Raw genomic sequence first — 57,671 nt, 5'->3', positions numbered from 1 at the left:
AGGGCTTCGACCTGGCGCGCAGCCATGAAGACGAGTTGCAGCGTTACTACAACGCCATTGCGTCCGGCGCCAAGGAACTGCGCATGCACCGGCCACGGCGGTTTCGCATGAACACCCACCGCATCCAGGAAACCGCTGACCGCATCAGCGATATCCAGGTGCGTTCGGTCAACATCTACATCCTGGCCAAGACGTTTGGCTCGATGCTGTTCTTCGTGGTCATCGGCCTGGCCCTGGCGATGCAGGCGTATAACCCCAACCCGGACCCGACGGTGATCACCGGCTTCGTGCTGGTGCTGCTGTACATGAAAGGCCCGTTGGAACACCTGCTGGGTTACCTGCCCGTGGTGGGCAAGGCCAAGATCGCATTTGGCCGCATCAGTGAACTGTCGGAGCGTTTTTCGTCGCCCGAACCGCACCTGCTGATGGACGACAGCGAAGCGCCCAAACCGGTGGTCAACAGCCTCGAACTGCGCGATGTAAGCTACAGCCCGCCAGCGGTCGAAGGCAGCGAGCCGTTCCACCTGGGGCCGATCAACCTGAGTATCCAGCAAGGCGATATCGTGTTTATCGTCGGTGAAAACGGCAGCGGCAAGACCACCCTGATCAAACTGCTGCTGGGTCTTTACCCACCTCAGGGCGGCGAGATTCGCCTGAATGGCGAAGCGGTCACCGACCCTGAGCGCGATGACTATCGCCAGCTGTTCACCACGGTGTTTTCCGACTATTACCTGTTCGACGACCTGGTCCAAGGCAGCGCCACCCAGTCCCTGGACAGCGCCACCAAGTACCTGGAACGCCTGGAAATCGCGCACAAGGTCAGCGTCAAGGACGGCGTGTTCAGCACCACCGACCTGTCCACCGGCCAGCGCAAGCGCCTGGCATTGGTCAACGCCTGGCTGGAAGAACGCCCGGTGCTGGTGTTCGACGAATGGGCCGCCGACCAGGACCCGGCCTTCCGCCGGATCTTCTACACCGAGCTGTTGCCGGACCTCAAGCGCCTGGGCAAGACCATCATCGTGATCAGCCACGACGACCGTTATTTCGACATCGCCGACCAGCTGGTACGCCTGCGCGCCGGTCAGGTGGTACACGAAATGGAGCCCGCGTGAATTTTATTTTCCGGTTTTTCCAGGTAGGAACGTCTCACTAGTGGTAATGAGAATTAACCTCAATAGATACGATAACTGCCCACTTAAAACCTAGAAGAGAAAGCATCCATGCCAGCACGACTCGGTCTGAGCCCCCTGAGCAAAGCGTTATCCATGCGCAGGGCCCTGAACATGAACCTTCTTCCGAGTGCCCTGGCACTGGCAGTGTCGCTGCCGATTGCAGGCTACGTTCAGGCCCAGGAGATCGAGTTGAACATTCCTGCACAGCCGCTGGGGAGCGCGCTGCAGGAATTTGGCCGCCAGACCAATGTGCAAGTGTTGTACAGCCCTGGCGACGTGCAGGGTAAGAACAGTCGCGCAATCAACGGCAAGATGCAGCCGCAGCAGGCCATCGATGCGTTGCTGGCAGGCAGCCAGACCACCTACAGCCTTAACGGCAATACCTTGACGGTGGCCGCTGCCAGCGCAGGTGGCGGGCTGGAACTGAGCCCGACCGAGGTCACCGCCAACTACCTGGGCAACATCACCGAAGGTTCGGGCTCCTACACCCCGGGCACCATCGCCACCGCCACGCGCCTGACCCTGACGCCCCGGCAAACGCCGCAGTCGATCACCGTGGTCACTCGCCAGCACATCGAGGACTTCGGCCTCAACAACATGGATGACGTGATGCGCCACACCCCGGGCATCACGGTGTCTGCCTATGACAGCGACCGTACCAACTACTACTCCCGGGGTTTCTCGGTCAACAGCTTCCAGTACGACGGTATTCCTTCCACCGTGCGCAACGTCGGTTACTCGGCGGGCAATACCTTGAGCGACATGGCGATCTACGACCGTGTCGAAGTGCTCAAGGGCGCTACCGGCCTGCTCAACGGCGCCGGCTCCCTGGGGGCGACCATCAACCTGATCCGCAAGAAACCGACCTCGGATTTCAAAGGGCATGTGCAATTGGGCGCCGGCTCCTGGGACAACTACCGCAGTGAAGTGGATGTCAGCGGGCCCCTGACCGACAGCGGCAACATCCGTGGGCGTGCGGTGGCCGCGTACCAGGACAAGAAGTCGTTCATGGACCACTACTCGCGCAAGACCGAAACCTACTACGGCATTACCGAATTCGACCTGTCCCCCGACACCCTGCTGACCGTGGGCTTCGACTACCAGGACAACGTTCCGCAGGGTTCGAGCTGGTCCGGCTCCTTCCCGCTGGTAAACTCCAACGGCAGCATCAACAAGATGCCGCGCTCCTACAACAACGGCACCACTTGGAGTTCCTGGGAGCAGAACACCCGTACCGCGTTCGCCATGCTCGAGCATGACCTGGGCGACGGCTGGGTGACCAAGTTCCAGCTCGACCACAAGATCAACGGCTACCACGCCGACCTCGGTTCGATTCAGTTCGTCCAGCCGGCAGCCGATGGCACCGCCGAAATCAACGGGCAGAAGTACACCGGCGAAACCAAAAGCACCTCCGCCGACCTCTACGCCACCGGACCTTTCAGCCTGTTCGGCCGTGAACATGAGCTGGTGGTGGGCGGCTCGATCGGCACCTCGCGCTGGCAGGGCAAGGGTTACTGGTCCCCGGAATGGCCGGGCGGCAACAAAGTCGATTTCTATAACTGGAACGGCCACCTCGCCAAGCCTATCTACGGCCCGGCCCAGCAGTACATCGATGACACCATCCGCCAGACGGGTTACTACGTGACCACACGCTTGAACGTGATGGATGACCTGAACGTGATCCTCGGCGGGCGCGTAGCCAACTATCACGTCACCGGTAACAACCCTTCCTACAAGGAAACCGGGCGGTTCATTCCTTATGCCGGGGTGATCTACGACCTCAACGACAACTTCTCGGCGTACGCCAGCTACACCGACATTTTCCAGCCTCAGGAAAGTACCTATAAAGACCGCAACGAAAAACTGCTGGAACCGGACGAAGGACAAAACTACGAGATTGGCCTCAAGGGTGAGTTCTTCGATGGCCGCCTGAACACCAACATCGCTTACTTCGAAGTGCATGAGACCAACCGTGCGATCTCCGACGATGCGTACAACAACCAGACGCCGACCCCGCGGAACTATGCATTCAAAGGCTCCAAGGCCGTGACCAAGGGCTACGAAGCGGAAATCACCGGTGAGTTGAGCCCGGGCTGGCAAGTGCAAGGTGGCTACACCCACAAAATCGTGCGCGATGACGACGACAAGAAGATCTCCACCTTCGAGCCCGAGCATCAGGTCAACCTGAACACCACCTACAAGCTCAAGGGTGACCTGGACAAGTTCACCATCGGCGGCGGCGTGCGCTGGCAGACCAAGGGCTGGAACGAGATCTGGAACGGGCCACTCGAAACCAATCAGGACATCACCCAGGAATCCTACTGGCTGGTGGACCTGATGACCCGCTACCAGGTCACCAAGAACCTGTCGGCAACGGTCAACTTCAACAACATCTTCGACAAGTCCTACTACACCAACGTCGGTTTCTATAACTCCGCCGCCTACGGCGAGCCGCGTAACGTGATGGTCAGTACGCGTTGGGACTTCTGACGTGATGCCTTGATCACCATGGTGATCAAAAATAACGCCCGGTGAGCGCAGCACGCTCTCCGGGCGTTTTTATTTGTGCCATGGGTGGAGAAGTGTCAGCCACCCACGAGGCGACCGACCCGCAGCCATCGGCGGCATAGGCAGCGACACGGTGGGTGTACTCAACTCGCCTGCACAGCCGGCGTCGCCAATCGATTGCAGCCATACAGCACCATGCCCAGCACAATCAGCGCCCCACCGCGCAACCAGGTATCCAGGCTTTGCTGGCTAAGCAGAATCAGGCACGAAACAATCGCCAGCACCGGCACCCAGCTCGGCACACGAAAATGCTTCTCCTCAATGGTGTCACGCCGCAATACCAGCACCGCCAGGTTGGTACTAAGGAACACGAACAGCAGCAACAAAACCACTGTCTCGGCCAATGCCGCCAGCGTGCCGGTCAATGTCAAGGCGATGGCCACGGCCGTGCTGGCAATGATCGCCAGCCAAGGCGTACGGCGCTTGGCCAGCACGCGCGACAACGGCTCCGGCAACAGGCCCATGCGCGCCATGCCGTAGGTCAGGCGGCTGGCCATGACCATTGTCAACAGCGCGCCATTGGCGACCGCCACCAAGGCGATGAAGGCAAACAATTGCGGTGGAATATTCAGGCCCGAGGCGCTCACCACTTCAAGCAGCGGTGCCGACGTGGCTGTCAGCTTGTCCATCGGCAGCACCACGGAGGCGGCAACACCGACCGCCATATACACGATGCCCGCCACGATCAATGCGGCGAACAGCGCACGCGGATAAACCTTGCGCACACCACGGATTTCTTCCGCCAGATTGGCCGACGTCTCGAAGCCGACGAACGAATAGAACGCCAGTAGTGCAGCGCCGAGCACGGCGAGCATCGGATTGATGCCGGGCTTGAATTCGAACGCTCGCCCCAGGTTGGCTTCGCCGGAGTGGAAACACCAGGCTGCGGCAACCACCACCAACAGCAGCCCGGACAGTTCCACGCACGTCATCACCATATTGGCGCCCAGCGATTCCTTGATCCCGCGGGCATTCAACAGCGCAATCACCAGCAGAAAGACCAGCGCCGCCCAGTGCGGCGGCACGTCAACGAACGCCGCCAGGTAGTCACCGGCAAACGCCAGGGATAACCCGGCGGCGCTGGTCACGGCGGCTGCAAGCATGCAAAAGCCCACCAGGAACGAAATCAGCGGCGACTTGAACGCCTTTTCGGCGAACACCGACGCGGCGCCTGCATGGGGGTATTTGGTCACCAATTCGGCGTACGAGCCGGCCGTGAGCATGGCGAAGAACAACGCCACCAGCAGCGGCACCCAGATCGCCCCGCCGACCTGGCCGGCGATGGTTCCGGCCAGCGCATACACGCCTGCGCCGAGCACATCGCCCAGGATGAACAGGAACAACATCGGGCCGGTTACGGCGCGGCGCAAGGACGGCTTGGAAGGTTCGGCGTGGCTGAGGCTGGATTCGGTCATGGACGGCTCTGGCGGCGGGTTGCAGTCAGCAATCATCCGGCGCAGGCCGGCTGAAGCGGGGCTATCTGCAATGGAGAATGCCTGCGCGGCCAAAGTTCCGTTATTTGGTCGCGCCTATACCTACCTCTCGGCCGGGGGCTTCGCGAATGGGCTCGTCGATCCGTGCCTGAAGCCCGGGGGCATGTTCCAGCCGCTCCTATTGCCCTTGAGCATGTTCGGGCCTGCTGCTGCGCTCAGCAGAACGTCTGTAAAAATCCCAGGCTGAAACGTGTCAGCCAAGGCATCACCCAAAAATATGCATAAATGCATTTTAGCCCTTGACCCGAGTGAGCCAGTCTTTTAAAGTCGAATCACTGTATATGAATACAGTATTTATCTTACCTTCATGGACGAGGTTTCCTATGAAAAGCACCACTGAAAAATTTGGCAAAACACCCCACCTACCCAGCCTGTGGACCCGCGCCGATGCGCTCAAAGTCCATGCGGACGACCCCACCACCACCCAGCCACTGGTCAGTGCCGACTTCCCGGTGCTGAGCGATAAGGTGTTTATCTGGGACACCATGCCGCTGCGTGACATTGATGGAAATATCACCTCCGTCGATGGCTGGTCGGTGATCTTCACCCTGACCGCGGATCGTCACCCCAACGACCCGCAGTACCTCGATCAGAACGGTAACTACGACATCGCCCGCGACTGGAACGATCGCCATGGTCGGGCAAAGATGTACTACTGGTACTCCCGCACCGGCAAGGACTGGAAACTCGGCGGCCGGGTAATGGCCGAAGGCGTTTCGCCAACGGTGCGCGAATGGGCCGGCACGCCGATCCTGTTGAACGAGCAAGGCGAGGTGGACCTCTACTACACCGCCGTCACGCCGGGCGCGACCATCGTCAAGGTCCGTGGCCGCGTGGTGACCACCGAGCATGGCGTCAGCCTGGTGGGCTTCGAGAAGGTCAAGCCGTTGTTCGAGGCCGACGGCAAGATGTACCAGACCGAAGCGCAGAACGCCTTCTGGGGTTTCCGCGATCCATGGCCGTTCCGCGACCCGAAGGACGGCAAGCTGTACATGCTGTTCGAAGGCAACGTGGCCGGCGAGCGCGGCTCGCACAAGGTGGGCAAGGCAGAAATCGGCGATGTGCCGCCCGGTTATGAAGACGTCGGCAACTCGCGCTTCCAGACCGCCTGCGTGGGTATCGCCGTGGCCCGTGACGAAGACGGGGACGACTGGGAAATGCTGCCGCCGCTGCTGACCGCAGTCGGCGTCAACGACCAGACCGAACGTCCGCACTTCGTGTTCCAGGACGGCAAGTATTACCTGTTCACCATCAGCCACACCTTCACCTACGGCGACGGTGTAACAGGGCCGGATGGGGTGTACGGTTTTGTCGCAGACTCGCTGTTCGGCCCTTACGTGCCCTTGAACGGTTCCGGCCTGGTCCTGGGAAATCCGTCCTCCCAGCCCTTCCAGACCTACTCCCACTGCGTAATGCCCAACGGCCTGGTGACTTCCTTCATCGACAGCGTACCCACCGGCGAAAGCGGGACACAGATGCGCATCGGCGGCACCGAGGCACCGACCGTGGGCATCAAGATCAAAGGGCAGCAGACATTCGTGGTCGCCGAGTATGACTACGGTTACATCCCGCCGATGGTTGACGTCACGCTCAAGTAAGCAAGGCAAACGGACGTCGTAGCGTCTATTTCATAAACCACAGGGTAAAAAAGCCACTCGATCGAGTGGCTTTTTTACGCAAGTTACGCACCGGCTACCCGGATAACTCATGCCGGCCGCGACGTGAACGCCAGGCGAACTGCCAGCAATACCAATACGAATGCCAGGCCCCGCGACTGCCACTTTGCGGGCTCGCCTTGGTGGGTAGCGTAACCCCGGATGATTCCCCCCATCAGGCCCAGCACGACGTGAAAAATGATCGCGATCAAGGTTAATACCAACCCCAGGATGACTATTTGCAAGGCGACCGCCGCACTGCCGCGCACAACGAACTGCGGCAAAAACACCATGAAAAACAGCAGCGCTTTCGGGTTGAGCAACGAATTGAGCATCGCACGAATGAACACCGACATCAGCGACATCTGGAGGGTGGCATGCGTTGAACCTCCGGCACGAACCCGCAGGGCGTTCCAGGCCATCCAGAGTAGATAGAACGCGCCGGCCCAGCGGATCAGGTCGAACGAGGGCGGCCACTGAGCTATGGCGGCGGTGAGGCCGGCGGCGGTGAGCGCGGTCAGTACGAGGTCGGCCGCGCCGATGCCCAATGCGGCAGCGACGCCGCCACGCCAGCCGTAGCTCGCGCCGTGCGCAATCACAAAGGCCATATTGGGGCCAGGAGACATCAGTAACAGCAACACGGCCCCTGCGAACAGCAACAGCGTCGATGGCTCTACCATGAGCGCTCCAGATCGCCGTAATAGACGTTGTGAGGCGCGCTGCCATGGGGGGTCGCTGCGCGTTGGATCAGCCAGAGTGGCGCAATCACAGCGTCATGAAAAGCCGCTGCTCTTTCAAGGTCGGTGCACCTGAGCGTAACGTGACTGAACATGCCTCAATCGATTCGACGCCGCTGGAACGGTTGCCTCCTGCGCGCCGGGTTCGCCTCCTTGCTGTATGTGAATGGGAGCCTACGCTCGCCCATTGATACACACAAAGAATTGTCCTGGATACATTCAACCGGACCATTGTCCACGCGCCAGGATCGAGTTGGCGACAGTCCTTTTCGGCTCTAGCGACAGTGCGGTGTTGCGCGGCGCCTTGTGGCTGACCAGCCGCGGCCAACCGAGCTGCGCGCGGACAATGACCACGGCTTCCAGGACTTTCTGCGCCCAGCGTACATCCTGCGGATTAACCACGACCACGCGGAACCCATGATCAGCCCCTTCAATCTGCACGCCCTCGGAATCATCAACGTGCAAGTCGATATCGAATGCCGGCGGATACTTCGAAGGCGCATTCGACAGCCCATGCCCGGTCAGGGCGCGGTTGTGCAGCACACTGTTAACGACCCCATCGACGCGGATTCCATAGAGCAACAGCCAGCGGCGGATGTAGGACGGTGTGCGGCCGGACGATGTATAGACCCAGACGCTGCACCCCTGGCGACGCAAATCGCGGATCAGGGAACGTGTACCGATGCGCAACGGCTCACCCAGCCAACGATGCACACAGGCCGGCAGCCAGCTGGTTTCGACAGCGCAGTGGTGGAGCTGGCAGGCCAGCGTGTCATCGATATCAAATGAAATACGCAGGCGTTGACGCTTGAATCTGCGCATCAGTGGCCTCCCTGTCGTTTGGGCAGCGGCGTGCCGCTGAGGAAAAATTTGTTGGGATCAGGCGCCTGGTTCTCCAGGAACGCTGCGTACTTCTTCTTGATCTTGGGCAACTCGTACAACGCCTTGACGCCATGTTTGGCAGAGTTGCGTATCACCGAGGACGGGTTGAAGTAGCCCTCGGCATTTTCAAGCGTCAGCACGAACGGCGGCAAACCTGCACGCATGAGCAGATAGCTGACGATAAGCGACCCACTGCGGTTGTTGCCTTCAATGAACAACTGCGGCTTGCTGAGGATGCGCACATAAACGCCGGCCGCCCGCTTCCAGACCGATTCGCTGCGATACGCGCAGTACCAGTTGAACAGGTCCTTGATGCCGCCTTCGACGTTATTGAAGAAATGCTCCTCGGTGGCCGCAAGGTGCTGCGCGTATTCCACGCGCCGCGCCGGGTCTCGACCGCACAGCACGGTGGCGTTGATTTCCAGCATCAGGTTCAGCTGATGAAGATCAAACAGGTCAACGCCGCGTGCGACATAGTCGTCAATCAACGCATAGCCTTCAAGCACATTGAGCAGCACTTCGTCGGTCAAGGGGTCACGCGGCTCGGTGAAGTGACGGCTAAGCTCGGCGAAGCGCTCCTGCACTTCGCGCAATGCGCGTTCGATGGCTGGCAGATCCAGGCGATGCGTTGCAGACATTGAAACTCCTTGGAAACACGAGGTAAAAAATCTACCGGTTCACGCCACATCCATTTGGCGTTTGCACGTAGGCGGCGCAGGCCGGACGGTGTTGCTCAGCTGAACTTGCCGCTGATGTAATCTTCGGTCATTTGCTCGCGCGGCTTGCCGAAAATCTGCGCGGTCGGGCCCATCTCGACCAGATACCCCGTGCGCGTGCCCTGAGAAATATCCACCGAGAAAAACGCCGTGGTGTCCGCCACACGGATCGCCTGCTGCATGTTGTGGGTCACCAGCGCGATGGTGTAATCCTTCTTCAGCTCGACCATCAGTTCCTCGACGCGACGGGTGGCAATCGGGTCGAGCGCCGAGCACGGTTCATCCAGCAGCAACACTTCCGGCTCGGTGGCGATCGCGCGTGCGATACACAGACGTTGCTGCTGGCCGCCGGAGAGCGACAAACCGCTGACCTTCAACTTGTCCTTGACCTCGTCCCACAGGGCGGCGCCTTGCAGCGCGTGTTTGACGCGGTCGCCCAGGTCGCCCTTGTAGCGATTGAGGCGCAGGCCAAAGGCGACGTTGTCGAAGATGCTCATCGAGAACGGGTTCGGCTGCTGGAACACCATGCCGATGTAACGACGCACGACCACAGGATCGACGCCCTTGCCGTACACGTCCTGGCCGAGAAAATGCACATGCCCTTCGAAACGAAAGCCCTTGACCAGGTCATTCATGCGGTTGAGGCTGCGCAGCACGGTGCTTTTGCCACAGCCGGAAGGCCCGATGAAACCGGTGATCTTGTTTTTTTCGATCGGCACGTGGCTGTCACGCACGGCCATGAAGTTGCCGTAGAAAATCTTGTCCAGCTTGCAGTCCATGACCACAGGCGACTGGGTCACAAACGGAGCGGCTATTTGCGCAGTGGATACGTTCAAAATTCAGGTGCTCCCGCTCTTAGTACTTGGGTTTGCCGAAAATACGGCTCACGACATTCACGACCAGCACGATCATCACCAGCACCAGCGAAGCCGCCCACGCGAGTTCAAGCTGATTGTCGAAGGGCATGCCGGAGAAGTTGTAGATCAGCACGGCCAACGAGGCTGTCGGGTTCATGACGGCCAGGTTGCCGTCGTGGTAGATCCAGTAGTTGCTGAACAGCGCGGTGAACAGCAATGGCGCGGTTTCGCCGGCAGCGCGCGCCACGGCCAGCATGACGCCGGTCAGGATCGCCGGCAGGCCGGTGGGCAAGACGATTTTCCAGATCACCTGCGAACGGGTGCAACCCATGCCGTAGGCAGCGTCCTTCATGATCTTGGGCACCATGCGCATCGACTCTTCAGCCGTCAGCACCACAATCGGCAGCATCAGCACGGCCAGCGCCACGCCACCTGCCGGTGCCGAGTAGGTCCCGGTGGTCATCACCACCAGCGCGTAGGCAAACACCCCGGCCAGAATGGACGGCAAGCCGGTGAGCATCTTGGCGGCAAAGCGCGCAGCGTTCGCCAGCTTGCTGTCAGGCCCCAGCTCCGCGAGAAACACCGCGGCCAGGATACCGACCGGCACGGCGATGGCCGCCGCAATGCCGACCATGACCAAGGTGCCGGCCATGGCGTTGCCGAAGCCACCGCCAGTCTCGAAACCGGTCGGCGGCAGCTCGGTGAAGAGCTCCAGGCTCAGGCGCGCACCGCCTCGGGTGATCAGCATATACAGCACGGAGATCAGCGGTACGCTGGCCAGCAGCGCACCGAACCAGACCAGCGTGGTCAAGACCAGGCTGCGCAGGGCGCGGCCTTCGAAGCGACGCTGCAGGCTGGGCAGCGCGGCGGCAGGCGTGGTGAGGTTGGTCATTGGCGAGTCCCCCGCTGGGCGTAGAGCATGATCATCGAACCCGCGACGTTGACCAGCAGCGTGATGAACATCAGCACCAGCGCCGCGTACATCAACACCTCGATCTCGTTCGGCCCGGCCTCGGGAAAGTTCAGCGCCAACAAGGCCGCCAGGGTATTGGCCGGTGCAAACAGGGACAGGGAAATGTTGTTTGCGTTACCCACCAGCATCGCCAGGGCCATGGTTTCCCCCAGGGCGCGGCCCAGGCCCAGCACCAGGGAGCCGAAGATACCGGTGGCGGCCGACGGCACCATCACCTTGAGAATCGCTTCCCAGTGCGTCGTGCCCATGCCGTAGGCAGCCTGTTTGGTTTTCATGGGCACCGCGGTGAGCGCGTCCTGGGACACCGCGGCAATGGTCGGCAGGATCATGATCGCCAATACCAGCGCGGCCGGCAGCAGGCCCGGCCCGCTCAGGGACGTACCGAAAAAGGGAATCCAGCCCAGTTCTGTATTGAGCCACGCCGTCAGCGGCCGGATGGCGGGAATGACCACGTAGATGCCCCACAGGCCGTACACCACACTGGGGATTGCCGCGAGCAATTCGACGATGGTGCGAAACACCGCAGCCAGCTTGGCGGGAAGGAAATCCTGGGTGAGGAAAATCGCCATGCTGACGCCAAAAAAGCCGGCGATCAGCAACGCGATGAAGGCACTGTACAGCGTGCCCCAAATCGCCGGCAGAATGCCGTACTTGCCTTGGTTGACATCCCAGACACTGCCCAGCAGCATGTCGAAACCGTGCTTTTCCATGCCTGGAAGGGCCTTGCGCCCTACTTCGAACACCAGCGCGAAGACCAGCGCCAGCACCAGCACCACGCCGATGCGTGCAAGCGCACGGAAGGTGCGATCCATCACGAAGTCCTTGGTGGACGGCGGCTGGCACGCAGAGTCCGGGTTACCCGGTACGACAAAAGGTGTGTTCATGGATTAATTCCGAAACAGGGAGGAAACGCTTCCGACAGGGCTGACCGCCCACGCCGGAAGCGACCTGACACGCCTTACTGGATGTTGGCGGACGCCTTGCGAACCTGCTCGACTACCGAAGGCGGCAGCGGGATGTAGCCCATGGAGTCAGCGATTTTCTGACCTTCGGTCAGGCTGTACTCGACCATTTCACGCATGGCCTTGGCCTTGGCCGGGTTGCCGTTGTCCTTGCGGAAAATCATCCAGGTGTAGGACGTGATCGGGTAGGACTTGGCGCCGTCCGGGTCCGGCAGCCAGGCCACCAGGCTTTCCGGCATCTTCACCGCGGCCAGTGCTTCTGCACCGCTTTCGGCATTGGGCACAACATACTGGCCGGCCTTGTTCTGCAACTGGGCGAAGTCAACCTTGGCCAGTTTGGCGAAACCGTATTCGATGTAGCCAATCGCGCCTGGCGTCTGGCGTACGGTGGCGGTCACACCGTCGTTCTTGGGCGACTTGATGAACTTGTCGGTGGCCGGCCAGTTGACGGTGTTGCCTTCACCCAATGCCTCTTTGAAGCCAGGGTTGATCGCCGCCAGGTGCTTGGTGAATACCGCGGTGGTGCCACTGGAGTCGGCACGCACCACGACGGTGATAGGCGTAGCCGGCAGCTTCAGGTCCGGGTTGGCGGCAACGATCTTCGGATCGTTCCACTGGGTGATCTTGCCCAGGAAGATATCGGAGTACACGTCGCGCGGCAGCTTCAGACCCTTCGGGTTGCCCGGCAGGTTGTAGGCCAGCACGATTTCGCCGGCGGTCATCGGCAGCAGTTGCACACCTTCGGCAACCTTGGCGATGTCTTCGTCTTTCATCGCGGAGTCACTGGCGGCGAAGTCGACGGTTTTGTTCAGGAAGTCCTGTACCCCCGCCCCGCTGCCCTTGGACTGGTAGTCAACCGTGACGCCCGCACTTTTCTTGCTGAAATCCTTGAACCAGGTGAGGTAGATCGGGGCCGGGAAACTGGCCCCGGAACCGGTCAGGCGGATGCTTTCGGCAGCAAACACCGAAGTGGCGCTCAGAGAAACCGCGACGGCGAGTGCAGCAGACTTCATCAAGCTTTTCATTCAGGAACTCCGTGGTGTAATTTCGGGCTCCCGGGACTGTGCAGCAGCTTTGTTACGATTTTATGAAAAATCCATGGCAGACGTGTTTTTGCCCCCTTTTGCCGGTGCAAACTGGCATTTTGCCGTGATTGATTCGTAACAAATTGCGACTAACAGGCGTATCCGTCCCTTTCGGGCGCGAAACGAGACGAAGACGCCCGCCGGCTTACCTGCCGCCCGTCACGTCAAGGAATGTGCCGGTCACAAACGACGCTTCGGCGCCGGCCAGCCAGAGAATGGCCTGCGCCACTTCCTCCGGTTGGCCGCCGCGCCCCATGGGAATCGAGTCCTTGACGCGATCCACGCGGCCCGGCTCGCCGCCGCTGGCGTGCATCTCGGTGTAGATGTGCCCGGGGCGAACACAGTTGACGCGTATGCCCTCGCGCGCCACTTCCTTGGCAAACCCGATGGTAAATGTCTCCAGGGCGCCCTTTGACGCCGCATAGTCGATGTATTCGTTGGGGCTGCCCAGGCGTGCCGCGCCGGAAGACACATTGATCACCACCCCGCCCGGCCCGTTGTGCCGGTAAGCCATGCGCTTGACCGCCTGCTGGGCACAGAGCATCGGGCCGATGGCATTGACCGCGAAGATACGTTGCATGCGTTCAAAGCCAAGATCCTCCAGGCGCGACTGGGTCTGCAGCACCCCGGCGTTATTGACCAGTACATCAATGCGCCCGAACGTGCGGTCGATGGCCGCGAACAACTGCGCAACCTGTTCGGGGTCTGCGCTGTCGGCCCGCACGGCCAGGGCCCTGCGCCCCACTGCCTGCACATCCGCCACCACCGCCAACGCCGCCGCTTCACTGGCCACGTAGCTGATAGCGACGTCATAACCCTTGGCGGCGGCCAGCCGAGCGGTGGCTGCCCCCACGCCGCGACTGCCTCCGGTGATCAGGATCAAGGGTGCCTGTGTGACCTTTTCCATTTCAATGACCTCCTGCGTTATTGGCTGTATCAGCCGATGATAAGCGTGCCGGCTACGATCACGACACACGCCAGGATCCGGCGCACGGTGAGCGTCTCGCCGAGAAACAGGTAGCCGATCAACAGCGCAAACAGCACGCTGGTTTCGCGCAATGCCGATACCGCGCCCAGGGGCGCTTCGTTCATGGCGTAGATAACGATTGCGTAGGCCAGCAAGGAGACCAGCCCGCCGAGCACAGCGGTCAACAGGCCGGGCCGCACGCAGAACAGGCTGCGAGCATCGCGCAGGCCGATGTACACCACCGGCATCAGCACGCCCCACAAGGCGCACATCCATGCAGTGTAAGCCAGCGGCGCGCCGGAGAGCCTGGCACCGATACCGTCGACGACGCTGTAGGCCGCGATGAAGCAGCCGGTGCCCAGCGCATAGGGCAGGCTGGGAACCGACAGGCTGCGCCCCTTGAACGCCAGCGAAATGATCCCGCCAGAGACCAGCGTGATACCCAGCAACTGGCCGGGCGCGATGCGCTCGCCGGCAAACACGGCGGCACCCAGGGTGATCAGGGCCGGCGACGACCCACGCGAAATCGGATAGATCTGCCCCAGGTCACCGACCCGATAGCTGCGCACCAGAAACAGGTTGTAGCCCACATGCAGTAACGCTGAGAGCAGCGCATACCCCCAGCTCTCAGTCGCGGGTATTGGCATGAACGCTGCGGCGACGCTGCAGGTGATGGCGATGGCAATACACATCACCGTCATCGACCACAGCCGGTCGGCACCGCCACGCAGCAGCGCATTCCAGCTGGCGTGCAGGAGCGCGGCGAAAAGAACCAGGCAAACAAGATGGATAGGCATGCGCCATCTTAGGCAGCCCGGCACCGGAACGACAGCGAAGTTTGCTCATTGCGCCATGAACGAATACTCATACCCTAGTGAGCGGCCTGTTGCACTTTCAGCGCCTCGGCCATCAACCACTGTCGCAAGTCGAGGATGTGCGGCTGTGCCTCGACGCCCTTGGGGCAGACGAAATAGTAGGCCAGCGGCGATGGGAACGGCACATCGAACAGCCGTACCAGACGGCCATCGCTGATTTCGTTTTCCACGTGGCCGCTGCGCACCAAGGCTACGCCCTGGCCGAGCAAGGCGGCCTCGACCGTCATATTGCTGTCACCGAACCTGACACTTTCCCTGAGCGGTGAAAACCCCAGCCCCACGGCTTGAAACCAGGCCTCCCATTTCGGCACCAGTTCGGCGCCATCGCGGGTCAGCAGCGGCAAACGCAACAACTCGGCCGGATCGCGCGGTGTTCCGAGGCGCTGCAGCAAGTCGGGGCTGGCCACCGGAAACACCTGCTCGCCGAACAGGAACTGCGAATACAGACCGGGATAACTGCCCTTGCCCAGCCGAATCGCGACATCGGCCTGGCCTCCCGAGAAGTGGATGATCTTGTCGGTGGTGTCCAGCGACACCAGCAGCTCGGGGTGCTGACGGGCCAGGCTCGGCAAGCGCGGCAGCAGCCATTTGAGTGCGAACGAATAGGTGGTGCTGACGCTGAGTCGAACCCGGCCTTTTTGCTCGCGCAGATCGCCCAGGGTCGCCTCCAGGCTGATGAAGAATTCGCGCACGATGGGCGCCAGCGTAGCCCCCGCTGCCGTGAGGCGTAGCGGTTGACCGCGTTCAAACAGCTGCAGCCCCCACAGCGTTTCCAGATGCTTGAGCTGGTGGCTGACCGCGCTCTGGCTCACATGCAGTTCCTGGGCGGCGGCTGTAAAGGTCGGATGCCGCGTGGCGGCTTCAAACGCGCGCAAGGTGGCGGTCGGCGGCAGGTCTCTCATCGGCAGGGTCTCGGCGAATGGGCAGGAACAGGTTGGGCATGAGCTCAGGCTCATGTTACGCCGAGTCAGTCCTACACCGGAAACTGTGCCCTGATCAGCGTGCCACCCTCGTCCAGGTTGCTGGCGGTCATGGCGCCGCCATGGGCCTGGCAGATCGCCCGGGCGATGGACAAGCCTAGCCCGCTGCCGCCCGAGTAACGCGCCCTGGAGCGTTCAGCCCGCCAGAAGCGATCAAATACGCTGTCCAGATGCTGTGCTTCGATGCCCGGGCCACGGTCACCGATTTCAATCACTACCTGGTCTTGAACCTGACACGCCACAATATTCAACTCACCGCCGCCTGCCGCATAACGCAGCAGGTTATCAACCAGAATGTTGATGACCTGGCCCAGGCGATCGCGATCGGCATACACCCGCAGCCCATCGGTCATACTGACCTGTGTTCGAACGCCGGCCTGATCCAATTGCGGCTCAAACCAGGCCAGCCGTTCGGCCACCAGCGCCATCAGGGGGAAATCGCTGCGCTCGAGCACCAACCGGCCAGCCCTGGCCATCGACAACAGGTGCAAATCATCCACCAGTTTGCTCAGCTGATCGAGCTGACGCTTGACCATGCCCAACTGCGCCGCATCGCTGGGAAACACCTCGTCAAGCATACCCTGCACGCGCCCCATGGCGGCATTCAACGGCGTGCGCAGCTCGTGGGCAATGACCGCGCTGGACTCTCGCACGTCACGCTCATAGCGCTCCAGTTGGGTGCTCATGCTGTTGAAGTCGCTGACCAAGCGTTGCAGCTCGTCGGGTGCAGCGCGGTGGACCGGCAGGCGCGTCAGGAAATCCCCGCCGGCGACGCGCCTGGCGCCCTGGGCAATCGCCGAAAACTGGCTGGACAAGGGCCGCGAAAACCACAGGCCGCAAGCAATGATGATGGGGATGGCGGCCAGCACCAGGCCAACCAGTACCAGCCAGTCGTGATTGGCGATGGCCGGCTGGAAATAGTCCAGGGGGTAGTACTGGGCAACCAATTGACGCAAGCGTGGCTCGTTGAGCCCTGGATCGGCGCGCAGTTGCTGCAGCTCTTCGCGCAGCCCCGGCGGCAGATGCTGCACAAAACTCCAATCCGCCAGCGTGATGTTGATCCACATGCACACCGAGATCACCACCACCGCGCCGATCGCCAGCAGGCTCATGCGCATGCCGATCCAGCGCCACAGTGGTTTGTCGTTGATCTGCGATTTATCCGCAGGGGGTTTATCCAACATGGGGCTCACCTGAACCGATAGCCAATGGAGCGCACCGTCACCAGTACCCCGGCGATGCCATGGGTTTCCAGCTTGCGGCGCAGGTTGTGCACATGGGTATCGACGACACGGGCCAGGGCTTCGCTTTCCGGCAGGCAGATTTCCAGCAGCTCGTCACGGGTGAAGGCCTTGGACGGGGTCTGGAGCAACGTCACCAGCAGCTTGAATTCCGTCGGCGTCAGGTCCAGCCATTGCGGTGATGCATCGCCCTGCTCAATGGCTGCGGTAAAAGCATCGAGATCCACCCGCAGGTTTTCATGGCGCAACAGGTGTGCCACCGGCTGGTTGCCGGTGGTGCGTCGCAGCACCGCCTGCACCCTCGCCACCACTTCGCGCGGGCTGTAGGGCTTGACCACATAGTCGTCCGCGCCGTAGCGCAAGGCGCCAAGCTTTTCCGGTTCGTCGCCCATGGCCGTGACCATGATCACCGGCGTGTCACTGCTGCGGCGCACGGCGGACAACACCTCGGTGCCACTCAAGCGCGGCAGCATCACGTCGAGCAATATCAGGTCGGGCTGCCAGCTCTTGTGCAGGTCGAGACCGCGCTGACCGTCTTCGGCCAAGGCCACCTCATAGCCATCGCGGCGCAGATAGGCTTCGAGAATGCTGGCGCTGTCGGCGTCGTCTTCGACAATGAGGATACGTTTTCCTGACACAAAGAAGCCTCTTGATGAAACCTTGATAATTTGCGAACGGTTTATTGAAAGTCCGCTGCCAGGATTGCCCTGTGCCCGATTTTCGCGAACCGATCCTATGCCTACCACCGCACTGCTGTCCAAGCCTATCAACTCGCCTGAACGGCTCCCTGCAAGCGCCAGCTGTTTCATCCCCGGGGCCGAGCGTGGCCCTGTCCGTATGGCTGTCTACGCCGCATGAGGTTGGGCACACGATGATTTCTTTCAAGCACCTCTGCACAATGGCCATGCTGCTCGGCGCGCTGTCGATAAGCATCGACAGTCAAGCCTCCTCCACCCGGCCCTCCGATGCATTCGTCCATCCGGGCCTGCTCCAGACCCAGGCGGACTTCACGCGAATACGCGAAAAACTGGCCAACCAGAACCCGCCATGGCTGGGCGGCTGGCAAAAGCTGATCGCCAACCCGCATGCATCATTGGCCTGGCAGTCCAATCCGGTGCCCGTGGTGTATCGCACTTCAGATGGTTTGAATAACGACAGCACGCTGTTCAACGACGCCGCCGCAGCCTATGCACTGGCCCTGCGCTGGCAGATCTCGCAAGACCCCGCCTATGCCGACAAGGCCGTGGGCATTTTGAACCAGTGGTCTTCCACGCTTACCGCGATCAAGGGCGAACGCGGCAAGTCCCTGATGGCAGGCTTGACCGGCTATCAACTGGCCAACGCGGCCGAACTGCTGCGCAGCTACCCGCAGTGGCAGGCGGCGGACGTTCATCGATTCCAGGGCATGCTGCTCAGCGTGTTCTATCCCATCAGTCATGATTTCCTGATGCGTCACGACGGGAGCCCGCCTGATCGTCATGGGGCCCACTGGGACCTGGCCAGCATGAACTCAATACTGGCCATCGGCGTACTGACGGACCGCCGCGACCTTTACAACGAGGCCGTCGACTACTTCAAGCACGGCACCGGTAACGGCGCCATCGAACACGCGGTCTGGAAGCTCCACGGCAATGGCCTGGGGCAAGTCCAGGAAAGCGGGCGGGATCAGGCATACGCCATGCTCGACATCGCCTTGCTCGGCAGTTTCTGCCAGATGGCCTGGAGCCAGGGCGACGACCTGTTCGGCTACCAGAACAACCGCGTACTGCAGGGCGCCGAGTATGTGGCCCAGTACAACCTGGGCCACGACGTTCCCTTTACCCCTTTGCTCAACCGCAGGTTCAACCAGAGGGTCATCTCGGCCAACCATCGGGGCGAAATCCGTCCGATATGGGAGCTGCTGTACAACCACTACGTCGTGCGCAAAAGCCTCAGCGCGCCGAATGTGAAAGCCATGGCCAATAACGTCCAGGTGGAGGGAGGCGGCGGCGATTATGGCCGCGACAGCGGTGGCTACGACCAATTGGGGTATGGAACATTGCTGTATTCGTTGGGCGAATATGGTGTGTCAGACGCTGAACTGGTGCCGTAAGAGACGCCAGCACCTGCAAGTCGGCGGCACCGGCACCACTGAATCACTGGGCAAGGCCATCGCCGCTGCGGTCTGAAACCGGGAAAAGCGTTTGGAGGAGTCAAGGCGTCGGGGGAAAGAACGCGGCCCCCGCCAACAGTCAGCGACGCGGGTGCATGGATTGAAGAATCGCCGCCGAAATTTGCTCGAGCGGCAACTCGCGCTCCACCGCGCCGAGCTTGAACGCCTCCCTGGGCATGCCGTACACCACGCACGACTCTTCATTCTGGCCGAGAGTACGCGCACCGCTGTCGTGCATTTCCTTCAGCCCACGCGCGCCATCGTCGCCCATGCCCGTCATGATGATGCCCAACGCGTTACCGCCGGCACTGCGGGCAACGGAGCGGAACAGCACATCAACAGAGGGCCGGTGCCGGCTCACGGGCGGGCCGTCGACGATTTCCACCTGGTATTGGGCACCATTACGCTTGAGCACCATGTGCCGCCCGCCCGGGGCGATCAACGCGCAGCCGGGGATGACCCTGTCGCCGTTTTTCGCTTCCCTGACCTCGATGTCACACAACCGATTGAGTCGCTCGGCAAACGCCGCGGTGAAGTGCTCAGGCATATGCTGCACGATCACGATGCCCGGGCATACCCTGGGCAACCCGGTCAACACCAACTCCAGGGCTTGAGTGCCACCGGTGGAGGTGCCGATGGCAACAATGTTTTCGGTGGTGCGCGCCATCGCCTGGGTGCCCGCGGGCAGAATGACATCAGCGTTCAACCTTGGGGCTGAACGTTCGCCGCACGGCACCATCCGTTTCATGTTGGCCCTGGCCGCCGCCTTGACGGCGCCCGCCAACTCATCGGTACTGTCGGTCAGGAACTGGCGCAAGTTCAACTGCGGCTTGGTGACGATACTGACGGCACCGGCGGCCAACGCTTGCATGGTGGTGGCCGCGCCCTTCTCGGTCAAGGTCGAGCAGATGACCACCGGCGTGGGATGTTCAGCCATGAGTTTCTTGAGGAACGTAATGCCGTCCATCCGCGGCATCTCGACGTCCAGCACAATCACATCCGGCCATTGCTTGTTCATTTTATCCATGGCGAATACCGGATCTGCCGCCGCGCCGATCACCTCGATGGCGGGGTCTTGCCCCAGCGTCGCCGTCAATACCTGACGAACCACGGCAGAGTCGTCAATGATCAGTACTTTGATAAGACTCATAGCGCACGCTCTCGTTGAGAACTGCTGAGGGGGCGCTGCAGCGCCAGGTAATTAAGTTGGATATTGCCATTGGCCAGGTCGAATACCACGGTGCGGTACCCCACGCCTTCCACGTGCCAGTTCAAACACCGCAAGTGATGCACATCGAGCAGGCGCCGGGCTTGCTCGACATTGCGTTGCCCGACGTAATGGTTGTCCGGACGCGCCAGCCCGGGAAACATATTCCCGCCGCCATATACATTGATTCTGAACTCCGTCGCCGGCACCTTGCTCGCGCGCATGGCATCGAGCAGCAGTTGCAGCGCTTCATTACCATAGCGACCGTCCAGGGGCTTCGCGCTCGTCGCAGCACGCTGGGGCAGCAGGTAGTGACACATACCGCCCAACAAGCGCTGCGGATGCCAGAACACCAGGGCCACGCAGGAGCCCAGCACCGTGCGCAGCCGGATCGCGCCGGTGCCGAAAAACCAGTCGCCAGGATTGAGGAACACTTCGCGGCAAGCTTGAGTGTCAGGCATGTGGCCTCCGATAGATCGAAGGCTTGACCAGCTTCAGCTCATCGGTCACGCCGTTGAGGCTTTCCGAGTGGCTGACCAGAAAATAGCCGCCAGGCTTGAGATGGCTGACCAGACGCTTGACCACTTGCACCTTGGTGTCATTGTCGAAATAGATCATCACGTTGCGCAGGAAGATCACGTCGAACAGGCCGACTTTCGGCAGCGGATTGTTCAGATTGATCGCCTGGAAATCGATTTTCGCCGCGAGCGCCGGTTCGACCATGAAGCAACCGTGATTGGCACCGACGCCCTTGAGGCAATATTTGTGCAGCAGCGCTTCTGGGATGCCGCGTATTCCTTCGAGGGGGTAGCGCCCTTGGCGGGCTTTATCCAACACGCGGCTGCTGATATCCGACGCCATGATTTCCCAAGGCCGACCGACCAGGTTGTCGGCCAGGACCATTGCCAGGGTGTAGGGCTCCTCACCGGTGGAGCAGGCGCCACTCCAGACCCGTAACGTGCCGCTGCCGCGCAGTTCCGGCAGGGCCACCTCGCGCAGGAAGTCAAAATGCTTGGGTTCGCGAAAAAAATAGGTTTCGTTGGTGGTCAGCATGTCTACCGCCACCTGCAACTCCGTCGAGTCCTTCATCAATACCTTGTAGTAAGCGCCGTAGGTCGTGAGTTCGAACGCCTGCAGCCGCTTGGCAAGCCGTGTGCTGACCAGCTGTTTTTTAGCGTCGGACAGGCTGATGCCGGCGATCTGATGGATAAGGCTGCGAAATTGCTGGAACTCGGTGTCGGAGAGAATCACGTTCATGAGGGCACCCCAAAAAGTTGGATCAAGCGGTGGCAGGCAGCAAGGATTCAAGGTCTGCCGGCACATCGAAAGGTTCCAGGGACCACACGCGACCGATATCCAGTAACAGCACAAAACCGCTGTCCAATTTGCCGATGCCCAACAGAAAATCGGCCCTGACCTCGGTGCCGAAACTCAGGGAAGGTTCGATATCGCGCTCGTCGATTTCAAGTACCTCGCTGACCGCATCCACAATGATGCCCACCGGCTTGCGCACGCTACCGGCCTGCACCTCCAAAATCACAAAGCAGGTTCTTGATGTCTGCAGCGTCCGTTCGCCGCGAAAGCGAACGCCGAGGTCGAGTATCGGAACCGCGGCGCCTCGCAGATTGATCACGCCGCGCAGGCTGGCGGGCAGCAATGGCACGTGGGTGATCGGCCCATATTCGATGATCTCGCGCACGTTAAGCGTACCGACGGCGAACATCTCATCCCCCAACACGAAGGTGAGGTATTGGCCCGGGCTCGAGCTCGCGGCATTGCCTGGACTGTCAATGGATAACGCCATGATTCACCTCGGATCAGTTGCTTTTCGCCCGCACCTGCAAGCACGGTCGTACACCTCAAGCCCGCAACAAGCCGGCTATCTCATCGACGCACAACACCTGCTCGACTTCCAGCAGGGTGACAAACGCACCTCGCACCTTGGTCATGCCCCTGATGAAGTCGGTACGGATAGGGTTGCCGAAGGCCGGCGCGGGCTTGATATCGACATCGGATATCTCGATCACCTCACTGACCGAGTCCACCACCACCCCCAGCACCTGGGACTCGCCTTCCTTGGCGGCCTCAAGAATGACGATGCACGTGCGACTGCCGAGGTCCGTCACGCCCTTGCCGAACCGCGCCTTGAGATCCACCACCGGCACCACCGAACCTCGAAGATTGATCACCCCTCGCAGGAACTCCGGCATCATCGGCACGCTGGTGACCTGGCTGTATTCGATGATTTCTCGAACGCTCAGTGTGTTGACCGCATACATCTCCTGGGCAGCCGAGAAGGTCAGGTACTGCAAGGGCTCATCGACGTGCAGCGAAGAGGCTGATGTGCCCGGCACAACGGCTGAGGCACTCATGGGTCAACTCCCGAAGCGGACGAAACCGCTCTCCACTGCGCGACTTTCATGATCCGCCATGGACGCCATACGACTGAACCCAGGCACGGCGGCGGCCCGTCCGGTACGCTTGCCTTGCACGGTGAAGAAGCCCATCAACTCCTGCAACTGCTCAGCCTGACCACTCATTTCCTCGGCAGTCGCGGCCAACTCTTCAGAAGCCGATGCGTTTTGCTGAGTCAGTTGGCTCATCTGCGACATCGCGGTATTGATTTGCTCGGAGCCGATGGATTGTTCTTCCGAAGCGGCCGCGATTTCCTGCACAAGGTCAGAGGTCTTGGCAATCGAAGGCACAATCTCATCCAGCAGGTTGCCCGCGCGTTCAGCCAGGGCCACGCTGTTCTTGGCCACTTCACTGATTTCCTGGGCCGCTATCTGGCTGCGCTCGGCCAGTTTGCGCACTTCCGCCGCCACCACCGCAAAGCCTTTACCGTGCTCGCCGGCCCGCGCCGCTTCGATCGCCGCGTTGAGCGCCAACAGGTTGGTCTGGTACGCGATGGAATCGACGATGCCGATTTTTTCAGCGATGGTTTTCATCGCGGCCACCGTATCCTTCACGGCGCGACCGCCTTCGCAGGCTTCTTTGTTGGCCTTGCCCGCCATGCCATCGGTGACCTTCGCGTTTTCAGTGTTTTGGGCGATGGACGCTGACATTTCTTCCATCGAAGCGGAGGTCTGCTCCACCGACGCCGCCTGTTCGGACGCCGATTGCGCCATGCTCTGGGCGGTGGCGGAGATTTCCTCGGAGGCACTGGACAGCGAATCGGCCGACCCGCGCACTTCGCCGATGATTTCCGAGAGTTTTTCCACAGTGCCGTTGACCGAGTTTTTCAGCTCCAGGAACTTGCCTTGATAGTCGCCGACGATGGTTCGAGTCAGATCGCCATTGGAGATCGACGCCAGCACGTCCATGGCTTCGGTGATCGGTACGATGATCGCATCCAGCGAGCCGTTGATCCCAAGGATAATGCGGCGGAAATCCCCTTGATGACGCGAGGCGTCAGGCCGGGTGTCGAGCTTGCCGATCATGGCGCTGTCGCTGATCTGGCGGGTGTCTTCGACCAGGGCCAGGATGTTGGCGCGCAATTGCTCGATATTCTCGTTGATAAAGGCTTTTTTGCCCGGGAACTGCTCCAGGGGCGCGGCCAGATCGCCTTCGCCGAACGCGCGAATGCAGGCCATGGCCTTTTTCTTGACACTGATATGGCCGCTGACCATGTCATTGATGCCCTGACCGATTTCACGGTACGAACCGCTGAAGCGCTCGACATCGATCATCACGTCTATGTCACCTTTCTCGTGCTCGCTGGACATGTGCTGCATTTGATTGATCAGCGCCAGGATATTGCTACGCAGCAGCTCGATATTTTCATTGATAAAGGCTTTTTTACCGGGGAACTGTTCCAGCTGCGCCGATAGATCACCTTCACCAAAGGCATGGATACACGCCATGGCTTTTTTCTTCACCGCGATATGGCCGTTGACCATGTCGTTGATGCCTTGGGCCATCGAACGGTAGCTTCCGTGAAAGCGGCCGGCATCAATCTGTGCGTCGATCTCTCCCCTGTCATGCTCGCTGGACATCGTGTTTGTCTGCGTGATCAGCGCCTGCAGGTTCGCGCCCAGCTGCTGCATGCCAGCCATCAAGCTTGTGGTGTCCCCCGCCTTGAGCGTGGCTTTTGCTTCCAGCTCCCCGGCTGACAAGCGCGCGGCAAACGCACGAACGCTCGCAGGTTCACCGCCCAGCTGACGCATGAGGTTGCGTGCCAGCAGCACGCCCATCAACCCAGTGGCCAGCAGTGTGAGCGCGCCGATCAGCAGGATGATGTAGCGGGCATTCTGCTCAGTGGTGGTAGCCAGCAGTTGTGCCTTGCGCTCCTGCTCCAGGTTGTATTGGCGCACGTCGGCGATTGCCGTCTGGATCGTCGTTTGCAGAGGCTGGCTCACTTCGAGCAACACGCGGGCAGCGGCGATATCGCCTGTTTCAACCAGCGTGTCGAATCGCCCCTGCAAGGTTGAAAACTCGTCAAACCGGGTGCGCAACTGGCTCAACAACGCCGCATCATGCGCGTCGGTAACCAGTTGGGTCCGGTAGTGCTCCAAGGTGGTGTCGATAACGCTCAAATGCTGCGCGACCACTGCGGAGTAAGGTGCAAGCGTGCTCTTGCCCGGTTCACTCAGGCGTTCCCATTGCAAGGCGTGGAGGCTGGCGAAGGCCTCGGCGGCTCGATCGATCTCAAGCAAGCTGGGTACCGTGTTGACGCTGGCAAAACTGGCGCTGGAATTGACTTCACGGGTCAGATAGACACTGGTGCCACCCAACACGAAGACGCCCAGCATTGCTGTGAGAACCAACAGCGCAATATTTTTGATAACGGTCATGGCGAGGAACTCCTGATGACGCTTTATTGAGTCGATAAAGGACGTGGGATCGAACGGTGGGTGGCTTCCTTGGCGACGAGTCCCAACAAATTGGGAATATCCAGGATCAGGGCCACGGCCCCGCTCCCGAGGATAGTGAAGCCGCCCAATCCATGGGCCTCTCCAAAGACTTTGCCCAAGGGCTTGATCACGGTTTGAAACTCCCCCTGCAAGCGATCGACCACCAGGCCGGCACGCAGGCCGGCGTAGTGCACGACAACGACGTTTTCTCGGTTACCACCCGGTTCTTGCACGGCAAACATGTCCCGCAGCCGCAGGATCGGCAGCACATCGCCGCGCAGGTCCAGGAAGCCGGATTCGGCGCCCTGTCCAGGCGCCAGCTCGATACACTCCTCCACCATGTTCAGCGGGATGACATAAGAGGCCTTGCCGACGCCGATCAGAAAACCGTCGATAATGGCCAGGGTCAGCGGCAAACGAATACGGACCGTGGTGCCCTGCCCCTCTTCGCTCTCAAGGCTCACGCTGCCGCGCAATGCGGTGATATTGCGCTTGACCACGTCCATGCCGACGCCGCGCCCGGACAGGTTGCTGACCTGGTCGGCGGTGGAGAAACCGGGTTCGAAGATCAGGTTCAGGATGTCTTTGTCGGCCGGTACCTGGCCCTCCGCGACCAGGCCACGCTCGCGGGCCTTGGCGAGGATTTTGTGCTTGGCCAGGCCACCGCCGTCGTCCGACACCTCGATCACGATGCTGCCGGATTCATGGTAGGCATTCAGGCGTACCGTGCCCTGGGCCGGTTTACCGCGTTGCAGGCGGGTCGACACCGCCTCGATGCCGTGGTCCATGGCGTTGCGCACCAAGTGCGTCAACGGGTCGCCAATGCGCTCGACGACTGTTTTGTCCAGTTCGGTTTCACCACCGCCGATGCGCAGCACGATGTCCTTGCCCAACTCTTTGGACACATCCCGGACCACCCGCTGGAAGCGCGTGAAGGTCGCGCCGATCTGCACCATGCGCAAGGTCAGCGCCGAATCACGCACCTCCTCCACCAGCCGCGACAACAGGCTGGTAGCCTCGATCATCTCGCCAATCCCGCTGCGCACCGCCACCAGATTGGCGCCGGCACCGGCGATGATCAGCTCACCGACCAGATTGATCAGTTGATCCAACTTGGCGGCATCTACGCGGATCAGGTTGCCTTCGTTGTTCGCCGCGACTTTACCGGCCTTGGGCGCCGAGGCCTGCGAATCCTGCACGACTTCAAGCGCGTCGACGGGTGTTGGCGCTCCCTCTTGAATAACGCGTGCGACCTGCGCCTCAGTCAAGCTGGCGCAGCGTACCAACAGCTCCAGCAGCACCGCATTGTCTTCCGGTAGCGCGTCGATGTGCGCGCGATACGCCTGGACATCGGCCTGCGGCGCCAGGATCAGCACCAAGGCGTCATCCCGGACAAAATCAAAAGCGCCGTCGATGACTTCCCGGGAGGCATCGCTGACCAGCGCAACTTCAAAGCCCAGGTAGTTGGTTTCCGGGTCCATCGACAGCAAAGACGGTAATGCGTCGAACACAGTGACGATATGCGCCAACTGGCCAAGGGTGCCCAGGTAACGCAGGAACGCGAGGGGGTCCATGCCATTGCGCAACACGTCCGGACCAAAGCGCAATGAAAGGTGCCAGTGACCCGTCCCCACGCCTCCGGCAGCCGCCGACGGCGCGTCTTGAGGCACGGTTGCAGGCGTGGCGACAGGTGCCTCGAGATACATCGAGAGACGCTCGGCCAAGCGCTCGCCCTGAATCCGCAACGGTTCACCCAGGCGCTCAAGGTGGCCATCCTCGGCCAGCAGATCGATCAGTTGGCCGATGTGGTCGCGGGCGTCGAGAAACAGCGCGCTCAAGGCCTCGTCGACCCTCACCTCCAGACTGCGTACGCGATCCAGGACGCTCTCGGCGACGTGGGTGAACTCAACGATCGGCATCAGGCCGAACAGGCCGGCCGAACCTTTGATGGTGTGGGCCACACGGAACAGGCCGTTGATGGTGTCCAGGTCGTGCGGCGACTGCTCGATCTGCAACAGCGCATCTTCCATTTGCAGCAGAAGCTCGCGACTCTCGGCAATGAACGTCTGCAGCACGTCATCCATATTCATGGGCTGAGCCATAGGGTCATGCTCCAGCCGATACAGGGAAACAGGGATTGGCGAAGTAATCGTCAAGGCCGCTCAGGCGCAGGGCCTCGATCACCGCCGCGCTGGGGTTGCTCAGCACCAGCTGCGAGCCTTCCTTGAACGATTCGCGCTTGATCAGGATCAACAACTGCAGGCCGGCGCTGTCCAGTTCGTCGACATTGGACAGGTCCAACTCGACCTCATGGGCCAGGGGAAACAACGACAACAACACGTCTTTTTGCTCGCTGGCCGTGTAGATCGTCAGGGGGCCTTCCATGACCTGGATTCGGCGCAGCATCGGCACGCTACTTTTCATGCAAACCTCCTGGCCAGCGCTCGCTGGTCATCGCTATGGCAGGATCAACTTGGAGACGGCGGTGAGCATTTGTGCAGGCTGAAAAGGCTTGACCATCCACGCCTTGGCCCCGCTGGCCTGGCCTTGCTGCTTCATCGCATCACTGGCTTCAGTGGTGAGCATGATGACCGGGGTGAATTTGTAGGCCGGCAACAGCTTGGCGGCCTTGACGAAGCTCAAGCCGTCCATGTTGGGCATGTTCACATCACTGACAATCAGGTGGATCTTGCGGCCGTCCAGCTTGCTCAGCGCATCACGTCCATCGCAGCCTTCGATCACGTCGTAACCCGCCCCCTTGAGGGTGATGCTCACTACTTGCCGGATGGAGGCCGAGTCGTCGACGATCAGAATGGTTTTGCTCATTGGAAAAGCTCCACTAGAAAAAAGTGATTTCGCTGGCTTGCGCCTTGTCGTGCGATTTGCCGCCATGAATGGCGTGCTGCTCCGGCATGGTGTAGGCGGTTGAAAGCTCGTGCAGCCAGCGATCACTGAGCATCGGTTCGAGGGCAAGACCGCTGAGGCTGGCCTCATGGCGCTCGCTCAGCTGTTGCTGCAATTTTTGCAGGTCGCCGGTAATCAGCGTCAGCATCTGGCTGACGCGATCCTGGAATTGCAGGGCGACCAGCACCTGGGCAATTTCGCCGACGACATTGGCGTTCTGTTGCTGCAAGTCATGGCTGTTGCCCACGATGCTCTGGGCGGTACTGCGAAAATGTTCGATGACCTGCGACACCACACGCTCCGAATCCGCGAGGGTCAGGGTGTCTTGTTCGGCGTGGTGACGGGACATTTGCACCGTACGGGCAATGGCCGCGTTGACGGTGCTGACGGTTTCACTGATCTTGCGCCCAGTCTCGCCGGACATACTTGAGAGTTTGCGCACTTCATCGGCCACCACCGCGAACCCTCGCCCGGCCTCGCCTGCACGTGCCGCTTCGATGGCAGCGTTGAGCGCCAGCAGGTTGGTTTGACTGGCAATGTCTGCGACAAACTTGGCCATCTGCTGGAGCTGCTCAGTGAACCCGGACAGTTGCAGGACTTCCTTGAGTTCGTTTTCTTTGTTGGACAGCGCGGCACGCAGCGCCACCACAATGGAGTTGAGGTCACGCTGGCCAACTTCGAGCAAGTCGACCAGTCGCTGGGAAGCGTCTTGCCCGCCCTGGCTGGACACACTGTGGCTGATGTCTGATGACAGCGTGCCGAAGCGTTCGCTGAGTTTGAGGATCGAGGTTTCGCTGATCTCACGGGCCGCTTCGATTTGCCTGGACCAGATGGGCAAGACGTGGGCGCAGACGTCTGCCAGGCCGTCATCGACGGCCACCGCCGCCGAGGCGGTGGCCGGCGATTGAAGCTGTCGGCACAGACGTTCACAGTGTGCCCGGTGACGCCTGGCCGCCAGCCAACCCAGGCCAGTGCACAGCGCGAACAGGGCCATTCCCGCGATCAACGCCCAGGCACTGAAACCATCACCGTACGCAAGCGCAATGCCGCCGAGCAGGCCGGCAATCATCACGGGCACCCAGGTCAAGGCAACTGCAGGGGATGGGGTCTGTTCACTCACGGTGTGTCTCCCAGTCGAAGCCTGTCATCGCCGGTGAATCGGTAGTTCGACGGCCTGGGAGCAATGATGGCGCAATGATAGCAAGGCAACCATCGGACCATCCCTATTGTGGGGTAGGGATACTGGGAAACCGGCTAGGAAAATCCCTACATGATTGCGCGATTCAAGAGATGCCCAAGGTCATGGCGAAGCGCACAATATCTGCCGTAGAGCTGAACCCCATCTTTTCCATCAAGCGCGTCTTGTGGGTACTGACCGTCTTGTTGCTGATGACCAGCTGTTCGGCAATCCGATTGACACTCAGGCCGTGGGCCAGCAGGCGCAGAATCTGGAATTCGCGATCGGACAAGCTTTCGACGTAGGTCTGCTGCTTCAAACCGCTGCTTTGCAGGGCAATCTGCTCAGCCAGGCCCGCGTCCAGGTAACGTTGCCCACTGACCACCCGCCGCATGGCGGCCAACAAGGTTTCGGGGTCGCGATCCTTGGTGAGATACCCGAGTGCTCCAGCACGCAAGGCGCGTTGGGCGATGTGGATTTCGTTATGCATGCTCAATACCAGGATCGGCAGACTCGGGTACTGGGCATGCAGACGGGCGATCAGGATCTCGCCGCTGATGCCCGGCATATTCATGTCCAGCAGCAGCAGGTCGATCTCGACCCGGCGCAACAGTTCGATCAATTGCGTTCCACTCTCGGCTTCGGCCACCACCTGCACATCGGCCACCAGGCTGAACAGCTGCTTGAGCCCTTCGCGCATGATGGTGTGGTCATCGGCGATCAGCATGCGAATCATCAATACGTATCCTTGTGCATCGGAATAAATGCCTGGACCGTGGTGCCCTGCCCGGGATGACTGAAAATGATGACTTTGCCGCCCAGCATCAGGCCGCGCTCACGCATGCCGACCAGGCCCAGGGTCTGGCGCGTAAGCGCCTCCGGCTCGAAGCCCATGCCGTTGTCCTGTACCTCCAGCAGCCAATGGGTTTCCTGCGGGGTCAGGGTGACGCTGACCTGCGTCGCTGCGGCGTATCGCGCAATGTTGGTCAGCGATTCCTGAACGATGCGAAATGCGGCGGTAATGTGCGTATCAGGCAGGATCAGGGGAATCGAAGGCAGGTGCAGCACACACGGAACCTGGGTCAAGGTGGAGAATTCGGTGGTCAGCCATTCCAGTCCAGAGACCAGCCCCAGGTTCAAGGCGGACGGTCGCAGGCTGGTGGACACATTACGCACGACCTGAATCGTCTTGTCGGTCAGCGCCATCAACCGCTCCACCTGAGGCACGAGTTCCGGCGTGGTGGCGCCGAACTGATACCGCAATAACGAAATACCCATGCGCAGTGCGGTGAGGTGCTGGCCCAACTCGTCGTGGACTTCCCTGGCAATCAGTTTGCGCTCCTCTTCCCGTGCGGTTTCGCGGCGGGTCGACAGGTCGCGCAACTGCGCATTGGAATTGGCCAGGCGCCGCTCCGCCGCCCGCAGCTTGGAAATATCCCGGCCCACCGCCAATACGCTGACCACGCGCTCGCCGTCCACCTCCGGAACAAAGTGGATCAGCACCACTTTGGGAGCAGTCTTCAAGACTGAGAGTCGAAACTCTTGCTCGGTTGCCTGGTTTTCACGAATCACCTGGGCAACCAATTCACGGAACAGCTGGGACTGGTGATTCAGGGGCGCCACCGCGTCCAATGGCATGCCGATCAGGGTCGGCCAGGCGTCACCTACCCAGGTTTTTAACCGCGCATTGACGTAGAGCACGTCCCCTTGGGCACTCAACCGAGCGACGGCATCCGGACTGTTTTCTACCAGCGTGTTGATGTCGTGCTGGCGTTCCAGCTCTTTCTGCCGCGCCCGGGTCAGCAAGGTGGTGTCGCGACTGATCACCAGTATGCGTGAGCCCGCAGGTCCGGAACCTGCCACCGGCACCAGGGCGAAGTGCAGGTTACGAACCTCGTCGAGCAGCAGCATGCTTTCATCTGACTCGAGCATGCGCCCGGCCACCCTGCACTGCTCGCAAAGCGCCTGGAGTTTCTGCGCGCTCAACCGGCCGAATAGCGACACCAGCGTCGCGCCGATGAGCGCCTCATGGGGTTTGCCCAGCGCGCGTAACAACGCCGGGTTGGCTTCGACACAATATAAATCGCCGGCCGGTGTCACCTCCAACAGCAGAAGCATGTCCAGGTTATGGTCGAAAATATCCCGATATCGGCGCTCTCGCTCGCGCAGCAACGACTCCGATTGCCAACGCTCAATTGCGATCGCGGCAATGTGACAGGTCTGCCGGACGGGCTGAATATCGCTGTCGTCCTTCCCGGAGCCGCAAGAGCGGGACAGTTCGAAAGCCCCCAGCAGCTTGCCTTGCTTGTCCATGATCGGTTCGGACCAGCATGAGTCGTCGGCACATGCAGACGCAGGCACCCGGTATTTCGCCAGGCCGGTGCCAAGCGGCTCTACCAGCTGTACGCGACAGGTCCGATGGGGCAAGGCCAATTGCAGATACCCCACGAGCAATGCCAGCGTTTGCTCGAGGGAGGCACCCGTCGCCATTTTTTCGAAAATGCCCAGGCGCGCATCTTCCAAAGATTGTTGCCTGCGCAGCTCGGTAATGTCGTGGGCCAACGAGAGCACACCGACCACCTCACCAGTGTTGCTGCGTTCGGCCATCAGGCTGACTGCACAACTCACGTAACCGGGACCGTGTGCGACGGTCCAACTGTCGACAAACTGTGCCGTCTCGCCCGTTGCCAGGACGCGTTGCAATTGGTTGAGGTAGTCACTGGCGTCCTCATCCGGGCTGACGCCTATCGCCTCCTCGCAAGACTTGCCGGTCAAGCGCAGATAGGTCGGATTGACGTAGGTGCGTAACAGGTTGCGGTCGTAACGGACAATGATATTGGGGGAGTTTTCCGCCAGGGTGAGGAACTTGAGCTCGCTGCCCATCAATGTTTCGCGCAGCTGCCAATTCTCGGTGATGTCTTCCAGCTGAGAAACGAAACAGGCCGGTTGCCCCTGGTCATCACGCACCAGGCCCACCGTCAAGCGCACCCATAGCACCCGCCCGTCGCGATGAATATAGCGCTTGTGCAATGTCGCTCCCGCCCTTGCCCCCCCCCTCAACTCTTCGATCAGTTGTTTGCCGACCTGCATGTCGTCCGGGTGAGTCAGCGCCATGAACGTAGTGCGTTGCAACTGTGCTTCGCTGTAGCCCAGCATCGTACAGATAACACCGTTGGCACGCAGCCAGCGACCCTCGAGTGACACCAGTGCCAAGCCAGTGCCGGAGGCGTCGAAAATCGACCTGAGCGGGATTTGCGCGTAACTGTCGGTCGTGGGGGGCGGCGTCGCTGAGGCCTGACGGGCAATCACCTCAACGATAAAATAATCGTCGCGCCACAGCGTCAGGGTGACATCCAGCACGCCCTGCCCTTCGCTCGCGGCTGCAAAAAATGCGCGATTATTTGCGCGCGCTTTCTCCAGTGCGAGGTAAAAAAGCCAATGGTCCTCGGCACGCAGGAGTGAGACAAACTCGCAGCCGCCGGCAAAACACACGCCGTTTTTAACCAGCAGGCTTGAAAACGCAGGGTTGCCCGTTACCACCCGCGCGGCTCGATCCAACGCCGCAACCGCGCCTGAAAGGCAACCGAGCACACTCTCGAGGGTGCGCACCTTTTCATCGTCAGCCATTACCTGTGCGTGGGGACTCATGTTCCCAATACCTCGGAGGTGCAAACACTTGGCAATAGCGGGATGGGTTTCAGGACAGTTAAACGTCTTGAAAACCTATGAATAGCGCAACGAATCGAAAGGTTAATCGCCCCACACAAGAATGGGTGAGCACGTCAGGCCATTGAGTCAGGCAACTCTAATTACACCCTGCACGCGCTCAGCGTGTTGATACAGATCAATCGCCTGTGCATTAAGCCTGCAATAACGCGCAGAGCCTGGTGTCAGCACCTGGCGGATCACTTCAATGCAGCCTGGAACTCACGTTCACTTATGCAAAATCGCCCGATGAATATCCTCCAGCGCCATGATGCGCTGGGCGGCGTTGAGCTTGATCGCCTCCTTGGGCATGCCGAACACCACGCAACTGGCCTCGTCCTGGGCCACCGTGGCGGCGCCGGCGTCCAGCATCTCCTTGAGCCCGCGTGCGCCATCGTCGCCCATACCGGTCATGATGATGCCCGTGGCGTTCCTGCCGGCGAACCTGGCCACCGAGCGAAACAGCACATCCACTGAAGGCCGGTGCCGGTTGACCAGCGGCCCATCGATGACCTGAGCGTGATAATAGGCGCCGCTGCGGGTGACCATCAGGTGCTTGCCGCCAGGGGCGATCAGGGCCAGGCCGGGCAGGATACGGTCATTGTTGCGCGCTTCGCGCACCTCGATTTCGCAAACGCTGTTGAGACGCTCGGCAAACGAGGCAGTGAATTTTTCCGGCATGTGCTGCACGATCACCATGCCCGGGCACACCCGCGGCAGGGCCGTCAGCACCGCCTCCAGCGCTTGGGTGCCGCCGGTGGAGGTGCCGATGGCGACAATACGTTCGGTGGTGTGCGCCATGGCCTGGCCATTGGCGGCGGGCAGGATCGCATCCGCACTGAGCTTGCCGGCCGGTGCCGGGCTGACGCTGCGCCTTCCCAGGTTCCTGACGTTGGAGTTGGCCGCGGCGCGGATCGCCGTCACCAACTCGGCCGCCGATTCGATCAGGAAATTCTTCAAGCCGCTCGTGGGCTTGGTAATGATCTCCACAGCACCCGCCGCCAGCGCCTGCAGGGAGGTTTCCGCGCCTTTCTGGGTCAGCGACGAGCAGATCACCACGGGTGTCGGCCGCTCGCTCATGATTTTCTTGAGAAAGGTGATGCCGTCCATGCGCGGCATTTCTACATCCAGCACGATCACATCCGGCCATTCCCGGGCGAGTTTGTCCATGGCGAAAATCGGGTCGGAGGCGGCCCCCATCACATGGATATCCGGCGTGTCAGCAAAAATCGCCAGCAGTACCTGACGCACGACGGCCGAGTCATCGACCAGCAGCACACTGATTTTTTTGGTAGGCATCTTGTTGAAGTGTTCCCATAGGTTGGTGCCGGACCCAGACGTTGCCGTTCCACAGGTCGAACATGATCGTGCGGTAACCGGTGCTGCCCATGTCCTGGGCCGTCAGGTGCAATTGATAGCGCTCGGCCAGGGCCAGCGCCGCGCGAATATTCAGGCTGGCCACGTCGTGGGTCGGCAGGCGGCGCTGGTGATCGGGAAACATCTCGCCGCCGCCGAACAACTTGACCTGGTAATCCTGTGCACCCGTGCCATTGGCCTGGGCGTGGCGCAGCAGCAGTTCCATGGCTTCGTCGCCATATCGGCCGTCCAGGGGCTGATGATTGCGCGCTCGCCCCGGCAGCATGAAATGACACATGCCGCCGATCCGCCGTTGCGGGTGCCAAAAGGTGATCGCCACGCAGGAACCGAGCAAGGTGCGCAGGCGCGTCGGCCGCGTCGCAAAGCTGACCTGGCCAGGCGCCAACACCACTTCCCCCGCATCGGCTGGTTTTTTCATGGCTTGCGGTAAATCGACGGCGCCACCAGCTTCAAGGTGTCGTTGACACCGTTGAGGCTTTCCGAGTGGCTGATGATGAAATAACCTCCGGGCTTGAGCAGCGGCAACAGACGCGCGACCACCTGGCTCTTGGTCTGCTGGTCGAAATAGATCATCACGTTGCGCAGAAAGATCACCTCGAACTCGCCCAGGGCCGGCAGCGCTTCGTTAAGGTTGACCTGCACAAAACTGACGCGGTTGCGCAAGGTCTTGTCGATCAGGAAAGTACCCTCCTGGTGGCCAATGCCCTTGAGGCAGTATTTGGTCAGCAGCGGCTGGGGCAGCGTCCCGGCGCGCTCCATGGCGTAGTGGCCGTTGCGCGCCTTGGCCAGCACCTGGGTGCTGATATCCGAGCCGATCACTTCCCAAGGCGTGGTGCCCAGGCTCTCGGCCAGGGTCATCGCCAGGCTGTAGGGTTCTTCGCCCGAGGAGCTGGCCGCGCTCCACACGCGAAATACCTTGCCCGGTGCGGCCCGAGGCAGCACCTGCTGGCGCAGGAAGTCGAAGTGCTTGGGCTCGCGAAAAAAATAGGTTTCGTTAGTGGTCAGCAAATCCAGCGCAACCTGCAGTTCGCCCTTGCGTTGGTCATTCATGATCAGCTTGAAGTATTCGCCGTAGCTGTGCAGCTCGTAGTGCTTGAGGCGCTTGAACAGGCGCCCGGCCACCAGGGCTTTCTTGGCCGGCGACAGGTTGATGCCGGCCGCGCGGTACAGCCAGCTCTGGAACTGGCCGAATTCACGATCGTCGATGGAGGCGGTATCTGGCATGGTCGGGACTCAACGCGGATCGAGGTCGAGGGCCGCCGCCTGGCCGCCCTCGGCGAGGCTGGACATCTCATCGATGGACAGCACCTTGTCCACCTCCAGCACAATCACGAATTTGCCGTCGACCTTGGCCATGCCGCCGATGAAATCGGCGCGAATCCGCGCGCCGAAACTGGGCGGTGGCTCAATCTGCGCGGCCGGGATCTCCTGCACGGCCGACACGGTGTCGACCAGCAACCCGATGTCCTGAGGCCGGCCATCGTCGGTATTCGCCTCGATGATGATCACGCAGGAGCGCCGGGTGATCGTCGAGTTGGCCCGACCAAAGCGCGCCGACAAGTCCACCACCGGCACCACCGCGCCGCGCAGGTTGATCACCCCGCGCACGAACGCCGGCATCATCGGCACCACGGTCAGGCTGCCGTATTCGATAATTTCCTTGATGCCCAGAATGCCGATGGCGAACATTTCGCCGCCCAGCATGAAGGTCAGGTATTGCGCGTCCTCATCCACCGCAACCGCGGTATGCCGAGTCGTCATCACTGCGCCCATGTCACTCTCCTTGTAGGCCCGTATCGATCGTGGGATCAGAAACGGGTGAAGTCCGATTCGTCAGGTGCGCTGGCCATGTTGTAGGCGAAGGCCTTGCGCGGTGCCTGTGGTTTCGAGCGCGGCGGCTGACGGCTGGGCTTGCTGCCGGGGCTGTCGACGCTGCTGCTTTGAGCCGCGGCCTTTGGGGTTGAATCCAGTACGAAGAAGCTCATGGCTTGTTGCAGTTGCTCGGCCTGGCTGCTCATTTCTTCGGCGGTGGCCGCCAGTTCCTCGCTGCTCGACGCATTTTGCTGGGTCACCTGGTTGAGCTGGGTCATCGCCGTGTTGATCTGCCCGACACCGGCGGCCTGTTCCTCGGAGGCGGCGCTGATTTCCTGCACAAGGTCGGAGGTTTTGTTGATGGACGGCACCATTTCGTCAAGCAGCTTGCCGGCCTTCTCAGCCATGTCCACGCTGCTGGACGACAGCTCGCCGATTTCCTGGGCCGCGACCTGGCTGCGCTCGGCCAGCTTGCGCACTTCGGCGGCCACCACGGCGAAGCCCTTGCCGTGCTCCCCGGCCCGAGCGGCCTCGATGGCGGCGTTGAGGGCGAGCAGATTGGTCTGGTAGGCGATGTCATCGATGATACTGATGCGTTGGGCGATTTTCTTCATCGCCACCACGGTCTGCTGTACCGATTCGCCGCCTTCGGTGGCTTCCTTGGCGGCCTTGCTGGCCATGCCATCGGTGACCTTGGCATTCTCGGTGTTCTGGTTGATGCTGGCGCTCATCTGTTCCACCGAGGCGCTGGTTTCCTCGACACTGGCGGCCTGCTCACTGGTGGCCTGGCTCATCGATTGCGCGGTGGCGCTGACCTGTTCGGAGGCGCTGGCAAGGTTATCGGCGGCGTTACGCACTTCGCCGATGATATGCGCCAGCTTGCCGACCATGTTGCGCATGGCGTTGAGCACCATGCCGGTTTCATCGTTGGCACCCGGCTCGATGTGGGCGTTGAGGTTGCCTTCGGCCAATTGTTCGGCGGCGGTTGCGGCCTGCCTCAGTGGACGGGAAATAATCCGGGCGATGAATACCGCCAGGCCCAGGCCGATCAACAAGGCCGCGACCAGTACCGCGATGATCGACAGGCGTGCGTTTTCATACAGCGCCAAGCCCTTGTCACCCGCGACCGTCGCACCGGCATCATTGAGCTCGACCATTTTCTGCAGGCGGCTGGTCACCTCATCGAAATGCCCCTTGGACTCTCCCCTGAGCAAACCGCGCGCCTGGACTTCCTGGTTCTGCCGGGAAAACTCGAGCACTTGCTTGCTGCTGGCCAGGTACGCGTCCCATGCGCTTTTCACGCTGGCCAGCAGTTGGCGATCTTCATCGTTGGACAGCAACTGTTCATAGGTGCCCATGCGGGTTTCGAACTGTTGGCGCGCCTCGGCGGCTTCACGTTCGGCCTGGGCCTTTTCTTCGGCGATCTCGGTCGCGAGGTGACGGTTTTCTTTCAAGCGATAGTTGGCGGCAAAAAAACGCATGCCGGCCGCTGCGCGCATGGAAGGCATCCAATTGCCCTTGATGTCCTGGGCCGCATGGTTGACGGCGCCGAGCTGGAGGATGGCGAAGCCGCCCATGGCCGCAGTGAGCGCCAGGACCACCAGGAACGAGCTGATCAACTTGGTGGAAATTTTAAGATCGTAGAACCATTTCATCGGGGAACCTCCATGGAATTGCAAAGACGTCAGCGAGCGACGACCGGCGACGATTGAGGCGCCTGGGGCGTGCGGGCTTCCAGTTGTACGAGTTGGTTGAGCAGTGCCGGTACATCCAGGATCAGGGCCACCGCGCCGCTGCCCAATATGGTCGAACCGCTGATGCCGCGCAGCGCGCCGAACAGCTTGCCCAACGGTTTAATCACGGTCTGGAACTCACCGAGCAGGTCATCCACCACCAGCCCGGCCTTGTGCTCGGCGTAGCGCACCACCACGACGTTCTGGCGCCGTGCAGCCGGGCCTTCGTGGCTGAAGTGTTCGCGCAGGTCCACCAGCGGCAAGACCTCGCCACGCAGGTCCAGGTAGCCGTCGTCGCGGCTGGACTGGCGCTGGCGTTCACCCAACTCGATGCATTCCTGGACCATGTCCAGGGGAATCACATAGGTGGATTGGTCGATGCCGACCAGAAACCCATTGATGATCGCCAGGGTCAGCGGCAAGCGGATGCGCACCACCGTGCCCTCGCCGGGGCGGCTGTCCAGGTCGACGGTGCCGCGTAACAAGGTGATATTGCGCTTGACCACATCCATGCCGACGCCGCGCCCGGACAGGTTGGTCACCGCCTCGGCGGTGGAGAACCCCGCTTCGAAGATCAAGTTGTAGATCTCCTGGTCGGTGAGCACCGCGCCGCTGGCCACCAGCCCGCGTTCCTGGGCCTTTTGCAGGATGCGTTCGCGGTTGAGCCCGGCGCCGTCGTCGGCGATTTCAATGACAATGCTCCCGGAGTCGTGGTAGGCATTGAGGCTCAAATGGCCCTTGGTCGGCTTGCCGGCCGCCTGTCGCGCATCAGCGCTTTCGATACCGTGGTCCATGGCGTTGCGCAGCAGGTGCATCAGCGGGTCGCCGATTTTCTCGACCACGGTCTTGTCCAGCTCGGTGTCCGCACCGCTGATGTTCAGCTCGATGTCCTTGCCCAGTTCCTGGCTGATATCGCGCACCACACGACGAAAACGGTTGAACGTGTCACCAATGGGGATCATGCGCAGGTGCAGCGCGCCATCGAGGATCTCTTCCACCAGCCCCGATACCGTCGAGGTCGCCTCTTGCAAAGGGTCGTTGTTACAGGAGCGGGCCAGCAGGCTTGAGCCGGCACTGGCGATCACCAGTTCGCCGACCAGATTGATCAGCTCGTCGAGCTTGTCGGCGTTGACGCGCACGTAATTGCCGTCGCGGGGTTTCGCCTCGCTGGCTGGCGCAGAACGCTGCGGTGTCGCCGCCACAAGGCCTTGCTCTGCCTGGGTGACCTGGTCGCCAGCGACGACCGCAGTGCTGTCGGGCGCTTCGTCGACGGCACTGATGTGCACTTCACAGTCGTCACGCACAAAATCGAACACGTCGTTGAGGGCGGCGTGGCTGGCCGTCGAGCGCAGGTCGATCTCGAAACCCAGGTAGCAGCTTTCCGGGTCCCAGCTGTCCATTGGCGGGATGCTGTCGGTCAGGGTGGTGACCTGCATCACCTGCCCCAACGTCTCCAGATAACGCAGAAATGACAGCGGGTCCATGCCATTGCGGAACACGTCCACGCCGAAGCGCAGGGAGATGTGCCAGAGCACGTCGACCGCCGCGTCGTCGGCCACTTCAGCGGGTTGGACGCTGGCAATGGCGGTTCGCATCGGCTGATAGGCACTCAGCGCCTCGCGCAATGCCTCACCACGCTCCAGAGCGGCAGGCGTCGGCACCTCACCGCGGTTGGCGACCACTTCGACCAGTTCGAGCATGTGGTCGCCGCACTTGAGCAGCAGCGCGATCAATGCGCCGTCCACCGCCACATCGCCTTCGCGCAGGCGGTCAAGCACGTCTTCGACGATATGCGTGAACCCCACGATCGACGCCAGGCCGAAAAGGCCCGCCGAACCCTTGATGGTGTGCGCGGCGCGGAAAATCGCGCCGATGGCATCCTGGTCGCCCGGCTCGCTTTCCAGTTGCAGCAGGGATTGCTCCATGGCCTGCAACAACTCGCGTGCCTCAACGATGAATGTCTGCTGTGCCTGATCGAGATTGATGCTCACCTGGACTGTCCTTGTCGATCAAAAAAACATGGGAAGTGCTGTCTACAAGCCTGCGCTACGGCACAGTTGCAGTGCGTGCATGACCGCCTGGCTCTGGCCGGTCACACTCAAGGCGGTACCGGCAACGCCCGCCTCACGCTGGATCACTGCAAGCAACTGCAAACCGGCGCCATCCATCTCCGTGACCTGCGACAGATCCAGCTCCAGGCGGGGAGTCGCGCCGATCTGGGGCAGCAGCGCAGCCGCCAGTTCCGCTACCGTGTAGATCGTCAGTTCGCCGTCAATGCGCACGCAGGCGCTGGCGCCGAGTGTTTCAGTGCTGATTGGCATGGCAGTCTCCCTGGCGCCGGAGAGTCAAGGCAGGATCAGCTTGGATACGGCTGCCAGCATTTGCGCCGGCTGGAACGGCTTGACCACCCACGCCTTGGCGCCGGCGGCCTGGCCCTCGGCCTTCTTCGATTCCTGGGACTCGGTGGTCAGCATGATGATCGGGGTGAACTTGTAATTGGCCAGCTTCTTGACCTCCTTGACGAAGGTGATGCCGTCCATGTTGGGCATGTTCACGTCGCTGATGATCAAGTGCACTTTCTGCCCGGTCAGCTTGCTCAGGGCATCCTTGCCGTCGCTGGCCTCGATGACGTCGTAGCCGGCGCTTTTCAAGGCGATGCCGACCACTTGCCGCACGCTGCTCGAGTCGTCGACCACTAATACATTCTTTGCCATGGTGTGCTCCTAAAAGAAGGTGATGTCTTGAGAGTTCTGCTGCGCGGGCGCCACTCCGTGATGCAGGCGCCGTTGCTCGTCGGTGGCGTAGGTGGCTTCCATCCGCGCGAGCCACTGCCGGGCATCGACGCCCACCGCCTGGCCCGGCGCCTGGCTGGCTTGCAGGAGGTGGTCATGCAAGGCCTGCATGTTGTCTCGCACGTGGCTGAGGATCTGGCTGACCCGGTCCTGGAATTGCAGGCTGACCAGCACTTCGGTCATCTCATCACGGATGCCGTAGCTTTCCTGCTTGAGCAGGTCGGCAGATTCGGCCAGGCGCCCGGTGATGTTCTGGAAGCGCTCGAGCACGCGTTGAATGCTGTTTTCGGACTCGGCCACCGAGTGGCTGTCCTGGTCGGCACTGCTGGACGCGGCCTGCACCAATTGCGTGATGGCGTTATTGATGATGTCGACCTTGGCCGACATCTGCTGGCCGGTTTCACTGGATTTGTTCGACAGGCTGCGCACCGCATCGGCCACCACCGCAAAGCCGCGCCCTGCCTCACCGGCCCGCGCCGCCTCGATGGCGGCGTTGAGGGCCAGCAGGTTGGTCTGCGCGGCAATCGCCGCCACGTCGGCGGCCATGGCCCGCAGTTCCTTGGTATAGGCGGTGAGGCTGCGGACCTGGGCCAGGGTCTGGTCACGGCTGGTCTGAGTGGCCTTGAGCGAGTTGATCACCTGGCTCAGTTCGCTGTCACTGCGCGCCAGCACCTCAAGCGCGCCATCGGCGGACTGCCCATCCAGTTCACCGGCAGCCTGCTGCGATGCCTGTACCGTTTCCTGCAATCGTGCGGCGATCCCGGTGAAACGGTTGGCCAGGCTTACAATCGCTTCTTCGGTCTGATGCCGCGAGCTTTCCACCTGCTTGGCCCAGATCGGCATGGCGCCCAGCAACACTTCATCGAGCTGTGCGCGAGAAGCCGCGCCGTTGTGCGCCGCGTCCACAGTTGACTGATCCGCCTGCGCCCGCGACACCGCGCGCAACACAGCCTTGCGCTGTGAATTTGTGCTCCAGGCACAGGCCCCCAGACCAAGCAACACCAGTACCGCACACGCCACCAGGTTGGCCGTGGAGGCTGATTGCAACAGCAACCACACAACGCCAGGCACTACCGGGATAAGAGCAAACCAGCAAAAACGCGGATGACCAGGAAGGGGAATGCGGACGGATTGACGCTGGGTCATGAGTTCGATCCTTGAACAGTGTTGCGGATATAGGCGACATAGGGGTTATCTGCCCAGCGCCTCGCAACTTTAGAATCCTGATATGCCTTCCGTCTGCTTTATGACCATTGGATGACCTGCCAGGGTGTCCGAGCCCCTGTGCACTGAACAAAGAGGGAATCTGGCGTGGGCGCAGAATGGAACGAAACATGAAGCCTGCCGCTCACTACAGTGTGGCCGCTTCGCGTTCATCAGCCGACGCAGCATGAGGAGATACCGTGTCCACTTCCAAACTGACCTCGCGTGTTCTCACTACCCCCCGCCATACGACGCACTATGTAGAGATGGGGCCGGTCGATGGTACATTGATGGTGTTCCTGCACGGTTGGCCGCAGCTCAGCCTGATCTGGCGCGCACAGATACACGCATTCGCTGCACAAGGTTGGCACTGCGTTGCACCTGACATGCGCGGTTATGGTAGTTCTTCTGCACCCGCGCCCACTGATGCGTACACCATCGAAAACATCGTGGCCGACATGGCAGAGCTTCATGACCATCTCGGTGGCATGCCCGCCATTTGGGTGGGCCACGATTGGGGCAGCGTGGTGGCGGGTGAACTGGTCGCGCATGAACCTCAGCGCAGCCGCGGTGTTGTATTGGTTTCGGTGCCGTACTTCCCCACCACTAACGCCTTGCCGACGCTCGTGCCGCTCGTTGACCGCTCGATCTATCCGGCGGACAAGTATCCGGACGGTCAATGGGATTATTACCGCTACTACACCACGCACTTTACGTGCGCTGTCGCTGATCTGGATGCGGATAAAGCCGCATCGCTGGCGTCGATTTATCGACGAGGCGACCCGGCGAGTATCGGCAAGATTGCAGCCAATGCCGAAGTGACCCGCAAAGGCGGGCGGTTTGGCCAAGCGCACCGGGCTCCCCTCACCCAGCCAGACCTTGCGCTCTGGCCGCAGGCAGACTTCGCTGAATGGGTGCGCAATTTCCAGGCGCATGGTTTCCGCGCGCCCTGCGCGTGGTATTTAAACGACGATGCCAACATTGCGTATGCCCACCGGGCGTGCAACGGCGGCCTTTTGTCATTGCCAGTCCTGTTTGTGAACGGTGATTACGATCAGATGAACACCATCAACGGTAATCAGCTGGGCGATCCAATGCGAGCGGCCTGCACAGATCTCAGCGTGACAAGCCTGCCCGGCGGGCATTGGTTGCCGGTGGAGTGCAAGATAGAACTCGTTGAAGCCATAAGCACCTGGCTACGCAAGCTCGACTTGGCCAACCAGGGTGCTCACGACGCACCGATCACCGGCCGGCGCAACCTGTAATCGCTGAACGCAAGGCCTTGGTCCCAGGATGCCGGTGGCAGGTCACGGCGGGCGAAAACTATATTTTCTTTCGACGTCCCAGCTGTGCAACCAGATAGGCGACGGAGTCGGCGTTGTTAAGTACCGTCAGGATGCGTTTAAGCGGATCAGTACGGAAAACGCGCCGCGCATCGCCGAGGGTTTGGGTGCCTGTGACAGTGAGTAGCCTGTCGAGTACAGGCTGTGTTGACGTGCCCGTGGCAGGGTCTGTTTTGAGGCCGGTGGCAATATCGACAACCTGGAACAACTCCTGAGTCGGGGTGTTGAGCGACAGTCTTGAAAGCTGGCGGTTTTCCAGGGCCGCTTTAGTGTGACTGCCCGTAGCGGTCTGGGGATCAATCAGGTCATGAAAGGGATGGGTGGACTGCACGTAAGCCAAGTCCAACGTCGCACATACATGATGAGTGATTTCGTGAATGAGGGTGGTCGCACGGGCATGGACGTTGACGTAGAACGGCTTTATCAACAGGTGACTGTATTTCAGACCCGGATTGAAAAATGCTTCGGTCAAGTACAGCAATTGAAGCGGGTCGGGGACAACCGTAAAGGCCAACACCTTGTAGGCGCCCGTCTGGGCCGGCATGCGGGAGTACCCAATGACAAATCGGGTTGAGTCCGGCGAGGCCAGGGAAGGTTCCATCAGCGCGCTGCACACCTTGTCGACAATCTCCTGAATTTTTTCAAGGTGTTCGACCTCAAGCGTCTGCAAACCAAAAAACGTTTTGATCTGTTTGGCCAGTTCAGGTGCAGCAAGGGGGGTGTGTGCGAGCAGGCGCAAATTTTCCTGGGCGTTCGTTGCATAGAATGTTGCCAAGGCGAGTGCCTCGGTGATCATCAACGACTCCTGCGTGTAAAGCGCTCGAATCTCGCGCATGCCGCTGGCCACTATATTCATACTGGGGCGCGCAAATGGCTCGGAGTAGAAGCGATTGGTCAGTCGCGCAATGGCTCGTCGCCCCGTCAGCAATGGGTCAGTGCTACTGAGCATCCATTGTTGTGCGTTGCTGTGCACCACCGGACCGACTTCTCCACTGCCGGTGATGCGCCAACCCAGGCCATGCTTGATGACTTGGTAGACTTTCCCTGCCACCGCCGCGTAGTAGTGGTTGGAGGCTGATCGGTAGAGATTGAGTGAGGTGTCTTTGATCAGGCTGGCCAGGCTCGGCTCAAGGACTTCGAAACGCTGGAGCCGGGTGCGTGGCGCAGCGGTAATGTCCAGCGCCGGCCAGGACACCACAGAGGTCACGGGTGTGGCAGGCGGCGGCATGGGCTCGGGTGCCGAGGATGGGCCGCCCTCTGAAACAAGCGGCATGGAATCGCGCAAACCGACCAGCAAGGCGACCCCGCCGATGAAATGACCCAGCGCTTCATGCCATTGGTGTCCCTGCAGTTCTTCGGCAGAAGCCTTGAACAGTTTATAGCTCTGCCAGACCACCACGGGGTAAGCCAGTTTACCGGCAAAAAACACAATGGCCTGCTGCACCCCCTCGGAGAATACGGCCTTGGCGGTGTCCCAGGCAGCGTCTGCATCAGCCGTTTTCTGGCAGCCCAGCAGCGTTGCCAGCAGCTCGACATTGTCGTTGAACAACTGTTTGAACAGAGGCGCATTGACGGGGTTGCATGCCAGCTGAAGGGTGTTACTGGCTTGGGGATGCTCCAGTGCGCTTGTCAGTGCTGTGTGGTCAACGGTCGGGACCACCAGCCGAACCCAACGCTGTAAGGCGCCGCAGGCTATCAACTCAGCACGCAGGGCGGCCTCACCGGTATATTCCTTGAGGGTGTAGCCTGGACTATAGGGGGCATAAAGGACTTGAGGCCCCTCGTCACCCGAGGCGCAACCGATCAAATAAGCCCCGGGAATCCTGATGGTTTTCTTCCCGGCATCGACCAACAGTTCCAGCGGGCGGATCATGGCGTTGGCGTTCACCACTGTCGCACGGGCGATCGCATCGGGCATGTCCATGATCTGTTGAATGAGCCCGAAGGCCGCCGGTGAAAGCTGGCCTTGTAACGTCATGCCGTGAGCGTATTGCATCAGTTGCCACGGCAGCTGCTTGGCAAATCGCGTAGAGCGTCGCTCAACGTCCGGGCTGGCCGGGCCCAGTACGGATTGGATGTACGTTTGGTAAGCCGTGTTGATGTTCAGCGCCCGTATCCGCGTTTTCAGCGTCTGCGCAGCCAGGGTGGGTGGCAACGGCGTTGTACCGATGCTGGCGAACAGAGGCACCTCATCGTTCCAATACGATTGATGACTCAAGGCATAGCCCAGCAGCGACTGGTTGCGCGCAGGCGTACCGCCCTGCGCCGGCAGCCCGACTTCGATTTCATCCGGTGTGACGCTGTCCTGATCGTCAAGGTCCTTCAGTAAGGTGCTGAGCTTCTTGCGCGTGAACTGAGCCAGTGAGTCGATCCCGTGCAGGTAATCCTGATTGTCGGTGACATTATTTCGATACTGCTCCAACAATTCGGCATGGAGCTGTTGATCCACAGCACTGGCATTGCCTAAGCCTTGCAAACCCTGTTGCACGATCATCGACTGGACCATGTCCCTGGCACGCCGCACGTTAGTGGGCGCCAGGTTTTGTGTGGCTTGAACCTGCCAGAGCTTACGCAACTGGTCGACCGACAGGTTCATGGACAGGATTTGCGCCAGTTCACGGTCTTTTTGTTGAGCACAGGTACGTTGCAAGTGCTCGACGAGGTTGTCTTCGATCAGTTCCAGGGAGCTGAGTGCATAACTCGGCTGTGAATCCCAGTCCGGTTGCGCCAGGTTCGCCAGGAACACCTGTCGTTCATCCGGGAGCGCCAGGCGTCGGTCCATTTCTGCTTTGAAGTGATTCAATGAGTAGAAACTTTCCAGGCCCAACGCGGGTGTCCATAGCAGCGAGCGACCGCAGTATTGAGGGTCAAGCCCGCCACGCTCGGTCAGCACGAAACAGTTATTGAGTAGCAGCGAGGTGTCCTGCCCGGCAGGTGCGACCCGCAAAAAAAACGCATCAGGGCGGAACCCGTTGACACTCAGGCGCAAGTCCCTGGCGTAAATCCCCAGAGTGCTCAAGAGCACGGCGTAGTCGAGGGGTAATAAAGCCTTGTTCCAAAGCCTGCATTGCATTTCCCCTGTCAAGCCCATCTCCATTGCTCTTCTCAGCAAGAGCTCCATGTTGGGGTAGACGCTGTGGGTTCTGCGCAGATACTGCTTGAAACCGCCGACCGCGCTGTCGATCAGCGAATTGAACGCAGTGATGTCCATGCCTGAGATCCTGGTGGCGGGTTTGTCAGGAACGGTTGAGTAGACGTGGGTGTTCAGCGGATCGATGAGTGGACCCATTTCGCCACATAAGCGCGCCAGGAAATAGTCGACCATGCTGCTGGATGACAGCAGTTGAGGTTTGTCAGTATCACTTGAAGGGTTGCTGTAGTGGCGTACCGAGAGGCACGCGGCCTGCAGGTGCGCCTGTTTGATAGCGTGCAGCTTGGTGTTGAGATAAGTGGTGGCAGAACGCTCCAGCGAGGGCCGCAACGCTACGTGTTGTTCGAGGTCGGCGCTGACGTTTTCAAGTAGATGCGCAGTGGTGCGCAACGCAGCAAGCGTTGGCGGAACGCTGGGTTCGGTCGCCGTTGCAGTCCAGGTGTCGGCCAGTTGGGTACTCCAGCGGCCCATGGGTTCGAAGGTGCGTAAGTGGGGGGCAATCATGCCACGCACATCCAGCACATGATCGACCAGGGCGTTGAGGTCCATCGTGCCCCGGCTCAGGCGATACTGATCAAGGGCGTATTCCAGGTTGCGACCTTGTTTTTCGATGATGCCCTCCATGATGCGTTGGAAAATAACCCCGGTGATCGGGGCTGTGGTGACGTCGCAGGCCAGCAGGTCGACTTCGTTATAGCGCTCCGGCCTGGACAGATGATTTCTCCAGGCATCGGCATGCTGGCGGGGGTTGAGATCATCAAGAAGTTGGGTTTTGAGTGTACCCAGGTCGGTAAACGATTGCAGGCCTTGGTGAGGGGTATAGAGCAGCCAGGGCGAGCCATCGTCGCTCTTGTTACTGCTGATGATGAGTGTGCCCGCCAGCTCGGCGGCGGACTGTCCAGGCTCGCTCAGCAGCGCCTTTTCAACATCAAGCGCGGGAGCAAGCGTTGTCGCGGGCAGCGCAGCCTTGAGCGGCAAGGCCTGCAGTTGCAGGCGCTGGTCAACCGTTATGGTAGTTTGCTGTTGTTGCTCCAGCGCTACCGTGAAGAAGGCATTGGCCATGGCACTGGTAAACAGTTGTAGCCGCGACGACCCGGTGGCAGCCGGCAGCGTCCAGAATGTCTTGGGCTGTTGCTTCATATGCGCTTTCAAGCCCCGGGCCAATCCTTGCACTGATACGTCCCAACGCAACTGATCATCAGCCGCCTGAGTGGGCTGCTGGGTGGCAGGGACGCGTTGGGGATTGTAGTAGCGCCGGGTTTCACCGGCAGGCCAGCCATTGGCGACGAAATACCTGAGGACGGTTTCGCTCAGGGTGCGGGTGGTGGTGTGTCGGGACGTTGGCGTATCAAAGTTAACTGATTCGCTGGATGCGTCGATGACATCACTCTGCACGTGGATTTGACGCTGGTCGACACCCGCAAAAGACTGCGCCAATTCAGCGCAAATGTACTCATCCAGCAGAGAAGTGAAACTGGGCAGCAGGAGCAGCTCCTCACGCATCAAACGAGCATTTTCGCGCAGGTTGTTGGAGAGAGTCGTATGTTGTGCCTCGAAGACAGCGCCGGCCACGGTATGTGTGGTAATCGTCAGGGCCGCAGTGGGCGTCAGGGTCACCTGCTGGGAGATGGAAAGGTAGTCAAGCAACGCTTGGCGCTGCGACGCGTCTTTGAGCCATGCACCTAGTTGCGTCTTGAGGGCTTCGTGGCTTCCCAGCTTTTCCAGACCCCGGGCGGGTGTATAGAGAACAACCCCGCCTTCTGGGGCGGGGCTCATGACGAATGCACCCGCCAATTCAATAGCCGGGTGAGCGTGCAGGTTCAGTTGCAGGGTCTGGACGTGCATCGGCGCTTTTTGTGCCCGGCGCAAAGCATCGGTGGCCAGATAAACGCAATCGAACCAGTCAAGGTCCTTGAGGGTAAAATTGCGTGTGCGTTGGCGCTCGCTCAGTTGCGTGCGATCGGTTTGGGTTTCGCTGAAAAAATAAGGTGGGTGGTCAGTGGCCATTGAATGCTCTCCATGCCGCATTGGCTGCCGAGGTGAGCAGCGGTGAGTGATCTGAAAAGATCACTCTGGCGTTTCAAGTGTCAGCCGTGGCGCTATATATGCAGGAGCGATTCAGGCTCCGGTGGAATGCTCGACACATCGCTCGCCTTCACCCCGAAAAAGCGCAAGCGAGCTCAACAACGTACGGGTATCGCCCTCGGTGATGAACAGGTCACGGAAAGCTTTACCGGTCTCTGAGTTGAATAGGCCATCACGCTCAAACCGCTCAAAAGCCTGGCGGGCCAGAACACCGGACCACTTGTAGGAATACAGTTTGGCCCCATAGCTGCCCATCGGCTGTTCGAAGCTGTTGATCGGACGGGCGCCATCAGGCCACTGCAAATGCCCGACTTCAACGTTGGCCTGGGTGAATACTTCATGAGGTGTGCGCCCGTCGCCATAGGTACGGTGCAAATCGAAATCGACCAGGCCCGTGAGCAAAATACTGGCGGTTTCCTGACTGGTCTGGGTGTGAACGAATCGGCTCATTTGAGTCGCCATTTTGTCAGGCAAGGGTTCTCCCGTGTGCAAATGGCCAGATAGATAGATCAGGAACGACGGAGTAAAGCAGAACTGCTCCAGCACTTGGCCGAAGAATTCCGTCGCATCATGGCTTAATTGGGCCATACCCGAAATCGCCCGGTAGGGGGCGGCGGTCAACAGGTGCTGCAGGCAGTGGCCGAACTCATGCAATAAGACCCTCAATTGCAGATGATCGAGCAAGCAGGGCTCGGTCCCAGTCGGTCGTGGCAACTGGCTGCGTAGCACGGCTATGGGCCGTTGTGGGCGCCCCTCGGCAGTCATTCGGTGATTGCGCAAACCCATGGCGGCGCCAACCTCGCCGCCCACCACGCGCCGATAACAGTCAATAAACAAATGTCCAATCGGCGCCGAGTACTCCCTGAGCTCAAATACCCGCACATCCGGGTGCCAGGTTTCTACAGTGGTCTGTTCAATCAGCTCAACGCCGAACAGCGTTTTGGTGAACGTGCACAAGCGTTGCAGCACCGTGTCCAACGGGAAGTAATTGCGCACTTGATCCTGGGAGACGCCAGCCACGTCCTGGCGAATTTTTTCCGCAAAATAGCTGAGGTCCCAGGGTTCCAGAGCATCGACCCCCCGCTGCGCGGCATAACGTTGCAGTTGTTGCGCCTCATGGGCAAATGTCGGGCGTGCCTGATCAACCTGGTGGTGCAAAAATGCAATGACCTCATCGGTCGTCTCCGCCATTTGTTCCACCAGCGCCAGTTCGGCGAAGTTGGCATAGCCCAGCAATTGTGCTTTCTGGTGACGACTGTCGAGCAACACTGTCAGAATCGGTTCATTGTCGGTGGCAATGGCGTCAGGACCGGTGTCCACGGCACGGCTGTAATATGCCACCATCATGTCCTGGCGCAAGGCTCGATGCTCGGCGTAGCTCATCACATCCCGAAAGGATTGCTCGGAAAGGGTTAATAACCAGCCATCCAGACCTGCGTCCCGAGCCGCGACCTCCATGCGTGCCAGGGTGGCGTCAGGCAGTCCGCTCAGCAGCGTCTTGTCTTGAATGTGCTTGCGCCATGCGTCGCCGGAGTCACTCACACGGCGCAGGAACTCCTGACTGAACTCATCGATTTGCCGGTTCAACGCTTTCAGAAGCAGCTGTTTCTCAGGAGAAAGATCAAGACCCGCCACGTGGTACTTGCGCAAGATTTTACGCAACGTACTGTGGCGTTGTTCATTGAAGAGGGCCGCGATCGGGCTGTCGGCAAGTTGCCGGTGAAGCTGATACAGATCGTTGTTCCCGGCCAACTCGGCTTTGTACTGCATTGCCAGCTCATAACTGCGGTGTGATGCCTGCTTCCAAGTCGCCTCTTGGGGAATAGAGTCAAGCAGTTCAATAACTTTGAGAACGCCATCCAGGCGAGCCTCCAACGCCTCCACCGCCTGCACCAGATCGTCCCAGGTGGGGAATGGCGCCTGGCTGGCAATGATCGTGGAGGTGGTGCTGCGGCTTTCAGTGATGATCTGCTCAATGGCAGGCACCAAGTGTTCAGCCCGGATGGCTGAGAACGGGGGCAAGTCGTAGGGCTGTAGCAGTGGATTGCTTTCAGACATGAAGTCACTCTTCAAAGGTAGCTGTTGAAGCCGCCAGCCTAGGCAATGAATGATCGTTGGAGGAATAGATAGATATGAGCAACGCCATAGCGCGGGGTAGCGGATACCGCGTGATGCTCAAGCACGTCACGCAGGGCGTCACATGTCCTTGGACGCTCACAAGCCATCTATCCCATCGAATACATTTGAATTCCAAGAACATAAATGTGTTCGATGGACAGCGTTGCGCAGCGCTTGCAGGCACGCCCTTGTCACTGTGCTCACCGGTGCAAAAAGCAAGTCAGCATAACGGGGCCGCTGCTACAGTCAGGCTATAAAGATGAACACTTGCGCCGCCCTTTATGATTGACCACTCTCCCCCGCCAATGCGGTCTGCTCACAGGCTCCAACCTGTGGCACCAGCTGGATATCCACACGCCGATTAGCGGTACGTCCAGCCTCGGTCGCATTGCTGGCGATCGGCTGATTGTCCGCCAAGCCCTGCACCGCGAAACAACTGTCGGCGATGTCGCCCATCTGCTGCATCCAGTCGCGCACGGCTGAGGCGCGGGCGTGGGACAGGGCCAGGTTTTGCTCCATAACTCCGGTCGCATCGGTGTGCCCGGCGATCACGATCAGCCAGCCCGGTTGGGCTTTGATACCGACCAGGGCATTGATCAGTACTTTGGTCGAGCCAGGCTTCAGGGTTGCGCTGCCGGCATCGAACAGCGACAGGCTGTCCAATCGCACGGGTTCGGGCATGAGGGGTGGAGGGGCTTGATGTGTCAGCCATGTCCGCCAACCGAGTCCCGCGAGCAAGGCGATAATCAGCGTCCCGGCAAATAACCATAAGGCCAGGCGCCGCCTGCGTGGCTCCACGTCAGGGGGCGGCAGGATCACCACAGGTGTCACCCATGTCGGCGTTATCGCCCTAACGGGAGCCAGCACCCTTTCGCCCGATGCATAGCTTTGTTCAAGGCGCTGGATCAGGCTGCCCACCTGGTGGCGCAGAGCCTGCAATGTCAGCAGAGGATTAGCGCCCTGAGGAAGTAAACGCGCATGCAAACGTGCCAGTTCGGTGTCCAGTTGAACCAGCGCGGGCACACTGTGGGCGGTCATCGCCACGCTGCGCATCAGCAGTTGCAGTTGATCGAACAGCCACCCCAACAGGTCCAGGCGCACTGACGCCATCGACGGCCACAGGCCTGCCCACTCGCGGCTCAGGGCTTCGAGCAACACCACGCCTTGGGTGATGCCCTCCAGCCCATGACGCTGACCGCGTGCCAAGGTGTAAAAACACGCGGTCTGAAGGTCGGCGCCATTGTGTTGGAACAGCGCCAGGCAGCTTTGCTCCACCTTGGCCCAGTCCACATCCGGGCAGGCAGGATGGCTGAGCTTGGCCAGCTCATCGCGCACTACTGTAAATTCACTGAAGCCGCGCGGATCACCGCCGACTCGAATACGCATCTCAAACAACGCTGTCATCAGGCTTCCCTTCCGTTATAGGTTCAAGGCTTGGTCAGGTACTGCTGTCGCTTCAAGTGGCGTACCAGCACTTTGCCCTCGGGCGCCAGGGTGGTGCCGAAGCTCACGTGCTGCCCATCCTTGAGTTGCGCGTCCAGGGCGTACTCCAAGTGCCCCGGCAGCGTCTGGGGCTGCAGGGCGATGGCGACCGCCGCCAGACGCGGTTCGTACTTGAGCAAGGTGGCGGTCATGGTGCCGATCAAACCATGGGCGGTGGCGGGCAACCCCTGCAGGATCAAGCCCATGTCCGGCAGCCCGTAATCGGGCAGATGGCTGAGCGCACCGGCACGGCTATTGAGGATGCGCTGCAGGTTGTCCAGCACCGACAGGGCGTGCTGGTCCTCCTCGCTGACGCGATGCAAGTCCAACTCACCGTCGAAATTTTGCAGCAGCCTTTCGTACAGCGAGGGGTTGTACTCGGTCATGGCTCAGTCCTTTACCAAGGGCCGCAGGGTCAAGCGGTTATCCCCCAGCTCGATAACCCGCGCCCGGTCCGGGTCCAGGTCATCGCGGGTCAACGTCAGGCGCCAGGTGTTCAATTGGGTATCGGGGCTGCGAAACAACGCCACCACCGTGACGAACTGAGCGTCCTTGTCCATCGGTACGTTCAACTGGGCGCCCTCCTCGGGTTTTACCACCACCGAGCGTTTGTCCAACAAGGCGCTCGCCAGCAGTTGATTGTCATCGCCCAACAGCCCGTCGTATGTTGCCTGCTCTACCGCTTTGCTGTCGCGCAGTTGGTACACCCGCACCAGGGTCGGCACCGACAAGGCGCTCATGTCCGTGGCGGCGGTGTTGAGCGCCGTGCGTGCACTGAAATCCAGGTGCAGGGTTTTCACCTGCTTGTAGAAGATCGCCTTGGCGGTGGATGCCGTGCCATCCGCGACGGTCTGGGCCAGACCACACCCGCCGAGCGCCGCGAACATCACCAGACTAAAAATGGTACGCAACATGCTGTGTTTCTCTGTTGTGGGGATTAATCGAAAGGCCTTGGTAGCGGCCCAGGTTGATCGTGAGCGTGTCGTGTTCCGCCACCTGCCAGGCATCGCTTCCCAAACCCAGCACCCCGGTCATGCCGAGCCGAATAGGTGCTTGCCCCAACACCGGTGCGGGCAGGCTGTGCACTGGCAATGACAACTGCAGTTTCGCCGTGCAGCGCCACCCGAGGTACACGCGTAGCAGCACCAGCAGGTCGCTGTACAACTCACCACCGGGCAACCAGCCGCTGGCTTCCTGCGTGTCTTCGGTGTAGAGCGTCAGCCGCAGTTGGCTGTTGGCATCCAAGCCGACGCTGCCCAACGGCGTCCCCTGGGACAAACTGACTGGCCGTTGGCGGGAAAGGCTGGCCGGCTGTTCCAGCGCAATTCTCAGTGGCCAATGCGGGGTCACCTGCGCCTGGGTGTTGGGCGCCAGCAACTTGACCAGCGCAGTGATGCCCTCAGCATTGCGCGTGGGCAGGCGCATCACACTGAGCAGGGCCAGAAAGCGCGAGACCGGCGTGGCGATCTGCTGGGCGGTGCCCGGAATGCCCAGGCCGATCAGGCCCAACAGGCATTGCGAGGTGGCATCAGTGCCGCCTGCTTCGAACGTCGCCGGGTAGGAATACTTGCGCCAGATCCGGTAGAACTGAGTGAAGATCCGGTGGTTGAAAATATCCAGGAAGGCTTCCAACGCTTCATGCCCTTCCCGGCGCTGCGCGATGTCATCCAGAAACACCGTCGGCATCGGCGAGTCGACCCCGTACAACCCGAGCAGACGCGTGCGTATGGTTGCCGGGCGCTCCGGGTGAGCGTCATCGGTTTCAATCGCCTTCAACTCGCTGGCCGGAAAGCCCATGCCCGGATCGGGCCGAAAGCGCACGGCGTCATCGGCCGGGTGCGCGGTGCTGCCCAAGGGCGGGTGATCGGGCAAAGCCTGTTCCAGCAACTGGCAAAAGCGGTACAGGTTAGCCTCAGCCACTTGGTCCTGCAGGGCGTCGAGCAGACCGTCGGCTTTCAGCCGGGAATACGCTGACTGTGGTTCTCGTTCCATCGCAGGCACTTTCCAGTAGGTTGCAGGATCAGCGTGAGCTGGGTGTACAGATGAATGTCGGCATACAAGGAGAAGAAGCGATTGAGCATCTCGCCGAACAGGCTGATGTCGCCCTCCCCTGAAAAGCCATTGGCATCCAGGGTGATTTCGATATCCACCCCGCGCAGCAGAAAGCCTTTCTCGAAACGCTGCACCAAATGATGTTTGACCTCGACAATCGCCGCCAGACGACGGCGATTGAGCTCGCTGCCGGTCCAGTCGTACAGCGCCAGGGTGCCGCGCAGCACCTCGGCGTTGTCGAGCATCGGCAGGAAGTTCGAGCCCAAGTGACTGAGCACCCGCCAGTGAAAGCGGTCGCGGTTCGGTGGGTAGCACGGCAAGGTCGGCGCACACAGGTTGCGCACGCGCAAACCGGACTGGGTGGACTGCACCACCGTATCGAGCAAAGTGCTTTGCAGCGCCTTGCGCGGCAACTGGCCGTGGGTGCCGGTCAAGCGCAACGACAGGCTTTCGCGCTCGCACAGGCGGTCCTTGTCAAAGCCCTCGCCGCCCAGAATCAGCCAAGTGTCATGCAGGCCATTCGCTGCGCGCTTCAGGCGTGTATGAAAGTAGCGTTCCGGGGCATCAAAGCGCAGCATGCCGCCCTTGTGGCGAAAGCTGGTGAACGGCACATAGTCTTGCCGTTCGGCGTTCCTCGACGCGGTGACCCGGTCCACCGAATAGATCTCCGTATGGCCGTCCTGCAGGCGCATCGGACGCAGGAGATAGTCGGCTTGCAAGGGCGCCAGGGTCAACGGGTCGGCCTCCAGCGCAAACAAATTAATCACCGGTACCGCGTGCAAGCGGATGTGTTCGCTGTTCAAGTCGAAGTTGGCCGGCCAAGGTTCACGCAACACCACTTCAAGCTCGAACCAGGCGGTACCGGGTGCAATCTTCAACTGCTCCAAGCCACACAAGGTCACGAACATGAATTTTTCACGAAAGCTGAAATATTCCAACAACAGCTGGTAACCGCTGAAGGCGCTGTCACCCTTGGGCCACAGCCGGTCTTCATCGGCAAATCCCTTGGGTGCAAAATGCGCGGTCAGTGGCTGGCGTTCGGTCTGGCCGGGCCAGCGCACATACAGCGCTTGCGCATTCAAGGTCAGCGCCTGATGCAACGCACTGGCCAGCGGCGCATCGGCATTCAGGTACAGCGGCAAACGGCTGAGATCGATCAGGCTCCAGTCCGTCAACGCCCCACAGGCAAAGCGCAGGCGCAACACCGAGCGACCATCCATTTCATGACCGCGCCCCACCGACTCCAACGCCAGCGGTCGCAGGGTCACGTCCTGGGTGGTGGTGTAACGGCAACGGGTGCGTTGTGGCCCGATGGGTTGCGACAGCACCTCAAAGCCCTGAGCGATCAACTCGCTGCGCTTCATCTGCGCAAGGTCGGGCACCAGTTCGACCACCGAAAGCGACGGAATGGTGCGCAAGTAATGCGGCCACAGCAGGCTGACCAGGCCTTCGGTCAGCTCCGGCAGGTCATCGTCGAGCTTTTCCCGCAGACGACCCATCAGGAAGGCGAAGCCCTCGAACAGGCGCTCCACATAGGGATCCTGTGCGCCCGGTTTGTCCAGGTTGAGCTGCGCGGCCCGGTCCGGGAACGCGTCCGCGAACTCCTTGCCGGCCTCGCGCAGGTAGCGCATTTCGGCATCGAAATAGCGCAGTGTCAGATTGTCCATGCTCACAGAAAGAATCCCGATGTAGGAGGGTTAGCCGCAAAGCACTGCGGCGCGGACCGGATCGATGGCTACCAGCGCCGCCAGCAAAGCTTCCATGCGCCGCGCCAGGGTGGGTTTGTCGGCGTCATTGCGCTGGGCTTTGACCCGCAGCAGTTTGAGCAGGCGCGCCTTGACCTCGAAACTCAGCTCCGGCTCCCACTCGGCCAAGGCCTGGCGTTGCGCCGTGGCGTCCAGTTCGGCCAACAGATGGATGGCCAGGTCGCTCTTGCTGTACTGCTCGGCTACCCGCGCCATCAACAGGCGCAACAACCAGCGTTGGCGCCCGGTGTGGATACCAGGGCGTGCGGCCAGCCAGGCCAGTGCCTGATCCACGCCGTCGCTGTCAGCCTGGGCCACGGCCTCGCCTTCCAGGGACAGGATGTCGGTATCGCCAGTGGCCGGTGCCGCCGAGGGTACGGGTAACCAAGGCTGGGGCTGGTTGCCGCTGACGTGCTGGGCAATCCACTCGCGGGTGGTTTCGTCGGCAAACGGGCTGCCGTCGCTCCAGCACAGCACGTCCAGACCCGGCAGGCGCTCAAGGAACATGCCCAGGTCACGCTTGGCGATATCGGCCCAGCGATCCTGCGGCGCGGGTTGTTTGCTCAGCGCCTGATACAGGTACCACTGCAAGTCCAGCCAGAAATGGTTCACGCCCTCGGAATAGATCCGCTCGACCTGCTCGATCAACTCCGCCCAGTTCTGTTGCAGGTACAAACGTTTGAGCAGCGCCCGATAGTCTCCACGCGGTGGTGTCAGGCGCGTGTTGTTGTTCGTATCCTGCGGTGGGGCCTGATGCACCGTGTCCCAACGCAAGCTTTTCATCAGGCGGTGAGCCGCCAGCCAGCCCAAAGGTTGGTCACGCAGGTACCCCGCCAAGGCCCGGCCGCTGTCCAACAGGTCGCGCCCGGACTTGATCTGCGGCGCTGGCGCCTGTGCAGTCGCATCATGGCTGGCAGTATTCTGCGGCACCAAGGCGTCCATGCCACCGGACTGCGCCAACCTCGCGGACAGGGCGGCATACAGGGGCTCCAAATGTGGACGCTGCTCCTGCGGCCACGCACCCAGCCCGCGCTCCAGCCAGGCGAGTGCTGCGGCAGTGCGCTCGGCCTCGGCCTTGACCACTTCCGGGTACAGCGACAGCGTGTCCAGCATCTTGGCGCCGGCCAACCATTCCAGGGCCATCTTGCGGCTGTTGGGGCGGATGGGCAGCACTGCGTCGGCAAAGCGTTCCACCAGCGCTGCCAGCAGGCTCAGGCCGTCGGCCAGACCGACTTCACCGTCCTTGTGTAAGCGTGCCCACAGGTAATAGGTGGCAACGCGCAGGTCCTTGCAGCTGTGGATCAGCAGCTTCTGCGCCAGTTGGGCCACCTGCTCGGCATCGGCGCCCGAGAGCTTGTTGACCTCTTCACGCATGCGCAGGAAGTCATCGTCGTAGCCGGGGTCTTCGCCGACAGGGGAGTCGGTGCTGATGGGTTGCAGCCAGGGTTGCCAGTGGGCGGCTTGCTCGCGGGCGACGGACAATGCGTCGCGTTCGCCGAGGCAGCGGGCGATCACAGTGCGCAGGCTCATGGGAAACTCCCGTTTTGCGCATAGGGCATATCAACGGTGTTCTCGCTGAGAAATATCTGAGCGGGCAACTTGAAGCTCCTCAACTTG

46 protein-coding genes and 3 pseudogenes (1 of these 49 running past the window's edge) are annotated in these 57,671 nt (G+C 60.8%); 6 read left to right on the top strand and 43 right to left on the bottom strand.

Translation table 11 applies throughout. From position 1 onward, the window contains the following. Together CIB54_RS22435 and CIB54_RS22430 are read left to right on the top strand one after the other, a co-directional pair. A protein-coding gene (locus CIB54_RS22435; RefSeq protein WP_065952833.1) for a cyclic peptide export ABC transporter crosses the window boundary here: on the top strand, nt 1–1,112 show its 3' portion. It extends 541 nt beyond the left edge of the window; the window shows 1,112 of its 1,653 coding nt (coding positions 542–1,653); the start codon falls outside the window, past its left edge; it ends in the stop codon at nt 1,110–1,112. Between the two features lie 108 nt (nt 1,113–1,220). Continuing rightward, on the top strand, nt 1,221–3,662 hold the full coding sequence (locus tag CIB54_RS22430; protein ID WP_101220998.1) for a TonB-dependent siderophore receptor: 2,442 nt from the start codon (nt 1,221–1,223) through the stop codon (nt 3,660–3,662). Between the two features lie 161 nt (nt 3,663–3,823). Here the strand turns inward: CIB54_RS22430 and CIB54_RS22425 are convergent, their stop codons facing one another. After that, nucleotides 3,824–5,155: an APC family permease gene (locus CIB54_RS22425; RefSeq protein ID WP_232790595.1), complete on the bottom strand. Its 1,332-nt coding sequence runs from the start codon at nt 5,153–5,155 to the stop codon at nt 3,824–3,826. 401 nt (nt 5,156–5,556) lie between these two features. Between CIB54_RS22425 and CIB54_RS22415 the strand changes: the two genes are divergently transcribed. Next, complete coding sequence (locus CIB54_RS22415) at nt 5,557–6,831, top strand: glycoside hydrolase family 68 protein (RefSeq protein WP_101220996.1); 1,275 nt, start codon at nt 5,557–5,559, stop codon at nt 6,829–6,831. A 107-nt stretch (nt 6,832–6,938) separates the two neighbouring features. Here the strand turns inward: CIB54_RS22415 and CIB54_RS22410 are convergent, their stop codons facing one another. From CIB54_RS22410 to CIB54_RS22355, 12 genes are all read right to left on the bottom strand, one after another. Further along, the gene (locus tag CIB54_RS22410) at nt 6,939–7,568 is read right to left on the bottom strand and encodes a LysE family translocator (RefSeq protein WP_065952838.1); all 630 of its coding nucleotides are present in this window, start codon (nt 7,566–7,568) and stop codon (nt 6,939–6,941) included. Nucleotides 7,569–7,844: 276 nt separating this feature from the next. Then, nucleotides 7,845–8,447 (bottom strand): hypothetical protein, encoded by a 603-nt coding sequence (locus CIB54_RS22405; RefSeq protein ID WP_232790594.1) that lies wholly within the window; start codon nt 8,445–8,447, stop codon nt 7,845–7,847. Next, entirely contained in the window at nt 8,447–9,145 is a 699-nt protein-coding gene (locus tag CIB54_RS22400; protein ID WP_065952840.1) for a hypothetical protein, read from the bottom strand. The genes CIB54_RS22405 and CIB54_RS22400 overlap by 1 nt, the downstream gene beginning before the upstream one ends. A 95-nt stretch (nt 9,146–9,240) precedes the next feature. Then, nucleotides 9,241–10,002 carry a phosphate ABC transporter ATP-binding protein PstB gene (pstB, locus tag CIB54_RS22395; protein ID WP_065888298.1) on the bottom strand — a complete coding sequence of 254 codons (762 nt, stop codon included), beginning with the start codon at nt 10,000–10,002 and terminating at the stop codon, nt 9,241–9,243. Nucleotides 10,003–10,078: 76 nt separating this feature from the next. Further along, nucleotides 10,079–10,972 carry a phosphate ABC transporter permease PstA gene (pstA, locus tag CIB54_RS22390; protein WP_065952842.1) on the bottom strand — a complete coding sequence of 298 codons (894 nt, stop codon included), beginning with the start codon at nt 10,970–10,972 and terminating at the stop codon, nt 10,079–10,081. After that, a complete protein-coding gene (pstC, locus tag CIB54_RS22385; RefSeq protein WP_101220995.1) occupies nt 10,969–11,937 on the bottom strand; it encodes a phosphate ABC transporter permease subunit PstC in 969 nt (322 codons plus the stop codon). The genes pstA and pstC overlap by 4 nt, the downstream gene beginning before the upstream one ends. Before the next feature lie 74 nt (nt 11,938–12,011). Further along, nucleotides 12,012–13,040: a phosphate ABC transporter substrate-binding protein PstS gene (gene pstS / locus CIB54_RS22380; RefSeq protein WP_057725519.1), complete on the bottom strand. Its 1,029-nt coding sequence runs from the start codon at nt 13,038–13,040 to the stop codon at nt 12,012–12,014. A 205-nt stretch (nt 13,041–13,245) separates the two neighbouring features. Beyond that, nucleotides 13,246–14,007 carry an SDR family oxidoreductase gene (locus CIB54_RS22375; RefSeq protein WP_101220994.1) on the bottom strand — a complete coding sequence of 254 codons (762 nt, stop codon included), beginning with the start codon at nt 14,005–14,007 and terminating at the stop codon, nt 13,246–13,248. Nucleotides 14,008–14,036: 29 nt separating this feature from the next. Continuing rightward, nucleotides 14,037–14,864, bottom strand: coding sequence for a DMT family transporter (locus CIB54_RS22370; protein WP_065952845.1), 828 nt, complete (start codon nt 14,862–14,864; stop codon nt 14,037–14,039). A 74-nt stretch (nt 14,865–14,938) separates the two neighbouring features. Further along, entirely contained in the window at nt 14,939–15,844 is a 906-nt protein-coding gene (locus tag CIB54_RS22365) for a LysR substrate-binding domain-containing protein (RefSeq protein ID WP_101220993.1), read from the bottom strand. 71 nt (nt 15,845–15,915) lie between these two features. Further along, nucleotides 15,916–17,106, bottom strand: coding sequence for a sensor histidine kinase (locus tag CIB54_RS22360; protein ID WP_101220992.1), 1,191 nt, complete (start codon nt 17,104–17,106; stop codon nt 15,916–15,918). A gap of 5 nt (nt 17,107–17,111) precedes the next feature. Next, nucleotides 17,112–17,801: a response regulator gene (locus CIB54_RS22355; protein ID WP_101220991.1), complete on the bottom strand. Its 690-nt coding sequence runs from the start codon at nt 17,799–17,801 to the stop codon at nt 17,112–17,114. 233 nt (nt 17,802–18,034) lie between these two features. On the opposite strand from CIB54_RS22355, the gene CIB54_RS22350 reads away from it, so the two are divergent. Further along, nucleotides 18,035–19,255 carry an alginate lyase family protein gene (locus CIB54_RS22350; protein WP_101220990.1) on the top strand — a complete coding sequence of 407 codons (1,221 nt, stop codon included), beginning with the start codon at nt 18,035–18,037 and terminating at the stop codon, nt 19,253–19,255. 139 nt (nt 19,256–19,394) lie between these two features. On the opposite strand, the gene CIB54_RS22345 is transcribed toward CIB54_RS22350, so the two are convergent. The 13 genes and pseudogenes from CIB54_RS22345 to CIB54_RS22290 all read right to left on the bottom strand — a co-directional run bounded on the left by CIB54_RS22345 (nt 19,395) and on the right by CIB54_RS22290 (nt 33,104). Then, a complete protein-coding gene (locus tag CIB54_RS22345; RefSeq protein ID WP_101220989.1) occupies nt 19,395–20,465 on the bottom strand; it encodes a protein-glutamate methylesterase/protein-glutamine glutaminase in 1,071 nt (356 codons plus the stop codon). After that, entirely contained in the window at nt 20,462–20,983 is a 522-nt protein-coding gene (locus CIB54_RS22340; protein ID WP_101220988.1) for a chemotaxis protein CheD, read from the bottom strand. The genes CIB54_RS22345 and CIB54_RS22340 overlap by 4 nt, the downstream gene beginning before the upstream one ends. After that, nucleotides 20,976–21,779: a CheR family methyltransferase gene (locus tag CIB54_RS22335; RefSeq protein WP_101220987.1), complete on the bottom strand. Its 804-nt coding sequence runs from the start codon at nt 21,777–21,779 to the stop codon at nt 20,976–20,978. The genes CIB54_RS22340 and CIB54_RS22335 overlap by 8 nt, the downstream gene beginning before the upstream one ends. Nucleotides 21,780–21,801: 22 nt before the next feature. After that, nucleotides 21,802–22,326 (bottom strand): chemotaxis protein CheW, encoded by a 525-nt coding sequence (locus tag CIB54_RS22330; protein WP_101220986.1) that lies wholly within the window; start codon nt 22,324–22,326, stop codon nt 21,802–21,804. A gap of 55 nt (nt 22,327–22,381) precedes the next feature. Beyond that, complete coding sequence (locus CIB54_RS22325; protein WP_101220985.1) at nt 22,382–22,894, bottom strand: chemotaxis protein CheW; 513 nt, start codon at nt 22,892–22,894, stop codon at nt 22,382–22,384. Between the two features lie 116 nt (nt 22,895–23,010). Next, nucleotides 23,011–23,743 (bottom strand): annotated as a pseudogene (locus tag CIB54_RS27725) (methyl-accepting chemotaxis protein); the annotation flags it as partial. A gap of 54 nt (nt 23,744–23,797) precedes the next feature. After that, nucleotides 23,798–25,315 (bottom strand): annotated as a pseudogene (locus tag CIB54_RS27720) (MCP four helix bundle domain-containing protein); the annotation flags it as partial. 23 nt (nt 25,316–25,338) lie between these two features. Then, entirely contained in the window at nt 25,339–27,477 is a 2,139-nt protein-coding gene (locus tag CIB54_RS22315) for a chemotaxis protein CheA (protein ID WP_198557213.1), read from the bottom strand. 4 nt (nt 27,478–27,481) lie between these two features. Continuing rightward, on the bottom strand, nt 27,482–27,799 hold the full coding sequence (locus tag CIB54_RS22310; RefSeq protein WP_101220983.1) for an STAS domain-containing protein: 318 nt from the start codon (nt 27,797–27,799) through the stop codon (nt 27,482–27,484). A gap of 33 nt (nt 27,800–27,832) precedes the next feature. After that, on the bottom strand, nt 27,833–28,201 hold the full coding sequence (locus CIB54_RS22305) for a response regulator (RefSeq protein ID WP_010563050.1): 369 nt from the start codon (nt 28,199–28,201) through the stop codon (nt 27,833–27,835). A 13-nt stretch (nt 28,202–28,214) separates the two neighbouring features. Beyond that, nucleotides 28,215–29,273, bottom strand: a complete 1,059-nt coding sequence (locus CIB54_RS22300) for a methyl-accepting chemotaxis protein (RefSeq protein WP_420094167.1) — start codon at nt 29,271–29,273, stop codon at nt 28,215–28,217. Nucleotides 29,274–29,562: 289 nt separating this feature from the next. After that, on the bottom strand, nt 29,563–30,192 hold the full coding sequence (locus tag CIB54_RS22295) for a response regulator (protein WP_101220982.1): 630 nt from the start codon (nt 30,190–30,192) through the stop codon (nt 29,563–29,565). After that, nucleotides 30,192–33,104, bottom strand: a complete 2,913-nt coding sequence (locus tag CIB54_RS22290; RefSeq protein ID WP_101220981.1) for a PAS domain S-box protein — start codon at nt 33,102–33,104, stop codon at nt 30,192–30,194. Before CIB54_RS22290 ends, CIB54_RS22295 begins: the two co-directional genes overlap by 1 nt. Here CIB54_RS22290 and CIB54_RS28060 point away from each other — a divergent pair. Continuing rightward, nucleotides 33,093–33,185 carry a hypothetical protein gene (locus CIB54_RS28060; RefSeq protein WP_420094166.1) on the top strand — a complete coding sequence of 31 codons (93 nt, stop codon included), beginning with the start codon at nt 33,093–33,095 and terminating at the stop codon, nt 33,183–33,185. The genes CIB54_RS22290 and CIB54_RS28060 overlap by 12 nt on opposite strands. A gap of 204 nt (nt 33,186–33,389) precedes the next feature. Here the strand turns inward: CIB54_RS28060 and CIB54_RS22280 are convergent, their stop codons facing one another. From CIB54_RS22280 to CIB54_RS22240, 9 genes and pseudogenes are all read right to left on the bottom strand, one after another. Next, nucleotides 33,390–34,460: a protein-glutamate methylesterase/protein-glutamine glutaminase gene (locus CIB54_RS22280; RefSeq protein ID WP_101220979.1), complete on the bottom strand. Its 1,071-nt coding sequence runs from the start codon at nt 34,458–34,460 to the stop codon at nt 33,390–33,392. Further along, complete coding sequence (gene cheD, locus CIB54_RS22275; RefSeq protein ID WP_065952849.1) at nt 34,423–34,956, bottom strand: chemoreceptor glutamine deamidase CheD; 534 nt, start codon at nt 34,954–34,956, stop codon at nt 34,423–34,425. Before cheD ends, CIB54_RS22280 begins: the two co-directional genes overlap by 38 nt. Next, nucleotides 34,953–35,762: a CheR family methyltransferase gene (locus tag CIB54_RS22270; RefSeq protein ID WP_101220978.1), complete on the bottom strand. Its 810-nt coding sequence runs from the start codon at nt 35,760–35,762 to the stop codon at nt 34,953–34,955. Before CIB54_RS22270 ends, cheD begins: the two co-directional genes overlap by 4 nt. 9 nt (nt 35,763–35,771) lie before the next feature. Next, nucleotides 35,772–36,311 (bottom strand): chemotaxis protein CheW, encoded by a 540-nt coding sequence (locus CIB54_RS22265; protein ID WP_065952851.1) that lies wholly within the window; start codon nt 36,309–36,311, stop codon nt 35,772–35,774. A gap of 35 nt (nt 36,312–36,346) precedes the next feature. After that, nucleotides 36,347–38,005 carry a methyl-accepting chemotaxis protein gene (locus CIB54_RS22260; RefSeq protein WP_101220977.1) on the bottom strand — a complete coding sequence of 553 codons (1,659 nt, stop codon included), beginning with the start codon at nt 38,003–38,005 and terminating at the stop codon, nt 36,347–36,349. Between the two features lie 29 nt (nt 38,006–38,034). Beyond that, on the bottom strand, nt 38,035–40,074 hold the full coding sequence (locus tag CIB54_RS22255) for a chemotaxis protein CheA (protein ID WP_101220976.1): 2,040 nt from the start codon (nt 40,072–40,074) through the stop codon (nt 38,035–38,037). A 42-nt stretch (nt 40,075–40,116) separates the two neighbouring features. Next, entirely contained in the window at nt 40,117–40,404 is a 288-nt protein-coding gene (locus tag CIB54_RS22250; protein ID WP_065952854.1) for an STAS domain-containing protein, read from the bottom strand. Between the two features lie 24 nt (nt 40,405–40,428). After that, nucleotides 40,429–40,797 (bottom strand): response regulator, encoded by a 369-nt coding sequence (locus tag CIB54_RS22245; RefSeq protein ID WP_010446480.1) that lies wholly within the window; start codon nt 40,795–40,797, stop codon nt 40,429–40,431. Nucleotides 40,798–40,806: 9 nt separating this feature from the next. After that, nucleotides 40,807–41,757 (bottom strand): annotated as a pseudogene (locus CIB54_RS22240) (methyl-accepting chemotaxis protein); the annotation flags it as partial. A 521-nt stretch (nt 41,758–42,278) separates the two neighbouring features. On the opposite strand from CIB54_RS22240, the gene CIB54_RS22235 reads away from it, so the two are divergent. Then, nucleotides 42,279–43,343 carry an alpha/beta hydrolase gene (locus CIB54_RS22235; RefSeq protein WP_101220974.1) on the top strand — a complete coding sequence of 355 codons (1,065 nt, stop codon included), beginning with the start codon at nt 42,279–42,281 and terminating at the stop codon, nt 43,341–43,343. A 58-nt stretch (nt 43,344–43,401) separates the two neighbouring features. On the opposite strand, the gene CIB54_RS22230 is transcribed toward CIB54_RS22235, so the two are convergent. The 8 genes from CIB54_RS22230 to tssA all read right to left on the bottom strand — a co-directional run bounded on the left by CIB54_RS22230 (nt 43,402) and on the right by tssA (nt 57,584). After that, nucleotides 43,402–48,579 carry a dermonecrotic toxin domain-containing protein gene (locus tag CIB54_RS22230; protein WP_101220973.1) on the bottom strand — a complete coding sequence of 1,726 codons (5,178 nt, stop codon included), beginning with the start codon at nt 48,577–48,579 and terminating at the stop codon, nt 43,402–43,404. A gap of 111 nt (nt 48,580–48,690) precedes the next feature. Next, a complete protein-coding gene (locus tag CIB54_RS22225) occupies nt 48,691–50,715 on the bottom strand; it encodes a M3 family metallopeptidase (protein ID WP_101220972.1) in 2,025 nt (674 codons plus the stop codon). A gap of 339 nt (nt 50,716–51,054) precedes the next feature. Further along, nucleotides 51,055–52,179 (bottom strand): OmpA family protein, encoded by a 1,125-nt coding sequence (locus CIB54_RS22220; protein WP_101220971.1) that lies wholly within the window; start codon nt 52,177–52,179, stop codon nt 51,055–51,057. Between the two features lie 23 nt (nt 52,180–52,202). After that, nucleotides 52,203–52,643: a type VI secretion system baseplate subunit TssE gene (tssE, locus tag CIB54_RS22215; protein WP_101220970.1), complete on the bottom strand. Its 441-nt coding sequence runs from the start codon at nt 52,641–52,643 to the stop codon at nt 52,203–52,205. A 3-nt stretch (nt 52,644–52,646) separates the two neighbouring features. Next, the gene (tssJ, locus tag CIB54_RS22210) at nt 52,647–53,171 is read right to left on the bottom strand and encodes a type VI secretion system lipoprotein TssJ (protein WP_065952861.1); all 525 of its coding nucleotides are present in this window, start codon (nt 53,169–53,171) and stop codon (nt 52,647–52,649) included. Beyond that, complete coding sequence (gene tssG, locus CIB54_RS22205) at nt 53,152–54,249, bottom strand: type VI secretion system baseplate subunit TssG (protein WP_065952862.1); 1,098 nt, start codon at nt 54,247–54,249, stop codon at nt 53,152–53,154. Before tssG ends, tssJ begins: the two co-directional genes overlap by 20 nt. Continuing rightward, complete coding sequence (tssF, locus tag CIB54_RS22200; protein WP_101220969.1) at nt 54,213–55,982, bottom strand: type VI secretion system baseplate subunit TssF; 1,770 nt, start codon at nt 55,980–55,982, stop codon at nt 54,213–54,215. The genes tssG and tssF overlap by 37 nt, the downstream gene beginning before the upstream one ends. A gap of 24 nt (nt 55,983–56,006) precedes the next feature. Next, nucleotides 56,007–57,584: a type VI secretion system protein TssA gene (gene tssA / locus CIB54_RS22195; RefSeq protein WP_101220968.1), complete on the bottom strand. Its 1,578-nt coding sequence runs from the start codon at nt 57,582–57,584 to the stop codon at nt 56,007–56,009. Nucleotides 57,585–57,671 lie beyond the last annotated feature (87 nt).

Source organism: Pseudomonas fluorescens (assembly GCF_002837185.1).
GTDB classification, from domain to species: Bacteria; Pseudomonadota; Gammaproteobacteria; order Pseudomonadales; family Pseudomonadaceae; genus Aquipseudomonas; species Aquipseudomonas fluorescens_AM.
The sequence above is the reverse complement of the archived record's forward strand: the minus strand, read 5'-3'. Positions and strand labels throughout refer to the sequence as shown.

Bases quoted from the DNA above. Each gene is read 5' to 3' on its own strand.
- CIB54_RS22430 (WP_101220998.1), top strand. From the start codon at position 1,221: ATGCCAGCACGACTCGGTCTGAGCCCCCTGAGCAAAGCGTTATCCATG.
- CIB54_RS22425 (WP_232790595.1), bottom strand. From the start codon at position 5,155: ATGACCGAATCCAGCCTCAGCCACGCCGAACCTTCCAAGCCGTCCTTG.
- CIB54_RS22415 (WP_101220996.1), top strand. From the start codon at position 5,557: ATGAAAAGCACCACTGAAAAATTTGGCAAAACACCCCACCTACCCAGC.
- CIB54_RS22410 (WP_065952838.1), bottom strand. From the start codon at position 7,568: ATGGTAGAGCCATCGACGCTGTTGCTGTTCGCAGGGGCCGTGTTGCTG.
- CIB54_RS22405 (WP_232790594.1), bottom strand. From the start codon at position 8,447: ATGCGCAGATTCAAGCGTCAACGCCTGCGTATTTCATTTGATATCGAT.
- CIB54_RS22400 (WP_065952840.1), bottom strand. From the start codon at position 9,145: ATGTCTGCAACGCATCGCCTGGATCTGCCAGCCATCGAACGCGCATTG.
- pstB (WP_065888298.1), bottom strand. From the start codon at position 10,002: ATGGACTGCAAGCTGGACAAGATTTTCTACGGCAACTTCATGGCCGTG.
- pstA (WP_065952842.1), bottom strand. From the start codon at position 10,972: ATGACCAACCTCACCACGCCTGCCGCCGCGCTGCCCAGCCTGCAGCGT.
- pstC (WP_101220995.1), bottom strand. From the start codon at position 11,937: ATGAACACACCTTTTGTCGTACCGGGTAACCCGGACTCTGCGTGCCAG.
- pstS (WP_057725519.1), bottom strand. From the start codon at position 13,040: ATGAAAAGCTTGATGAAGTCTGCTGCACTCGCCGTCGCGGTTTCTCTG.
- CIB54_RS22375 (WP_101220994.1), bottom strand. From the start codon at position 14,007: ATGGAAAAGGTCACACAGGCACCCTTGATCCTGATCACCGGAGGCAGT.
- CIB54_RS22370 (WP_065952845.1), bottom strand. From the start codon at position 14,864: ATGCCTATCCATCTTGTTTGCCTGGTTCTTTTCGCCGCGCTCCTGCAC.
- CIB54_RS22365 (WP_101220993.1), bottom strand. From the start codon at position 15,844: ATGAGAGACCTGCCGCCGACCGCCACCTTGCGCGCGTTTGAAGCCGCC.
- CIB54_RS22360 (WP_101220992.1), bottom strand. From the start codon at position 17,106: ATGTTGGATAAACCCCCTGCGGATAAATCGCAGATCAACGACAAACCA.
- CIB54_RS22350 (WP_101220990.1), top strand. From the start codon at position 18,035: ATGATTTCTTTCAAGCACCTCTGCACAATGGCCATGCTGCTCGGCGCG.
- CIB54_RS22345 (WP_101220989.1), bottom strand. From the start codon at position 20,465: ATGAGTCTTATCAAAGTACTGATCATTGACGACTCTGCCGTGGTTCGT.
- CIB54_RS22340 (WP_101220988.1), bottom strand. From the start codon at position 20,983: ATGCCTGACACTCAAGCTTGCCGCGAAGTGTTCCTCAATCCTGGCGAC.
- CIB54_RS22335 (WP_101220987.1), bottom strand. From the start codon at position 21,779: ATGAACGTGATTCTCTCCGACACCGAGTTCCAGCAATTTCGCAGCCTT.
- CIB54_RS22330 (WP_101220986.1), bottom strand. From the start codon at position 22,326: ATGGCGTTATCCATTGACAGTCCAGGCAATGCCGCGAGCTCGAGCCCG.
- CIB54_RS22325 (WP_101220985.1), bottom strand. From the start codon at position 22,894: ATGAGTGCCTCAGCCGTTGTGCCGGGCACATCAGCCTCTTCGCTGCAC.
- CIB54_RS22315 (WP_198557213.1), bottom strand. From the start codon at position 27,477: ATGGCTCAGCCCATGAATATGGATGACGTGCTGCAGACGTTCATTGCC.
- CIB54_RS22310 (WP_101220983.1), bottom strand. From the start codon at position 27,799: ATGAAAAGTAGCGTGCCGATGCTGCGCCGAATCCAGGTCATGGAAGGC.
- CIB54_RS22305 (WP_010563050.1), bottom strand. From the start codon at position 28,201: ATGAGCAAAACCATTCTGATCGTCGACGACTCGGCCTCCATCCGGCAA.
- CIB54_RS22300 (WP_420094167.1), bottom strand. From the start codon at position 29,273: ATGGCCCTGTTCGCGCTGTGCACTGGCCTGGGTTGGCTGGCGGCCAGG.
- CIB54_RS22295 (WP_101220982.1), bottom strand. From the start codon at position 30,192: ATGATTCGCATGCTGATCGCCGATGACCACACCATCATGCGCGAAGGG.
- CIB54_RS22290 (WP_101220981.1), bottom strand. From the start codon at position 33,104: ATGAGTCCCCACGCACAGGTAATGGCTGACGATGAAAAGGTGCGCACC.
- CIB54_RS22280 (WP_101220979.1), bottom strand. From the start codon at position 34,460: ATGCCTACCAAAAAAATCAGTGTGCTGCTGGTCGATGACTCGGCCGTC.
- cheD (WP_065952849.1), bottom strand. From the start codon at position 34,956: ATGAAAAAACCAGCCGATGCGGGGGAAGTGGTGTTGGCGCCTGGCCAG.
- CIB54_RS22270 (WP_101220978.1), bottom strand. From the start codon at position 35,762: ATGCCAGATACCGCCTCCATCGACGATCGTGAATTCGGCCAGTTCCAG.
- CIB54_RS22265 (WP_065952851.1), bottom strand. From the start codon at position 36,311: ATGGGCGCAGTGATGACGACTCGGCATACCGCGGTTGCGGTGGATGAG.
- CIB54_RS22260 (WP_101220977.1), bottom strand. From the start codon at position 38,005: ATGAAATGGTTCTACGATCTTAAAATTTCCACCAAGTTGATCAGCTCG.
- CIB54_RS22250 (WP_065952854.1), bottom strand. From the start codon at position 40,404: ATGCCAATCAGCACTGAAACACTCGGCGCCAGCGCCTGCGTGCGCATT.
- CIB54_RS22245 (WP_010446480.1), bottom strand. From the start codon at position 40,797: ATGGCAAAGAATGTATTAGTGGTCGACGACTCGAGCAGCGTGCGGCAA.
- CIB54_RS22230 (WP_101220973.1), bottom strand. From the start codon at position 48,579: ATGGCCACTGACCACCCACCTTATTTTTTCAGCGAAACCCAAACCGAT.
- CIB54_RS22225 (WP_101220972.1), bottom strand. From the start codon at position 50,715: ATGTCTGAAAGCAATCCACTGCTACAGCCCTACGACTTGCCCCCGTTC.
- CIB54_RS22220 (WP_101220971.1), bottom strand. From the start codon at position 52,179: ATGACAGCGTTGTTTGAGATGCGTATTCGAGTCGGCGGTGATCCGCGC.
- tssE (WP_101220970.1), bottom strand. From the start codon at position 52,643: ATGACCGAGTACAACCCCTCGCTGTACGAAAGGCTGCTGCAAAATTTC.
- tssJ (WP_065952861.1), bottom strand. From the start codon at position 53,171: ATGTTGCGTACCATTTTTAGTCTGGTGATGTTCGCGGCGCTCGGCGGG.
- tssG (WP_065952862.1), bottom strand. From the start codon at position 54,249: ATGGAACGAGAACCACAGTCAGCGTATTCCCGGCTGAAAGCCGACGGT.
- tssA (WP_101220968.1), bottom strand. From the start codon at position 57,584: ATGAGCCTGCGCACTGTGATCGCCCGCTGCCTCGGCGAACGCGACGCA.